The following is a 56226-nucleotide window of genomic DNA, read 5'->3' on the forward strand; positions in this document are numbered from 1 at the left end:
AAGACTTTTCGTCGCTCGAGGCGCGACTGCTGGGGCGGTCCGGCGAAAGCATGGTGTCCAAAAAGGCCCTGAAGCATATTGTCACTCGGGTGACGGACGAGGGACTGATCGTCGAACTGTTCGATACCGAAGATGAGCCGCTGTTCGAGGGAGGTTCCGATTCTCCAACCCAGATGATGCGTGCACTGGTTCTGCTGGTTGCACGTTCATCGGACATGGTGACGAATTCCATCTCGGTCGAGGGTCACGTTCATTCCTCTCCGGTGGTTCTGGCCCGAAATCCGTCGTGGGATCTGTCGACTTCGCGCGCACAGGTGGTACGGCAGATGCTTCAGGACAAGGGGGTCGGCGCCAAACGGCTTGAACGGATCACGGGTCATGCCGATCGCAAGCTGGCGGTGGAAAACCCGATGGCGGCCCGCAACAACCGGATCGAGATCGTGTTTCTGCGCAATCCCTGAGATCGGAAGATATCTGGCATTTTACTTGTTAGCGCGCTGTTAAGGCCCAGCGCGTTAGCTGTTGCGGGAACGATTGACGCAACAGAAGGGCGTGCCGATGACAATTTCCTCTTCGCTGAATGCCGGTGTGGCCAGCTTGAAGGCCAACGCGAACAGGTTGGCGACCATATCGGACAATATCGCCAACTCTTCGACCTACGGTTACAAGCGGGTTGAGACGGATTTTCATTCGATGGTGACGTCGGGCCAGGGCGGAAGCTATTCGGCGGGCGGAGTCCGGACCACCAGCCAGCGTCTGATCGATCAGCGCGGCTCGCTGGTTACCACCAACAACTCAACCGACCTGGCCGTGCGCGGCCGGGGCATGCTGCCTGTTCGCCCAAGTTCCCAGATCGGAACCGACTCAAACGAAATGCTTCTGACCACCACCGGATCCTTCCGAACCAATGCGGAAGGATATCTGGTTACCGAGTCCGGACTTGTGCTGCTGGGCTGGCCCGCCAACGCCGATGGGTCCATTCCCAACGTTTCGCGCGACACACCCGCAGCGTTGCAGCCGGTTCAACTCAGCGTCAATCAACTGTCCGGCTCGCCGACCACCGCGATGAATCTGCGCATGAACCTGCCCGCCACGGCCACCGATGCCGGCGCACCTGGTGACACGCAGCCCTTGTCCGTAGAATATTTCGACAATTTGGGCAAACCCGAGAATGTCGACATCGAACTGATCCCGACGGTGCCGGCCACCGGGTCCAGCAACGAATGGACGATGATCTTGCGCGATTCGGCTTCGGGCGGTGCCGTGATCGGTGAATATACGCTGACATTTACGGACAGCAGAACGGCAGGCGGTACCCTTGCCAGCGTGACCACCGTGTCCGGTGGCACCTATGATCCGACCACAGGCAGCTTTGTCGTCAACGTCGCCGGCGGCCCGATGGAGGTTAATATCGGCCTGATCGGTGACAGCGATGGAATCACTCAACTTTCTGATACGTTTGCGCCGGTTTCGATCACCCGGGACGGATCCGCAGTCGGAACCATGTCCAGCGTTCAGGTCGATGAAAACGGATACGTCTACGCGCTGTATGACACGGGTGTCACCCGTCGGATGTATCAGATACCGCTGGCGGACGTTCCCAACCCGAATGGACTGACCGCACTCGACAGCCAGACATATGCGCCGTCACGCGACAGTGGAACTTATTTCCTGTGGGATGCCGGCGAAGGTCCGACGGGAGAATTGATTTCCTTCGCGCGCGAAGAATCGACGACCGACGTTGCGACTGAACTGACGTCGATGATCCAAACCCAGCGCGCCTATTCGTCAAGCGCAAAGGTGATCCAGACAGTCGACGAGATGTTGCAGGAAACAACCAACATCAAGCGCTGATCTGAACCTGCAAAGCGGAAAGGAACGGCCTCATGAACATGTCAACGGCCCTGAATAACGCGCTGGGTGGGTTGGGCGCGGCAAGCCGCGGCGCGGCCGTCGTCTCGGGCAACATAGCCAATGCGCTGACGCCCGGCTACGCCAAGCGGACGTTGGAGTTGACCACAAACTCTATTTCCGGCAACGGCGTCAGGGTCGTGGGAATCACCCGCCATCAAGACCCTGTTCTGATGGCGAATCTGCGCGCGGCAACAGCGGATAACGCGGCGGCCTCGGCAACCTCGGAATTTTACTCGCAATTCGAAGCATTGGTCGGTACCCCCGATGACGGCAGATCGATCGCGGTATCTTTGGGCGCATTCGAGAACAGCTTGATCACGGCCGCAAGCAATCCCGGCTCGGTCGAGCGTCTAGATCTGGCGGCGCGCGCAGCTGGGGAACTGGTTGCCGATCTGAATACAGCGTCCGACGGCCTCAGCAAGATGCGTTCTGACGCGGACCGAACAATCGGGACGTATGTCGAAACACTGAATACAACCCTGCAAGATATCGAAGCGTTGAATGCCAAGATCCCGGCTGTTGAGAACGCGGGCGGCGATATCAATGGGTTGCTGGATCAACGCCAGGTTCTCATTGACCAAGTCAACCAGCTGGTTCCGGTCAATGTCGTGGCGCGCGACAACAACCGCGTCTCACTGTATTCCGACGGTGGGCTGATACTTTTGGAAGGATCAGCCGCAGAGTTCGCGTTCTCGGTCACCGGTGAGACCAAACCGCACATGACCGTAGGAAACGGACTGCTGTCCGGGCTCGAACTCAACGGACGGCCAGTCCGCACATCCGGTGATTCCGCACAAATCCGCGGCGGCGCTCTAGCAGCCCAGTTTGACATTCGCGACGTGTTGGCCATCGACGCACATGAGGACCTGGATGCAGTCGCCCGCGATCTCATCGAACGGTTCGAAACTGCCGGCATGGACCCGACCGCGATGCCGACTGATCCGGGCTTGTTCACCGATGCCGGTGCCCGTTTCGATGCCACGGCGCCGGCGGGGCTCGCGTCCCGTCTTGAGCTCAACCCTATTGTCGATCCTGATGCCGGCGGCGAAAGTTGGAAATTGCGCGCGGGGTTGGGGGCCGTTGCACCCAACGACCCCGGCGAGGCAACCCAGCTGCAGGCTTTTGGCGCCGTATTGACCACGCCACGCCCTGCCCCGGCTTTCGGCACAGGGGCCTTGCGGGCCAGTGTGGTGTCGGCGGCGCTTTTGTCCAAAGCTGGCACAGCTGCCCATACCGCTCAATCGCGCCAAAGCTACGCAGCCAACGCGCAACTCCAAATGGAGCAGTTAGTGGCCGAGCAAGGCGTGGACAGTGACACCGAATTACAGCGTATGATGCAGATTGAACAGGCCTATGCCGCCAACGTGCGGATCATCACTGTTGTCGACGAATTGATGGATTTGCTGCTGAGGATGTAACCATGACCTTGAACTCGATTGGTGATCTGGCCCGCGGTCTGACCTTGCGCGCGCGCAGCACCGAGATCAAAACGCAGATCGAAACCCTGTCCTATGAAATGTCCACGGGAAAAACCGCTGACATTTCTGGACGTCTCAGTGGCGATTACTCGCATTTGCTGGACCTGGATCGAAAAATTGCACAGCTGGACGCCTTCTCTACGGCGACCGCCGAGGCAGATCTGTTTGCTGATGCCACTCAGATCAGCCTCGAGACGTTTGAAACCTCGATTGGCGAGGTTTCGGCTTCTCTGCTCGCGTTTGGGACATCCAACCAAGCAACATCGCATGCTCAGGCCTCGGCTCAGGCGCGCAACGAACTGGACACGATGATTTCTTCACTGAACACGCGGGTCGGTGGCCGCAGCTTGTTCGCGGGAACCGCCACGGACGCCTCTCCGCTGCAGTCGACGGACACGCTACTGGCTGCTCTGCGAACCGAATTGGCAGGGCTGACAACCCTGACCGATATTCGCCAGGTGGCTGAAGATTGGTTCAATGATCCTGCCGGATTCGAGGCGGTCATGTACAACGGTTCCAACACGACCCTCGCACCTATGCAGATTTCGGAAACCGAACGGGTGAACATGCAGTTCACGTCCAATGATCCGAAACTTCGGGATGGATTGCGCGATGTCGCGCTTGCGGCGCTGGCAACGGAGGGCGCGCTGGGATGGCCACCAGACCTGCAAACTGCCTTGTTCACCGATCTGGGCGTGGCTCTGGCCAACACCAAGGATGACGTCGTGACGATGCGCGCTCAGATCGGAGCGGCGCAAGCCCGCATCGAACAGGCCGAAACACGAAATGCGGCGGCCAGGACCAGTTTTGAATACGCGCGCAACGAACTTGTCGCCGCCGATCCCTACGAAACCGCAGCACACCTGCAGACCGTGCAGTTCCAGCTTGAAAGCCTCTATTCGGTCACCGTCCGCAATTCGACCCTATCATTGGTGAATTTCCTGAGATGAGACTTCTGGCCTTCCTTCTGATCATGCTGCCTTCGGTGGCGGTTTCCGGGGCTGTTCGGCTCAAGGATCTGGTGAATTTTGACGGTGTACGCGGCAATGATCTGGTGGGATATGGCCTTGTCGTTGGACTGAACGGAACCGGTGACGGGTTGCGCAATTCCCCGTTCACCGAAGAAATCATGTCGAACATACTTGAACGGTTGGGCGTAAACGTCACTGGCGAGGACTTTCGCCCCAAGAATGTCGCCGCCGTTCTTGTCACCGCCACCCTTCCGCCCTTTGCGCGGGTTGGTGGGCAGATCGATGTGACCGTTTCGGCGATCGGAGATTCCAAAAGCCTGCTGGGCGGCACCCTCGTCATGACACCATTGAACGCCGCAGATGGGCAGATCTATGCAGTTGCGCAGGGCACAGTTCTGGCAGGTGGTGCAGTCGCCGAGGGCGACGCTGCATCGGTTGTTCAAGGGGTGCCGACATCCGGTGTCATCCCCGCCGGGGCCCGGGTCGAGCAGGAGATCGATTTTGAACTGTCAGGTCTTTCCCAATTGCGGTTGGCCCTGCGCGAGCCGGACTTTACAACCGCCGGTCGGATCGAAGCGGCCATCAACCGCGAGTTCAATCGCGCCGTTGCGGTCATGCGCGACTCGGGCACGGTGGAATTGAGCATCCCGGAAACGCGGGCTCCTTCCACCGCGCATGCGATCGGCCGGATCGAAAACATCCTGATTGAACCCGAAACCAAGGCTCGCGTGGTTGTTGATCAGCGCTCCGGCACAATCGTCATGGGGCAGGAGGTCCGAATCTCACGTGTCGCGGTTTCCCAAGGCAACCTGACACTTCGTGTAGAGGAATCTCCGATCGCCGTTCAACCCAACCCCTTCGCCAGAGGGGAGACCGTTGTTGTGCCGCGAACCATCGCAGGGATCGAGGAGGACGCCGGCACCGGGTTGGCAGAAATACCCGAAGCGACGACGCTGTCGCAGGTGGTTGCCGGCCTGAACGCGTTGGGCGTGTCCCCGCGGGATATGATCGACATCCTCAAAACAATCAAAGCGGCCGGGGCTCTTCATGCCGAGTTTGTCGTCAGATAGCGGTGCGCATAGGCGGGTAGCCGATGGTCAGACAGGTTTCCGGTTCCGGTTTATTTCGACTTCCAACCGTCCAGCCAGCGCCGGAAGCTGGATCTTCGCTCATCGATTGCATCCCCAGCGGCGTAGAGACCATCCTCGACGCTTTCAAGCATGGGGTCGATGCGGGCTTCGCGGAACCTGCGCCAACGCACCCAAAGCGCCCAGACGATGGCAAAGAACACGGTCAGGAAAATGATGTTGAACCAGGGAATGATGCGAACGTTCGGTCCTTCGACATGTTTGATGAAAATGGCGTTCGGGAAGATCGACAGAAACTCGTTGCGCCAGCCGTAGTGGGTCACGACAACCCAATCCGGATCATCCTTGTCCGAGATCGCGTCGTTGGCTTCGGTATAAAGGTTGGCGGTATCGAACTTGAAATAGGGTGGCCAACCCCAGCTGGTATCCTCGTTCCGATAGACGATCGGCTTGCCGTTCGCCCGCACGGCTTGGATGAACTGCACATCGCGGTTCGAAAGGCTGGTCGACTGATCATCGGGCTCGGACCAGAAAATGCGGGTCCAATCCGTCAGATCCTGCCGCTCTTCGTAGGTGTTCACGATGCGGACAATGTCGTGCTGCGGCAGCGAGTATTGCAGGATCGCACCCAGCGTGATCCAGAAAATCAGGATGAACGCCCATTTGATGTAGACCATTCCCAAAACCTCACATGTAGTTCACGACATAGATCAGCGCGGCGATCGCCACCCAAGGCACGATATAAACACCCAAGACCAGTTTGCGACGGAACGAATTGTCATAGACGTGCAATCCGCGTTCGACGAAGGCTTCCTTGTTGCCGGTCTTGCCCTTCTTTTCCCACCATGTCTCAAGCTTTTGTCGCCGGACACGGCGCGAGTAAAGAGACAAGGCAAAGTAGGCAATCGTCTGAACGACGAGCAGACCGAGAAACAGGCGCATTGCTCCGAACATATCACTCTTTCCTTACCGCGCCCCAGGGGCCGACCCGTGCGATCACCGCCTCGCTGACCCGGTCCTCGCCGCTCATGTCGGGTTCATGCCCGAACAGTGCGGCGCGGGCCCCGGCCTTGTCCACTTGATATTCACGGGCAAGAAACTCGGCCACATAGGCCTTTTTCGGCTCCGACCAGCCACCATAGGTACGGTAGAACAGTTCCTTGTGGCAAATGAACATCTGGCGCGGGTCCAGCGGGGCAAGTTCGGCCAGCAGCATATTCACAAGATCGCGGTTCGGGGTATTGGCGGCGCGCAGCGAATAGAAATAGGCCGGATGATCCGAGGTGATACGCGGCCAAGGCCCGCCATCGGTCGCCCAGCGCAACAATTGCGCGAGGCCATGATAGGCTTCGGGCAAGCGATCCGCGTGATTGCGCGCCAAACGCCGCATGTCGCTGCGGTCCAGCCCGGTCAGATCAATGCCCGCATCCGCGGCGGCGTCAACGGTCAGAAAATCCATCTTCTGTTGCAGGATCGCGGCGGCATCCACGCCGCGGGCCTTGACGATAGGCTCGACCAGATCGTTGTAATTCAGAAATTTGGCAATCTGGTTTCGCTGCGACGGATCAAAGACATATTTGATCGGCAAATCCTCTGGCCTTTCACCCATGCAGATCGCCGCCGGGTGATCCAGGTCCGGGAACAGATACATGCCGCCGAAATGCGCCGTCCAGAAGTTGCGCTGTTCAAACACCGTGTGGCGCAGCCGGACAGGGTTGCGGGTGACGTCGCCGGTTTCTTTTGCCGTTTCGATCATTTTCGCAATCAGCACATCGTCGAACCACGCGTCTTCTCCGGTTTTGAACCGTTCGACCATGCCCGCCAGTTGCTCTGCCTTGCGCAGAGTGCCGCCCACGGTGTCGGCCTCGATCTCAATCTTGCGCAGGTTCAGCAGATCGCGCGGGGTGGTGAGTTTGAAAACCGAGTTCACCAGCTCTCCGACCACCGCATCAGTGGCGGTCAGGGCGAATAGCTGCGCCTCGTTCATCTCGATGAATTCACGCAGGATATCGCGCGAGGTCGAGAATTTGACGTTCAGCAGCGGCGCGCGTTTCTGCTCGGTCGTCAACAGAATGAACTGCCGGTTGACCCCGTTGGGGTTGAGGTAGAGCGCATCGTCCAGCTCAATCCCCACCTCCGGCGAGTAGCCCGAGATATCGACATGGAAATCCGTCAGCGCCGTGGTCTTGCCCGCCAGATGTTGCAGCGCGCGGTTATACCGCTCGACCAGAGCCGGGCTGGAGATGTGGACGAGATTGCCAAACATCAGGCCTTTTTCGATGAGGCGGATCATGATCGCGGGCTCCAAATTTCCATTTGGAGAAGAAATTGCAGTCGTTCAGTTGCTTCTCGGATTCTCAGTTTTTCAAACCGAATCTTATCGGCAGTAGACAAGGATTTCTCTTCCTCGCCCGCCAAAACGAACAACCTGTGTAACTCGACATAGTTGGAAATGTCTGGCTTTTTTTCCAACTCACTTTCGCCTTGTTGTAGCTTGTTTTTCGTTCGACTCAGACCGTCTCCGATCTTTCTAACGAATACTTCGTCATCCACAGTTTCAATTTCATCGAAGGGGTCAAAAGATCGATCGCTCAAGTATACAAATGGCGAATCCGGATCCGGAACCTCAGCAAACCGCCAGTTTTCTTCATTCGCTTGGATGTCTCGGGCCAGTGTGGCTATTGAGGATACAATTGAGTTTAGAGAATCTTTTGAGTGCTTCTCCAATCTTTCCAACTGTTCAAATTCAAAAATTTTGGCCTGTGACGCCAGCGACCTAGCCATGTCCTGTGTCGCCTTTCGTTGCTCACTCATTTCCAAACGAGTTAAGCGCAATTCTTCGCGCTGTTCAGACAATTCTAGGCTCTGCAACCACACTGTCACTATGATCCAGATAAAAGCCAAAGCTCCAGCAAACCCCGCCAACGTGTCTCCAATTTCATTTGGTCGCGCATTTAGGAACGCAAAAAACTTAGAGCTACAGTTGTTCGGAACCGCGCAGGACTCTTGAGCCCCGATCCAAACTCCGAACGCTACGACAACGCTTGTCGCGAAAACTCCCCAAAAAATTGGATGGCGTAGTACGCGGATCATTCGTCCTACCCCTTCCCCTCCAAATACCGCCGCTTAGCCTCTTCCATCTGGCCCATCTCGCGGACGGCATTTTCGATGGCAACCTCGTCGCTTTTGTCGGCATAGCGGAACTCGCTGTCGGCGTAGCGGTTGATCTCTTGCATCACCATCTCGACCGTGATCGGCTGGCGCAGCTCCTCGATCATCGCCTTCTTGGTGTCGTAGTCGCGGAACAGGAACAGGTTGGGGTTTTCCATCCATTCGTCGGGCAGTTCGAAATCCATCGCACGGACCTTGACTGCGTCGGTGATGTTCTTGATCGCGCGGCCGGTGAACCGCTCATCCGCCTGCTGGATCGCCTTGAGGTAGGTGCCCAGCTTGGCGATGGTGTCCATCTGGCCGATCTCACCGGACACCCGGTCATAGACCTGCAGCAACGCGTCCTCATGCGGGCGCGAGTGGCTTTCGAAACTGGCGGCGACGGCCTTTTTGATTTCCTGAGCGGCATAGGCTTCGTGTTCACCCAGCGGGATGTCGTGGTTGCGGCCCATCAGCAGGTGCAGGATGTCGATGTAATCCTCGCGCGTTTGCGGCCCGTCCACCAGGAACCGCGCACCCGCCCGCTGGCGCAGGGCGTCGTCCACATTCTCGGGGTAGTTCGAGAACATGCCAAAGGTGCAGTTGCCGCGCACCACGGTGTTGGCCCCGGCAAAGCTCTCCATCAGCACGGCAGTGATTTCCAGCTGGCCCGCGCTGGACTGCCGGTCGCCGCGTTTGCCCGCCAGCTGATCGATATCGTCGATCGTGCCAAAACCGATGACCGAGGGGTCGATGATCGTGTTGATGAACGCCTTGGCGTTCTGGCCGGATTTGCCCTGATAGCTGTCGATATTGTCGGTGCTCAGGTTCTGATAGCGGAACGGATAGCCCGCGTTCTGGCAGTAGTCATTGATCAGCCCGGCCATCATCTGGATCAGGGTCGTCTTGCCGGTGCCCGGCTTGCCGTCGCCCATGAAGGTGAAGATGAACCCGCCAAGCTCCGCGAACGGGTTCAGGCGACGGTCAAAATCATAAGCCATCAGCATCTTGGCCAGCTTCATGGCCTGATACTTGGCGATATGGTTGCCCACCACCTCGTTCGGTTTCTTGAACGTCATAGTCAGGGTGGTGGATTTGGCCTTCGACGCGGGCTCAAACCCCCGGATCGTCAGATCGTCGGCCTCGATATGCCAGGCGGCGTTCTGGAACGGGGCCAGATGGCCAGCCGTTTGCGCGCGCAGAGCAGCTTTTTCCATCAGTTGCTCTGCATAGGCACTGGTGGCCGCGATCAGATGGGCATCATCGGGCGCGCGCTTGGCCAGAACCTGATCCAGCTCCCACAGGGCACCGTGCAGGGCGAGTTGGCCGTTGTCTGTCAGGACCTCTTCGATTTCACCGATTTCGACCGTGGTCTCCCCCAGATGCGAGGACATCAGATAGGCCAACGCATTGCCGAAGGTGTGCAAGGTGATCAACGCTTCGGCGGTCAGCAGATCCGAGAATTCGGTCTTGCGCGCGGCGGCAAGATCTCCGGCCAGATTGGCGCGTTTCAGATCGGCCAGCGGGGTCTGGTCCGCATAGGTTTCGGCCACGGCAAAAGCGATGGCAATCGCCCGGCGGATCGCCTGCTGTGTGGTCGCCTGCTGTGGGGACACCAGCGCATCGCCGTCATCCGCGGCCTCGATCCGTTCGACCAGATGCACCCCATCGGCCCGCGCAGTGCGGCGCGTTACCAACCCCGGCGTGGTCGACCGAAACCGCCGCCCTGTCGACACACCGGGGGACCGTTCGACGGCGGCCTCGGCGGGTTTGGCTATACGCGGCGCATGCTCAAACCCGTTCAGCAATGCGGTGGCGGCAGGATAGTGCTGGCGAATATCGTCTTCGCGCAATTCCATCTGGTCTGATGTCAAACTCATTTCAAAATCGCCTTTGTATTATCAATATCGCAGAACCTGCCCAGACTTGCTGACCACGAATTTGCGCACATCTGCAAAGCCCGGCGGATTGCGTTCGGCTAAAACCTGGAACGGACGCTGCGGAAGGATTATCGAGCGCTGGGTGCGTGTGGCCCCGGTCTCGGCCCCCTGTCCGCCGAAGGGGTCCAACGCAAAGACCTCGCGCTCGACGGTCGAGAACCATCCGGCGCGTTCTTCGATGACCTCTTCGCTTTGCAGCTCTTCGGTGGTCCAGGCCAGTGCCCAGTCCTGCCCCTCGGGGGCTTGCGCGTCTTCCAGCACCTGCCGCAGGGGGCCGGACTGCTCGGTATAGGCCGAGGAATACATCGGACCCACATGAATGCGGCGCAGATGTTTGGGGTGCAGGTCGTCGAAATCCTGGTCGAAGCCTTTGGCGATGGTCACCAGTTTCAAGCCACCAAGTGACTGCGCCATCAGATGCGCCTGCACTTCGGGCCAGCGACGCTGGTCCTTGGGCAGGGCCGTTTTGCCGCTGTCCTCCAACTGCATCAGGTAGATGACCGGCAGGTTGATCTGGCTGTCATAGACCGCCCAATGGATCAGGAACTTGCGCCGCTCGCCGTTGGTCTCGATCCAATGGCACTCCGGGTCATTGCGAGCCCAGAACAACTGACCTTTCAGCAATTCCTCGTAATAGAGCCTTTGGGACAGCGCAAATTGCAGCTTGGTGGGAATTTCCCGATCGCCAATGATCGTCCGGACCATGTCGGTTTTCAGGTCATCGGCTGAGGGCATATTCGCCAGATGCACCTGTGCCTGCTGGGCGTCATTGGCCATGGTCAGCAGCTCGGCCGCCACCGGAAACCCGCTGTCGCGCTTGTCCATCGCGAGGCTGCCAAAGAACCGCCCCGTATCGCGCCCGACCAGCAGGTATTTCATGCTGAGCGCGCGGAAGGTGTAAAGCAGCCCCGAAAGGTAGCGCGACACGATCCGCACCTCTTGTTTGCTGATCGCACCTTCGGCCTCCATCGTCGCGGCCACGCGTAGGAGGTGGACGGTGATAACCTCGAATTTGCGGAAATAGCGGCGCGAGGCGAAGGTGTCGGTCAGACCGACATGGTCTTGGGTGGGGTCAGTCATTGGGCATACGTGAGCGACAAATTTTTGTCCTGCAATCTTCAAGTTGGGCTACAAAAATGAAGAGGTAGAGCCCAATGACGCCGCTCACCGGTAGTCCCCACTGCAAAAACAGTGGAATTCCAAGAAACATACCTGCGAAGGGCAGTGCCCACTCTTTTCTGTACTGACGCCAGAGAGCTTTTGAGAGAATTGCTTTTTCAAACGTAAACTCGTCCCCCCAATCCTCAGCAGCGTCTGGTGGGGACTTCACAAAGTAAGAGATCAGAAGCTGACCGGGTAGCATGGTCCAAATCGCGACCACACTTAGAGTTGGGATACTTGCAATCAGCCCGACGCCAAATGCAATCGTTAGGGCCACCGTTAGAATTGCCAGTACGGCTAGAGAGATATCTCGCGCAGAATAACGCACGCTCTCAACCACCATACAAATTCTTGTCATGCTTCTCGACAATCGAGGCAAACCGGCGCGCGAACCGCTCATCCGCCTTGGCCTTTTTCTCCAACACGTCGCGGGCAAAGACCATGTGGTCCTCATGCGCCTCAAGCATGTCGGCCATTTTCTGGTTGGTCGCGGTGCCGATGGCGGCCATGGCGGTTTGCGCCTCCTGGTCGGTCTGCACGCCGATCTCGTTGATGCGGTGGGCCACGTCCTGCTGCTGCGCGGTTTTCAGCGATTTGGTCAGGGCGTCATACAGCACCACACGCTGTTGCGTGTCTGTCTGCAGCTTGTTGATCAGCACCATCTGCGTCGCCGCCTGGTTCTGCAGTGAATCGACCCAGGTCTTGCCCTTTTCGATATAGCGCTCCAGCGTCTGGGACTTGGCCAGCTTGACCTGCTCTTCCTGAATCTTGGCGTTGTATTGCTTGTTCAGTTCGGCCAGTTCGGTTTCGAGCTTGGTGCGCGCGGCGGCGTCCTGCTCGACACTGATCTTGTTTTCCAGCGTGATGATCGCCGGGTCCATGCCCTGAATCTCGGCACGCAACGCTTCAAGTTCAGCCACGGTCGCCTCGCGGTCGTCCAGCGTGACGGTCAGGTTGTTCTCTACCTTCACGCGCTGCTCTTCCAGCACGGCCAGTTGTCCTTCCAGCAGCTTCACGATCACGTCTGATTTCGCGATCAGGTCCTGCAGCTTGTCGTCGATATTGGCTGAGCGCATCCGTTCTTGGCGCATGGACTCGGATTTACCCTTCGAGAAGATGCCCACGAACGATTCCCACCCGGTCTTCGAGCGCATCTCATCGAAATCCTTGGAAAACGCGCTGGTGACGTCGTCCAGCCCCATGATCAATTCGGCGATGTTCGCGTTCATCACCTCGGTATGGGCGTGCACGTCTTCAAGCGTGGCATTTTCGATGTCGATATCCGCTTCGGCCGTTCCGATCTTGGCGCGTGCGGCCTCGATCCGCGAGGTCAGCCCTTCGATCTGCGACTGGCTTTCGCGCACCTTGGCCTGGGTTTCCTCGATCAATGCTTCGAATTGCTGGTTCGACATCTGTCCAATCCTTGTTTTTCTTATCTACCCAACAAGATAGGGAATGTTATAACGATTTACATCCCCTTGGGTCTCTCAAATCACCGGAACTTTGGCAAAACCCTATCGAAAAAGATAGGCGTCAAAACCAACAGCTGGCTGGCTTTTGATGCTTTCTGGTCCTTGCAACGCACGCCGATCGATTTTTTGATCAAATCTGGATTGATTGACGCCCCCGGGTGGCCCTAGACATGTTCTGCGCCACCTGATTGGGTACGCGCAAATTCTTTCCCTGCCCGGAGGCCGACCCATGCTGGATACCACGACCGACCTGAAATCGCTTTTGAAGAACCCCGACCTTCTGGTCACCAAGGCCTATATCGGCGGGCAGTGGGTCGATGGTGACAACGGCACCTTTGCCGTCACCAACCCGGCCCGCGGCGACGTGATCGCCGAGGTCGCGGATGTCAGCCGCGCCCAGGTGGCCGGTGCCATCGCGCAGGCCGAGGCGGCACAGAAGGAATGGGCCAAGCTGACCGGCAAGGAGCGCGCCGCGATCCTGCGCCGGTGGTTCGACCTGATGATGGAAAACGCCGAGGATCTGGGCAAGATCCTGACCGCCGAACAGGGCAAACCCCTGGCCGAGGCGGTGGGCGAGATCGCCTATGGCGCGTCCTTCATCGAATTCTTCGGCGAAGAGGCCAAGCGGGTCTATGGCGAGACCATCCCCGGCCATCAGCGCGACAAGCGGATCATGGTGCTGAAACAGCCGATCGGGGTGGCGGCCTCGATCACGCCGTGGAACTTCCCCAACGCGATGATCACGCGCAAGGCAGGCCCGGCACTGGCCGCCGGCTGCGCCTTTGTCGCGCGCCCGGCCACTGAAACGCCCCTGTCGGCGCTGGTGCTGGCGCTGCTGGCCGAACAGGCCGGCGTTCCGGCGGGTGTGTTCAACGTGGTGCCCTCGTCACAGGCCAGCGAGATCGGCAAGGAGTTCTGCGAGAACCCCGGCGTGCGCAAGCTGACCTTTACCGGCTCGACCGAGGTGGGCCGGATCCTGCTGCGCCAAGCCGCGGACCAGGTCATGAAATGCTCGATGGAGTTGGGCGGCAACGCGCCGTTCATCGTGTTCGACGACGCCGATCTGGATGCCGCCGTCGAAGGCGCGATGCTGTGCAAGTTCCGCAACAACGGCCAGACCTGCGTCTGCGCCAACCGCATCTATGTTCAGGCCGGTGTCTATGACGCCTTTGCCGCCAAGCTCAAGGCCGCGGTCGAGGCGTTGAAAATCGGCGACGGCTTGTCCGATGGCACAACGACCGGCCCGCTGATTAGCGACGAGGCGGTGGCCAAGGTGCAGGAACATATCGCCGATGCCACGGCCAATGGCGGCGCGATCCTGACCGGTGGCCTGCCGCACGATCTGGGCGGCACCTTCTTCCAGCCGACGATTATCACCAACGTGACCCAGGACATGAAGGTCGCGCAGGAAGAAACCTTTGGCCCGCTGGCGCCCCTGTTCAAGTTCGAGGACGAGGACGAGGTCATCGCCATGGCCAATGACACGATCTTCGGCCTCGCCTCGTATTTCTACGCCAAGGATCTGAGCCGCGTGTACAAGGTGGCCGAGGCGCTGGAATACGGCATCGTCGGCATCAACACCGGCATCATCAGCTCGGAACTGGGTCCGTTTGGTGGCGTCAAGCAATCCGGCCTTGGCCGTGAAGGCAGCCACCACGGCATGGAAGACTATCTTGAGATGAAATACATCTGCATGGCGGTCTGATCGGACGGACCATGAGACAAGGGCGCCTTTGGGCGCCCTTTTTCTTTTCAAGCGTCATGAAAAAACCCCGCGTCCGGAGGAACGCGGGGTTGTGCGACAACCGAGGGAGGAGACGATTATCGCCGCTTGGGCGGTCTCAGCCTCAGTTCACGGGCTTGGCGTCAACCACGTCCTTTTCGATCGCCTTGGTCGAGGTGATCTCGATCCGGCGCGGTTTCAGCGCCTCGGGCACCTCGCGCTTCAGGTCGATGTGCAGCATACCGTTTTCCAGGCTGGCGCCGGTCACGCGGACATGGTCAGCCAGGGCAAAACGACGCTCGAAAGCGCGGGTGGCGATGCCGCGATGCAGATAGGTGCGCTTGGTGTCTTCGGTGGCTTTCTTGCCGGCCACGACCAGCGCGTTTTCCTTGACTTCGATCGTCAGGTCATCTTCGGCAAAGCCGGCGACTGCGATCGAAATGCGATACGCATCGGCATCGGTTTTTTCGATGTTGTACGGGGGATAGCTGGGTTGTGACACTTCGCTGGCCATGACCCGATCCATGATGTCGGCAATCTGGTCAAAGCCGACGGTTGCACGGTGCAGTGGTGCAAAATCAAAGCTACGCATGTTCGTTATCCTCATGTTCAGAGCGATTTACGAGTTTTGCCCTCCGATTGGACGGGCGTTGGCGATCGTCGGACCCCGGTTTGGCTGCCCGACACACACGAGATGGGAAAGGATCTGGCTGAGTTCAAGACCCGCCGGAGCTGATGAATTTCGCGCCCGAGCTGGACTTGCCCGAGCCTACTTGCAGCCGCCGGATCTTGGCCTTTGGCTGCGGCGCATCCCGCCGCATGATCGCCTTGAGGTCCGAGACGATCCCCTCAAGTTCCATGCCGAACCCGACCTTGCGACGGCCGTCGGTACCAACCGCCGATACCACCGACAGGATCTGCCAACGCGGCCCGTTGCGGGCCAGAATGGCCGAACCGGAGGATCCGAACGTGACATCGCAATTGAAGGTAATCAGACCTTGGCGCCGCTCCAGAATCCGGCAGGACCGCTGGCGCGTGATTGCCTCGGATCGGCCGCGCCCGTACGAAGCGATGCTGATCTCATCCCCGGCGACCCGGCCACTGTGCAACGCAAATGGGTTGGCGACGGTATACGGGATCGATTGATCCAGTCGCATCAGTGCGACATCGACCCGGACCATCTCGGGTGACAGGCCAACCCGGGGATCATAGTCGGGAAGGACGGCGATCTGCACGACCGTGCCTTCGGCAAGCGCATGTCCATCGCTCAGACCTGCGCGAAAGGTCACTTCGCCGGGTGCATAGGTCCGGCCGGTGGCCTTGTCCGTCGCACAATGGGCTGCGGTCAGAACAAGATCCTGCGCGATCAGCGTACCCGTGCAGAACGAGCGGTCTCCGATGTCCAGCCGCCCGATCGCCTCCCAACCATACAGGTCGTCCCGATCGGTCAGCCGGCGCTTGCCACTGTCCTGGGCCATCGCCGACGCAGCAATCCCGGCCAAAATCAGGGCCGCTGTCACGATACGGCGGATCATGGCCGGACAAACCTTGCGCCGACGTTCTTTCCCGGCTCGAGCGTCTTGCCGGACGCGCCAAATCCATTCCCTGCGGACAGCTCGGTGCGCAGCACCTCCAGCGACTCTTCCAGCGCTGTTCCCAACGATACCCGCCGGCCTTCCAATTCGGCCTTCGCGGACACGACCGATACGATCCGGGGGTGATCCCCTGAGAACGAGAAGATCGGCGCGCCGGACGCACCCAAATCCACGTCACAGGACATGACCAGCACCCCCGATTGCTGCGCCATGACCGAGCAGACCTGTTGCAGCGAAGGGGCTTCTGCGCGGTTGTGGGCGTACGAAACCACACCGACATCCTCGCCACGCGTTGGCCGGTAGCCGGTTTCAAACGGGATCACGGTCGTATTTCGGATCGGCTGCCACAACTCGATCAGCGCGACGTCGTGGCGCACGCGGCTGACGGATGCGGCGCGGTCATACTCGTACTCCGGATGAATGACCGCCTGGCGCGCCGTGCGATAGGCCGATGCGCGGCCGTGTCGCCACCCCGCCAGAAACTCGATTTGGCCCGGATCAATTCGTTGGCGGGTCGCTTGGTCGAACAGACAATGCGCTGCGGTCAGAACAAGCGTGGGAGAGATCAGCGCACCAGTGCAGAAGCCGGTGCCGTCGATGTTCAGCCGTCCGACCGCCATCCATTCGCGCCCGGAATCCGAGGTTTCAAGGCTTTGTAGCCCAGTATCCTGCGCCGTGGCTGCCAATGGCAGAACACATAACGCTATCGCTCTGATCCATGTGCGCACGCGGTTCTCCGGCATGAGGTATCGGCCAATCTACATACGCGTGGCGTTTGGCGAAAATAGGGCAGAGCCGGACCGCGCCTAATCCGCACCAGACTGATGCGTCGGCGCATCAGGCCCGATCACCGCAGGATCGGCACCATATCCGCAGGCTGTCCGGCCCGATCCAGCGCAGGGGGCCGAGGCCCGCCCGTGACCCAATCCAACAGCTCGACCGTATGCACGATGGGCAGTTGGGTACCCGACCCGATCTGCATCATGCAGCCGATATTCCCGGCCGCGATCAGATCGGGGTTCTTGGCCTCAAGCGTGCGCACCTTGCGCTGTTTCAGCTTGGCCGAGATCTCGGGCTGCATCAGGTTGTAGGTGCCCGCGCTACCGCAGCACAGGTGGCTGTCGGCGGGTTCGACCACCGTGAACCCCGCCTTTTTCAGCAGGTCCTTGGGATAGGTCTTGATCTGCTGCCCGTGTTGCAGCGAGCAGGCCGCGTGATAGGCCACCGTCAGCGCCTTGTCGTCGCCCTGCGGCAAGTCCAGCTGCATCAGGAATTCGCTGACATCCATGGCAATGCCCGACACCCGCGCCGCGTCCTCGGCCAGCGGGTCGTTGCGGAACATGTGCCCATAATCCTTGACGGTGGTGCCGCAGCCCGAGGTGTTGATGACGATCGCATCCAATCCCTTGCCGTCCATCTCGCGCGTCCAGGCACGGATATTGGCGGCGGCGGTGGCATGGCTTTCGTGGGTCTTGCCCATGTGATGGGTCAACGCTCCGCAGCAGCCGGCGCCCTCGGCCACGACGACCTCGCAGCCCAGCCGGGTCAGCAGGCGGATCGTGGCATCGTTGATGTCGGTGTTCAGCGCCTTTTGCGCACAGCCCGTCATCAGAGCCACGCGTTTGATCGCCTGCCCCTTGGGCGCAAAGCTTTGGGGGTCGTCATTGCGGCTGACCGGCGGGATGTGTTTCGGCGCCATGTCCAGCATCGCCTTCAGGCGCGCGTCGGGCATCAGAAAGCGGAACGGCCGCCCCAGCTTGGCCCCGATCAGCGCCCAGCGGAACCGCATCGGATAGGGCAGAATCCGCGCCAGAACCCACCGCAGCGCCCGGTCCGAGAAGGGACGCTTGTAGCGGTTTTCGATATATTCACGCGCGTGATCGACCAGATGCATGTAATGCACGCCCGACGGGCAGGTCGTCATGCAGGCCAGGCAGGACAGGCAGCGGTCGATATGCTTGACGGTCTTTTCATCCGGAACACGCTCGTTTTCCAGCATGTCCTTGATCAGGTAGATGCGCCCGCGGGGGCTGTCCAATTCGTCGCCCAACACCTGATAGGTCGGGCAGGTGGCGGTGCAGAACCCACAATGCACGCAGTTGCGCAAAATCTCGTTTGCGCGACGGGTGCCGGGGTCTTTCAACTGGTCTTCGGTGAATGTGGTCTGCATCGCCCTATCCCATCAGCCCGGGGTTGAACACGCCGCGCGGGTCGAATTTCTGTCGAATCCCCTGTGTCAGAGCCGCAATGCCCTGCGGTTCCGGCTGGAACCGGCCCAGCCGGGCAAGGGTATCGGCCCCGGCCCGCACCAGCGTGGCGTGGCCGGAAAACGCGCCAATGCGCGCGCGCAGGTCGGTGCCTGCGGGCACCAGCGCCCAGATCAGCCCCCCGCCCCAGTCAAACAGGGTCCGATCAGCCTCGGCCCGCGCGGCGATTTCGGGCGCGTCGCCGGGTTTCACCGAAATCCGCCAGACATCGCCGGGCGTGTCGGCGAAATCGGCCGCATCGCGGATCGTCTGCCACAGGGCGTCCGACGGCTCGACCGGATCAACCGCGCCGAACTGGCCCAGCAACTCCTGCAGGCGCCCGGTGCGATACGAGACCGACTCCGCAAACCCCTCGATCCGGATCAAGGCGCGCTGCTGCTGCGGATCATAGGCTGCGCCGGTGACCTCAAAGGGTGATTTCAGCGCCTCGGACAGGATGCGAACCGCAGTCGCGACGTCCTTGGCGGGTACGGCCAGCGTCGCGCTGGCCTCGGGTTTGGGCAGCACCTTCAGCGACACCTCGGTCAGCACGCCCAGCGTGCCCCAGGATCCGGCCATCAGCTTGACCAGATCATAGCCGGTGACGTTCTTCATCACCCGGCCGCCATTCTTGATGACCTGCCCCTGCCCGTCAACAATGCGCACGCCCAGCAGGAAATCGCGGCAGGCCCCGGCCTGGATCCGGCGCGGCCCCGAGACGTTGGCGGCCACGACACCGCCGATCGTGGGCGCGCCCGAAGAACCCAGCAAGGCGCGATGGTCCATCGGCTCGAAAGCCAGCTGCTGACCTTCGGCCTCCAACGCGGCCTCGATCTCGGCCAGCGGCGTTCCGGCCTGCGCCACAAGCGTCAGCGCCCCCGGCTCGTACAGGGTGATCCCGCGCAGCCCCTCGGTGCTCAGCACCTGGTCGGGGCCGTCCACGCCACGGGTTCCCCCGCCCTTGATCCGCACCGGGCCGTTCAGCCCGGCCACGATTTCGGCCAGTTCAGACTCTGATTCAGGTCTCATTGCGGGGTCCGTTCTGTCTTGGGAATTCATTCCGCCGCCATCTTCGGGGTGCGGCGGGGTGCACTGGCATCCAGCGGGAACACCTTGGCGGGGTTCAGCAGCCATTTCGGGTCGAACACGTCCTTGACGGCCATCTGCGCCTCAAGGTCCTGCGGCGCGTATTGATGATGCATCAGGTCACGCTTTTCGATGCCCACCCCATGCTCACCGGTCAGGCAGCCGCCGGCATCGACGCACAGTTTCAGGATCTCGGCCCCGAAGGCCTCGCATTTTTCCAGATCGCCGGGCTTGTTCGCATCGAACAGGATCAGCGGGTGCATGTTGCCGTCGCCGGCATGGAACACGTTGCCCACGGGCAGGCCAAACTCTTTGCTCAGTTCGCCGATGCGGCGCAGCACGTCCGGCAGCGCCGACACCGGGATCGTTCCGTCCAGGCACATATAGTCGTTGATCTGCCCCATCGCGCCAAAAGCCGACTTCCGGCCCAGCCAGATGCGGGCGCTTTCCTCGGCCGACTGGCTTTCGCGCAGCTCGACCGGGTTGTGGCGTTTGGCGATTTCGACGATTTTGGCCAGCTGGCTTTCGATCTCGGCGTCCGAGCCCTCGACCTCGACGATCAGCAGCGCCTCGCAATTCGGATAGCCGGCATGGGCAAAATTCTCGCAGGCCTCGATGCACAGCCGGTCCATGAACTCGATCGCCACGGGCAGGATGCCCGACTTGATGATGTCCGAAACGCATTCGCCCGCCACCGCATTGTCATCAAAGCCCATCAGGACCGGGCGCGCGCCCTCGGGCTTGCGGAGGATGCGCAGCGTCGCCTCGGTGACGACCCCCAGCTGACCTTCCGAGCCGCAGATCACTCCCAGCAGGTCCAGCCCGCCGGAATCCAGATGCGCGCCGCCGATCTCGACCACGCGGCCATCCATCAGCACCATGGTCACGCCCAGCAGGTTGTTGGTAGTCACGCCGTATTTCAGGCAATGCGCCCCGCCCGAGTTCATCGCGATATTGCCCGCGATGGCGCAGGCCAGCTGCGACGACGGATCGGGCGCATAGAAGAAATCCTGCTCCTCGACCGCGCCGGTGACGCTCAGATTGGTGCGGCCGGTCTGCACGCGGATGAAGCGGTTGTCATAGTCGACCTCAAGCACCTCGTTCATGCGGGCCACGCCCAGGATCACGCAATCGGCCGTAGGCAGCGCCCCACCGGCCAGCGAGGTCCCGGCCCCGCGCGGCACGACCGGCACGCCTTCGTCATGGCAGATGCGCAGAATGTCCGAGACCTCCTGCGTCGAGGACGGCAGAACCGCGATCATCGGCGCGCATTTGTAGGCGGTCAGGGCGTCGCATTCATAGGCGCGGGTTTCGGCCGGGTCGGCAATGATGGCATCTTCGGGCAGGACCTGCCGCAGACGGGCAAGCACGTTGGCCTTGCGGGCCAGAACGTCGGGGTTGGGCTGTGGCATGTCCATGGCGGGTCCTCCGATTTGGTAAAATAATATTACCAATTTCTGCATCTGGCAAGTTGCCTTCCTCGGACGTACTGTCGCGCCATGACACTGACCGAACGCGCCCTGCTGTTTTCACCCCTGGACTACGCCGCCGTCCTGCTATTGCTGATCGCCTGGCAATGGATCGGATGGCGGATCGAGAACCCCGCGCCGGGCAAGCGCTCGGTCGCGGTAATGATGGACGAATTCCGCCGCTGCTGGATGCGCGAAATGGTGACCCGCCAGCCCCGCATGTTCGACGCCCAGGTCGTGGGCACGATGCGTCAGGGCAGCACGTTCTTTGCCTCGACCACGATGATCGCCATCGGGGGCGGTTTGGCCCTTCTGGGCAATACCGAGCGGCTGTCGGGCGTCGCCAAGGATCTGGCCATCGGCAGCGCGCCGGCCATGGTGTGGGAGGTCAAGATCCTGATCGTGCTGCTGTTTCTGTCGAATGCCTTTCTGAAATACGTCTGGGCGCACCGGTTGTTCGGCTACTGCGCGGTGCTGATGGCGGCGGTGCCCAACGAGCCCGAGGATCCGCAGGCCTATCCCCGCGCGGCGCAGGCGGCCGAGATCTGCGTGACCGCCGCGCGCAGCTTCAACCGTGCCCTGCGCTCCACCTATTTCGCGCTGGCGTCGCTGGCCTGGATCCTGGGCCCGATCGCGCTGATCATCGGCACGCTTCTGACGCTGGGAGTGCTGTACCGACGCGAGTTTGCCTCGCATTCCCGCGCGATCCTGCTGAGCCTGCCGCCGGACACGCAGACGTGATCCCGCCCCGCCCGATCAGATCATAGACTGGCGAAATGCGACACCTGATCCCCTGCCTGCTTCTGGCCGCCCCGGCCCTCGCCGACCCGCCGACGGTCGAAAATGTCACCGCGACGCGCACGGGCGAGACCTGGCGATTCGACGTGACCATCCGCCATCCCGATACCGGGTGGGACCACTATGCCGATGGCTGGCGTGTTCTGGCGATGGACGGAACCGAACTGGGGATGCGGGTGCTGCATCACCCGCACGAGACCGAGCAGCCCTTTACCCGATCGCTGGGCGGGGTCGCGATCCCCGAAGGCGCGAGTCAGGTTCAGGTGCAGGCCCGGTGCAGTGTCGATGGTTGGAACGCGGACACCACGCTTGTGGCTCTGGACTGATCGTCAGAACACGCCCAGCGACAACCCGGCGCCCAGCGCGGCGCCGACCTCGCGGCATTTGACCAGTTCATCCTCGGGGATAGTCTTTTCCGCCAATATCGCCACGGGCGTCTGGGCATGGGTGCAGACGATGAGGGGCGGCTGCACCTCTTTCAAACGCCAACCGGTGGCGATGCGTGCCAGTTGCCGCGCAGCGTTCTGACCGTCGGACCCAGCGCAAATCATCTGCGCATAGGGCCGCCCCTCGATCCGGCCCAGAACCGGATAGTAGCATCGGTCGAAGAAATCCTTCATGACGCCTGACAGCGCCGCCAGGTTCTCGGGCGCGCAAAAGATGTATCCGTCGGCCGCGAGCAGATCGTCGGGTCCCGCCTGGTCGGCGGGTTTCAGGCTGACCTCGGCCTCGGCGCCGGCCGCCCGTGCGGCCGCCTCGGCCATCTGCCGGCTGCCGCCGGTGCGGGAATGGTAGACGATCAGCAGACGGGCCACGGCGGTCAGGCCCGATGGTACGGGCCGCCCGACAGGATCGTCGCGGCACGATAGAGTTGTTCGGACAGCATCACCCGGACCAGCATATGCGGCCAGACCATCGCGCCGAAAGAAATCGAAAAATCAGCCTCAGCCCGCAGCGCCGGGTCGATCCCGTCGGCGCCGCCGATGACAAAGGCCAGATCCTGCCGGCCCATGTCACGCCACCCGGCCAGTTTCTGCGCGAAATCGGGTGACGACGTCACCTTTCCCCGCTCGTCCAATGTGCAGATCACCGCCCCGCCGGGCAGCGCCTTGCGCAGCAAGCTGGCCTCGGCGCCAATACCGGCGTTCTTCTTATCTTCGACCTCGATCACGCGCGCAGGCCCCAAGCCCAGGCCGCGGCCGGTCCGGTCGAAACGGGTCAGATAGTCGTCAAGCAGGGTCTTCTCCGGTCCGGCACGCAATCGCCCGACCGCACAAATGCTGATACGCATGTCGCTCTCGCCGCCGGCCCTTCAATACGGGCCGGGATGGCGCCTCAGTTGGCCGAGGCGCTGCCGCCCTGAGGCAGCCACATCTTTTCCAGCTGGTAGAATTCGCGCACTTCGGGGCGGAAGATATGGACGATCACGTCGCCCGTATCGATAAGCACCCAGTCGCCGGCATCCTTGCCTTCAACCTTCGAGGTGAAACCGAATTCCTGCTTGATGCGATCCGTCAGCTTTTCCGCCATCGCCGACACCTGACGCGTCGACCGGCCCGAAGCGATGACCATGTAGTCGGCCACCGAAGACTTGCCCTGCAGGTTGATCTGCACAACATCTTCGGCCTTGTCATCGGAAAGTGAGGAAAGGATGCGTTCAAGCAGCTTGTCGCTGATTGACTGAGAGCGGGCCATCACAGCGGCACCTTCATCGGCGGGCAAACCCGCCTGTGTGTGTAGAGACAGGACATGGTCCTCCTTGCTAAAGCGCCGCGTAACCCCGGCGCCGGGGTACTATTAAGGTAGCAAGGCAATTGCAACATTTCAATGAACGGCAACCGTTGATGGCACGGGGTTGATCAATCCGTGTCCAGATGTGGCACAGAGGTGTCGGTGGCGCCCTGCCCCAGCAGGCGCACTTCGCGCTGCGGGAAGGGAATCGAAATGCCCTCGGCCTGGAATGCATCCCACAGCGCCAGATAGACATTGCCGCGGATGTTGGTCAGGCCGGCCGTCGGGTCCCGGATCCAGAACCGCAGCACGTAATCGACGCTGCTGTCGCCAAACCCGGTGATGTGGCAAACCGGTTCGTGCTTGCCGCCGCTCAGCACGCGTTTGACCGTTTTCACCGTGCGGACGGCGGTTTCGCGCACCTTGTGCGGGTCGTCGCCGTAGCTGGTGCCGAAGGTCAGATCGAGGCGGACGAATTCGTCGGAATGCGACCAGTTCACCACCTGCCCGGTAATCAGATCCTCGTTCGGGATCAGGTATTCGCGCCCGTCGCGGGTAACGACCGAGACGTAGCGGGCGCCCAGCGCGTTGATCCAACCGAACGTATCGCCCAGCGAGATCACGTCGCCCGGCTTGATCGACCGGTCCATCAGGATGATGATTCCCGAGATCAGGTTCGACACAACCTTCTGCAGGCCGAAGCCGATGCCCACGCCGACAGCACCGGACAACAGCGCGATCCCGGTCAGGTCGAATCCCAGCGTCCGGATCCCGATCAGAAAGACCAGCCCGTAAAACGCGACCTGGATACCCTTGGCCAGCAGCACCTGCATCGAGGGCGAGATGTCGTCATTGCTTTTCAGCCCGCGTTCAGCCGCCCGGGTGCCAAGCCGCGCCAGCACCAACAACGTGCCGATCAGCAGAATGGCCTTGAGGATCCCCAATGCCGAGATGTGAAGGCTGCCGATCGAAATCGCCACGCCGTCGAGGAACTCGGCGACGTCATCGGTCAGACTCAGCGCGACCAGCGTGGCGTAGATCCACATCGACCAGCGGAAGATGCGCCGAATCGTCCGGTTGCGGACCAGTCGCGAAATCAGCGCGATCGCCAGCCACGCGGTTGCCAGCGTTGCCAGAACACCGATGATGTAACTCCGCGATGGCCAGGTGACCTGCTGCATCACCAGATAAACGCCCCAAGCCAGCACGACGAAGTAGACCAGCGTCATCCGCTGCATCAGCTGAACCAGAACCCGCAACCGCCATTTTGGCCATCCACTGCGTGCCCGCGCCCAGGCTTCCCACCGGCTTTTTGTCAGCAGAGTCAAAAGGAAGGACAGCGCCACCAGCCCCAGGATGATGGCGATCTGATACTGCCTCCACCCCGGAGTCACGATCAGCTCGACCAGGTTCCCAAGCTGCAACAGAAAGGCCTCGGCCATGTTGTCGAACAGCTCTGAAATCGAACTTGGGATCAAATCATTGTCCATGCGGGTCTCCTGCCGCCAGATTGAACAGCAATGTGGCGGCTTGCAAGGCCCACCGACCTGTCCAGGGACGCGGATTGAGCCTTGATTGACGAGGGGGCGCGATATATCTGGATCGCATGAGATTCCATCAGGCCCCTGCTCCGAACCTGCAAGACCGCGCGCGCCTGCGTGAACGGTTCTTCGGGGCCGCCCGCACGGTTCTGGCCCGCCTATAATCGGCGCCCAGCCACTCGCCAGCATTTCTCAATACAGACGGGAGAGGACCGATGTCCCCCAAAACACTCTATGACAAGATCTGGGATGCCCATGTCGTGCACGAAGCCGACGATGGCACCTGCCTGCTTTATATCGACCGCCACCTGGTGCACGAAGTCACCAGCCCGCAGGCGTTCGAAGGCCTGCGCATGGCGGGCCGCAAGGTGCGCGCGCCGGAAAAGACCATCGCCGTGCCGGACCACAACGTGCCCACCACGCCCGACCGCGTGAACGGGATCGAAAACCCCGAATCGCGCATCCAGGTCGAAGCGCTGGACAAGAACGCCCGCGAATTCGGCATTCACTACTACCCGGTGAATGATATTCGTCAGGGCATCGTCCACATCGTCGGCCCCGAACAGGGCTGGACCCTGCCGGGCATGACCGTGGTCTGCGGCGACAGCCACACCGCCACCCACGGCGCTTTCGGCGCGCTGGCCCACGGCATCGGCACCTCCGAGGTCGAGCATGTTCTGGCCACCCAGACGCTGATCCAGAAGAAGTCCAAGAACATGAAGGTCGAGATCACCGGCAAGCTGCAGCCGGGCGTGACCGCCAAGGACATCACCCTGGCCGTGATCGGCAAAACCGGCACCGCCGGCGGTACCGGCTATGTCATCGAATATTGCGGCGAAGCGATCCGCGACCTGTCGATGGAAGGCCGCATGACCGTCTGCAACATGGCCATCGAGGGCGGCGCCCGCGCCGGCCTGATCGCGCCGGACGAAAAGACCTTTGAATACGTCAAGGGCCGCCCGCACGCCCCCAAGGGCGCGCAGTGGGAGACCGCCCTGGCCTGGTGGAAGACGCTCTATTCCGATGACGACGCCCATTGGGACAAGGTCGTCACCATCCGTGGCGAGGACATCGCCCCCGTGGTCACTTGGGGCACCAGCCCCGAAGACGTTCTGCCGATCACCGCGACCGTGCCCAACCCCGAGGATTTCGAGGGCGGCAAGGTCGAGGCCGCGCGCCGCTCGATCGAATACATGGGTCTGCAGCCGGGTCAGAAACTGAGCGACATCGAGATCGACACCGTCTTCATCGGCTCCTGCACCAACGGCCGGATCGAGGATCTGCGCGCCGCCGCCGAGATCCTGAAGGGCAAAAAGATCAAGGACGGCATCCGCGCCATGGTCGTGCCCGGCTCGGGCCTCGTCCGCGCCCAGGCCGAAGAGGAAGGCATTGCCGAGATATTCAAGCAGGCCGGGTTCGAATGGCGTCTTGCGGGCTGCTCGATGTGCCTGGCCATGAACCCCGACCAGCTGACCCCGGGCGAACGCTGCGCCGCCACCTCGAACCGCAATTTCGAGGGCCGTCAGGGCCGCGGCGGACGCACCCATCTGCTGAGCCCCGCAATGGCTGCCGCAGCGGCAATCACGGGAAAGCTGACAGATGTGCGCGAATTGATGTAAGGTCCCCTCATATCTAGATATTTGAGGGAGAGACTGAAATGAGTGAATGGGTCAAATGGCTCCTGATGGGGCTTCTATCGATAGTGTTCGGCATATTCGTGCTGGGCGCACCGGTCGTGGCATCCGTGGCAGTTACCGTGGTCACCGGCGTCCTTTTGCTGGTATCCGGCGTTCTGCAAGTCGTCGGCGGTTTCACCGTCGAAGGAACCGGCAACAAGATCCTGGCCTTCATCATGGGTGCGGTCATGCTGTTCCTGGGCTGGTCGTTTCTGGACCATCCGCTGGCGGGCACTCTGACGCTGGCAACAGTCGTGCTTATCCTGTTCATGGCAGGCGGGATCGCACGGATCATTCTCTCGTTTCAGATGCGAGGCACGTCATTTTTCTGGCCAACCCTGATCTCGGGCATCTTGTCGATCATCCTGGCAGGCATCATCTGGTCTTATGCAAGCAGCGAACCTGCCGCTTTGCTGAGCCTTCTGGGTATCCTGCTGGGCATCGAGATGCTGTTCAACGGGTTCGGGTTGGTCTTCATGGCGTTCTTCGTCAAGAACGCGCCCAAAGACGAAACTACAGAAGCTCAACAAGCTTGAAACGCGGGGCATGGGGCCTGACCTCTCCCGCAGGAGTGTGAACATGGAAAAGTTTGAAAAAGTCCACGGTGTGGCAGCCCCCATGCCCCTGATCAATATCGACACCGATATGATCATTCCCAAGGTGCACCTGAAAACGATCAAACGGTCCGGCCTCGGCGTCGTGCTGTTCGACGAGATGCGCTATCACGATGACGGGCGCGAGAACGAAGAGTTCGTCTTGAACAAGCCCGCTTATCGCAACGCCGAGATTCTGGTGGCCGGCGACAACTTCGGATGCGGCTCATCTCGGGAACACGCGCCTTGGGCGATCAAGGATTTCGGTATCAAGGTGGTCATCTCGACCAGCTTCGCCGATATCTTTTTCAACAACTGCTTCAAGAACGGCATCCTGCCCATCGTGGTCGAAGAACACCACCACGTCATTCTGATGGAGGATGCCCACAAGGGCGAGAATGCGCGCATGACCGTGCACCTGGAAGATCAACAGATCGTCACCTCGGACGGCGTCGTGATCGAGTTTGATATCGACCCGCACCGCAAGCACTGCCTGCTGAACGGTCTGGACGATATCGGCCTGACAATGGAAAAAGATCACCACATCGACTCGTTCGAGTCCCATGCCAGCCAGGCGCGCCCCTGGGTGTGATTCTGGGGATGAACCTGTGGACACTCAACCTGACGGGGTCGCCAAGGCGGCTCCGTTCGCATTCTTGGGGTTAAAGTCAAAGCAACCACAACATGTAGAGAACCATTTCCATTACACGTCGAATTTGCGACGTGAATGATGCAAAGCCGCACCAGTTTCGCCATCTTTTTGCCCGAAATCACGTGTTTCCTGCACCTCGGCTTGAGCGAAATGCCGCTTATCGCCAATGATGATGCTAAAGGGGCATCCGCCAAATATCGAGATTGGCGGGCATCAAGTTGGAACCAAGTCGGCAAAGAATCGACTGGTCCGGTTTGGAAAGGGTTCGGATAGTGATTGCTCGCACAACAGGGGCTGCGATACGGGGATTGTTGGTGGCACTTCTGGTGCTGACACCCGCATTGTATCTGCCCGCATCTACGTCCAACGGGACCGAGATCGTTGTCTTTCTGGCAATCTTGGCATTCATCCTGACATTCGCCGAATACAACTCGGCCTTTCCCAGCTTTATCGAATTCCGCGATGCGCCGCCCGTGAACAGACTGCGCTTTGTCGGCCTGATGTCGATGATCTCGTTTCTGACCTTGATCTGCAAGAACGCCTATGCGCCGACGGAACTGACCAGCACCGTGTATTCGGTCGGCCTGGCCGTCGCGAATGTCGTCGACTTCCCCTATTCGCCTGTCCGCCTGGTGGTGTTGATGCTGCCTGCTGACGCGAGCCAACCCCTGGTCGAGTTGGTGCGCATAACGGCAAGTGTCGCCTATGTCGCCGCTTTGGTTACGATCGCCAGCTTCGCCTACGCGGTCAAACTGCGTGGATGGCCGACTGGCAATGGGGCGTTCAATGTCTGGACCAACCTGCCCCTGTTCGACCCCACCAAGGGTGGAGACGTAGTGACTCGCCTGCAGCGCGACGGTCGACTGAACATCTCGGTCGGCGTTCTGCTGCCGTTCCTGATTCCGGCCCTGATCAAGCTGCTCACGGATTTCATTGATCCGCTATCGTTGTCCAATCCGCAGACGCTGATCTGGACCATGAGCGCGTGGGCCTTCCTGCCGGCCAGCATGATCATGCGCGGGATGGCAACCCTGCGCATTGCCGGGCTGATCGTGGAAAAACGCCGCGCCTACTCGACCGCCGAGACGACCCAAACCGCATGATCCGTATTCTTGTTCTGCTGTTGCTGCCGTTTTCGGCGCAGGCAGAGCCAGTGCGCGTTGCCAGCTTCAATGCTGAGCTAGGCCGGAAAGGTCCGGGCCTGCTGTTGCGTGATCTTCGGCGTGATGATCCCCAGGTGCAGGCCGTGATTGACGTTCTGACCGCCACTGCCCCCGATGTTCTGGCCCTGCAAGGTATCGACTGGGACCATGACAACCTGGCCCTGTCCGCTCTGGCTGATCGGTTGCGCGCGGCAGGGCTGGATTACCCGCATCTCTTCGCTGGTCAGCCCAACTCGGGGCTGATGACGTCGCTTGATCTGAACGGGGACGGAGAACGGGGCGGACCCGGGGACGCCCAGGGATGGGGCCGTTTCACCGGGAATGGCGGGCTGGCCGTGCTGTCCCGTTATCCAATCGCAAAGGATGAGGTTCGTGACCTCTCGGTACTGCTGTGGAAGGACCTGCCCGGCGCGACGCTACCCACCCGTGGCGGGTTGCCTTTCCCGTCCGAACAGGCCCACGCTGTTCAGCGCCTGTCGTCGACCGCCCATTGGATCGTGCCAGTGGAGACACCTCAAGGCCGCCTGAACCTGATGACCTTTCACGCCACCCCTCCTGTCTTTGACGGGCCTGAGGATCGCAACGGATTGCGCAATCGCGATGAGATCCGGCTGTGGTCGGTGCTGCTTGACGGCGGGCTGGGTCCAGCCCCGAAAAGTCGTTTCATCATTGCCGGTGACGCCAATCTTGACCCGAACCTGGGCGAAGGGCGCAATAAAGCCATCCGCGATCTGTTACAGCACCCCAGCCTGCAGGATCCGCAACCCGTGGATGGCGCAGGCTCGGCTGTAACTGTGGTCTGGAAAGCGGTGGGTGAACGGCGTGTTGACTATCTGCTGCCATCGGCCGACTGGGTGGTTGAAGACGCCGGCATCCACTGGACCGACGCCAAAGGTGTGCCCCTTGCCGCGGCCCGCAAGGCCAGCCGACATCGTCTGATTTGGGTTGACCTGTCACACCCTGACATGCGGCCGGGCCTATGACAGGCCCTGAACTCGATCCACGTCTGTGGTTCCCGGGCCATCATACGACAGGTCAGACACAGCGGTTTTCAAAGCCTCGTGCAGCGGCGTGGATGCGAAATCGCTGATCAACGAGTCGAAGAACGAGCCATCCAAGCGGTGCGGCGTGTCCCACAGATAGCGCATCTCAAGCAGATGCGGGGCCAGTTTCCAGAACGGCTGGGCCAGAACAATTGGCCACCAGTTCATCTGCTTCAAGCGCACCGGAGCCCCGGTCACTTCCGACAAGGCCTGTGCCAATTGGCGGCCGGTCAACGTGTATCCGGCAAAAGGAATGTCGCAATAGCGCGGCAAGTCATGCCGCATCTCGGCCAACAGAACCGCAGCGCGGGCCAGATCCGGCAGGTAGGCCCAGGCATGGGCAATGTCAGGGTCACCGGGATAGACGAAACGCCCCTTGGCCAGCGGCTTGATCATGATCTGGTCGAACCAATTGCCAGAGGCTTGCGTGTCGAGGAAATCCCCGGCGCGCAGTATCACAATGCGCACGCCCGACGACCGATAGGCCTCCTCCATCCGGATCCGAATCTGGCCCAGAGGGTTGGTTGCAAGATGCGGCGTATCTGCCGCCCACGGCCCGGGCGTATCGGCCCCGAAAACATAGACGTTCCCGGGCACGATCACGGTCGCCCCGGTTGCCTGTGCCGCACCGATGACCTGAGCATGCAACTCCGGCACCTGCCGCGCCCACTCGGTGTATGGCGGGTTCCAGCCATTCACGATGACATCCGTGCCTCTGGCGGCGGTGGACAGATCATCCCTCGCGCGGTCAAATCCCCGCACCGTCCATCCGGCCGCTTGAAACGCGTCTGCGGCATTGCGGCCAAAACGCCCCGAAGATCCCAGGATCAGCACCTTTCCCGTCATCGCAACCTCCTGTCAGCCCTGGCGGTTGAACAAAAGATATCCATTCATGCACCTTTGGGAATTGCCGAAAAACGCAGAGCATGTATTCATCTGCGCATGGATAAAACCTTGGCTCTTTCTGATTGGTCTTTGGTGCAGAGCTTTCTGGCAGTTGCGGAAACGGGATCGTTGTCGGCGGCCGCGCGGGAACTGGGGCGCAGTCAACCGACGCTTGGTCGCCAGGTGCAGGCGCTCGAGACGGATTTGGGCGTGTCGCTGTTCGATCGCCATGCGCGAGGCCTGAAGCTCAGCGCCGCCGGCCAGCAATTGCTGCCGATGGCGCAACAGATGCACGCGGCCATGCGTCAGCTGAGCCTGGCCGCCGCCGGACAGTCGCAACAGCTGGGCGGGACGGTTCGCATCACGGCATCGGTCTTCGCATCACACCATATCCTGCCGTCCATTCTCGCGGACATCCGCAGACAAGAACCTTCGATCCAGCTGGAACTGGTCGCCACCGACATCAGCGAGAACCTGTTGTTCCGCGAAGCTGATATCGCAGTTCGCATGTACCGCCCCGAGCAGGTCGATATCGTCACCCGGCATTTGGGCGACGTACCGTTGTGTTTCTGCGCAGCCCGGTCGTATCTGGATCGCGTCGGTCGTCCAACCACCCCCGAAGAGTTGTTTCAGCATGACCTGGTGGGATTCGACTCCAACGACCTGATCATCGCGAAGATGCAGGCCAAGGGTTGGCCTGCCAGCAAGGAAAACTTTGCCACCCGTTGCGACCTTCAAAGCGCCTATTGGGAGTTGATCCGTGCGGGTTGCGGCATCGGTTTCAGCCAGGTTCAAGTGGCCGAGGCTGATCCTGCGGTCGAAATTCTGCCGTTGGGTGTGGACATCCCGGTCCTGCCGGTCTGGCTGGCTGCGCCGCAGGCCATGCGGCAGACACCGCGTATTCGCCGGGTCTGGGACCTGCTGGCAGAAGGACTGAAAGCCAGCTTGTAACCCAGATCGGGTGCCAGGCGCATGTTCAGCGGCGTTTTTCGCGCCGTACGGCCCAGAATCCGCGCATTTTGACCAGATCGCCTCATTGACCAGATGCACCGCAAACGCTAGGCCCGATCCTGAAAAACGCAAGGAGACCGTTCATGTCCAACCCCTCGCTCCTCATCCTGCCCGGAGACGGAATTGGCCCCGAAGTCATGGCCGAAGTGCGCAAGATCATCGGCTGGTTCGGCGCCAAGCGCGGCCTTGAATTCGACGTGAGCGAGGATCTGGTCGGCGGTGCCGCCTATGACGTGCACGGCAAGCCTCTGTCGGACGAGACGATGGCCAAGGCGCAAGAGGTCGACGCGGTTCTGCTGGGCGCCGTGGGCGGTCCGAAATACGACGATCTGGATTTCAGCGTGAAGCCCGAGCGCGGCCTGCTGCGCCTGCGCAAGGAAATGGACCTGTATTCCAACCTGCGCCCGGCCCAGTGCTTTGACGCGCTGGCCGATTTCTCGTCGCTGAAAAAGGACGTGGTCGCCGGCCTCGATATCATGATCGTGCGCGAACTGACCTCGGGCGTCTATTTCGGCGAGCCGCGCGGCATCTTCGAGGAAGGCAACGAGCGCGTGGGCATCAACACCCAGCGCTACACCGAATCCGAGATCGAACGCGCCGCGCGCTCGGCCTTTGAACTGGCGATGCGCCGCAACAAGAAGCTGTGCTCGATGGAGAAGGCCAACGTGATGGAATCGGGCATCCTGTGGCGCGAGGTGGTGACCCGAGTCGGCAAGGACTATCCCGAGGTCGAGCTGAGCCATATGTATGCCGACAATGGCGCCATGCAGCTGGTGCGCGCACCCAAGCAGTTCGACGTAATCCTGACCGACAACCTGTTCGGCGACATCCTGTCTGATTGCGCTGCAATGCTGACCGGATCGCTGGGCATGCTGCCCTCGGCTTCGCTGGGCGCACCGATGGCCAATGGCCGGCCCAAGGCGCTGTACGAGCCCGTCCACGGCTCGGCCCCCGACATCGCCGGCCAGGGCAAGGCCAACCCGATCGCCTGTATCCTCAGCTTTGCAATGGCGCTGCGCTACAGCTTTGACCAAGGCGCCGAGGCCGATCGCCTGGAAGCCGCGGTCGAAAAGGTTCTGGCCGATGGTGTCCGCACGGCTGATCTGCTGGCCGAAGAAGGCGTTCAGCCGGTTTCGACCAGCGAAATGGGCGATGCGATCGTCGCCGCGCTGGACGAAAGCCTGTAACGACTGATCCGGGCGGCGCCCAGCGCCGCCCGTATGATCATTTGCGGTCTAATTGCCGCCAAAGAGATCCTTCAAAAGACTGTCGACGGCCTTGGCAAAGCCACCCTGCTGCCTGCGGCGTGGCTGGGATTGCTGAGTCGTCTGGACCGGAGCGGCCGGAGCCAGCATCGGCAGAGGGGTCGGAGTCATACCTTCGGTGACCCGCACCATGGTTTCCTTCCAAATCTCGGCTGGCAGCCCACCGCCGGTCACGCCCGACAACGGTGTGTTGTCGTCATAGCCCATCCAGACACCGGCCACATAGTCCGCGGTAAAGCCGATGAACCACGCATCCCGGGCGGCCTGGGTCGTGCCTGTTTTGCCTGCAACCTGCCATCCCGGCAACTTGGCGCGTTGTCCAGTTCCCTCGGATACCACGCGTTCCATCATCCAGGTCAGTTGCTTGGCAGCTTCGTCTCGGATCACTCGCTCGCCAATCCCGGTCGTTGTCACCATCATCGGGGCATCATCACCCAGCAGTTTCAACTCGGTCAGGCCGTACGGCTCCACGGACGAGCCACCATTCAGGATACCGGCATAGGCGCCAGTCATTTCGATCAGCGTGCTTTCCGACGCGCCCAGCGCCAGCGCAGGACCCGCCGCCAGATCGCTTTCGATGCCGAACCCGCTGGCCACCGTGCGCACATTGTCCAGCCCGGCAACCTCGGCCACCTTGACGGCTGGGATGTTCAGCGAGCTCTTGAGCGCATCCGCCAGGGTCACGCGGCCGTAGAACTTGTTGGTATAGTTCTTGGGGCACCACTGGCCGGACCCCGGGATGTCGATGCAATAGGGTTCGTCCACCACCGTGGCCAATGGCGAATAGCCCAGTTCCAGAGCGGTGGCATAGACGAAGGGCTTGAACGAAGACCCGGTCTGGCGCAGCGCCTGCGTCGCGCGGTTGAACGCGCCCGACACCTTGGTCTTGCGTCCGCCCACCATGGCCCGGACCGCACCATCGGCCGACATCACCACGATCGCGGCCTGCGCTTTCGAGCCTTCGCTGACCTTTTCGTCGAACACCTGTTTCAGCGCCGCCTCGGCCGCCTGCTGGATCCGCTGGTCCAGCGTGGTCTTGATAACCACGTCCTCGGTGGTGTTGCGGGTAAAGAACTCGGGGCCGCTGGCCATGACCCAGTCGGCAAAATAGCCCCCGGCGCGGGCGGCGGCGGCCTCGGACAGCTCGGCCGGGTTGTTGCGGGCCGCAGTTGCCTGTGACGTGGTCAGGTAACCCTGATCCTCCATCAGGCTGATGACCACCTTGGCCCGGTCCTGCGAGCGTTGCAGGTTGTTGGTGGGTGCATAGCGCGTGGGCGCAACCAGCAGCCCCGCCAGCATCGCCGCCTCGGCCGGGTCCACCTCGGCTGCGGACTTGCCGAAATAGCGCTGGCTGGCCGCTTCGAACCCGCGGGCCCCGGCCCCCAGAAACGCCCGGTTCAGATAGATGGTCAGGATCTCGTCCTTGGAGTATTTGGCCTCCATCGCCATCGCGTAGATCGCTTCCTTGGCCTTGCGCCACAGCGAGCCCTGACGACAGTCAGCCTCGTACGCCGCTTCCGATTCCCACTCGGTCGGATCGTACGGCACGCCCAGACACAGCAGCTTGGCCGTTTGCTGGGTGATGGTCGAACCGCCATGCCCCGACAGTGGGCCACGCCCCTCGGACAGGTTGATCTTCACCGCACTGGCAATGCCGCGCGGGCTTACGCCGAAGTGACGATAAAATCGCTTGTCCTCGGTCGCGACTACCGCATTCTTCAGATGCGGCGACACGGTGTCGGTGGTGATAACGCCGCCGAACTGATCACCCCGCCATGCAAAGACCTTGCCGTCCCGATCCAGCAGGGTGACCGACCCGCGCGCGCGCCCGTCCAGCAGCGCATCGACCTCGGGCAGGGTGGAGTACACAACCCCAACGGCAAGCGCCAGCAGCAGAGCGGCTATCGCACCCACCCGCCAGGTCAGCCCCCAGATCAGGTGCCATATCCAGCGGAACAGCCGGCGAAAGAAGCCGCCCTGCCCGCCTCCCGAACGCTTGCGCCGGGGCTTGCGGCTGGTCTTTCGGGTCGTGGTCTTGCGCGCCGTCGCCTTCTTGCCCGCCGGTTTCGCCGTCCGCTTGGCAGACGAGGTCTTGCGGCCTCCGGACGGATACCGTTTGTCCGCCACCAGCGGTTTTCGACGCTTGGACTCAGTCATGCTCAAACTCTGCCCGTTTTTGCTTTTGTGGCACCATACCGCGCTGTCGCGCCCATGTAGAGGTGTGAAATAGCGCGAATTTCCCTCTCACACTTGCGTATTTTTTAATCACTTTGCCGCTTTTGTGCAAAAAATGTGCAACTTTGCCCCTCTTCCCCAGCGTCTTTTTGCCGAAATCGTTCCTTGAGCGGCCATGTCGGGCTCTTTTTCTGCAGGTGCAAAGCCGGACCCACCGGAACAGAAGAGGGGAAAGACGTGAAACTGATCATTGCGACAATCAAGCCGTTCAAGCTCGAGGAGGTGCGCGAGGCACTGACCGAGGCGGGCGTGCGCGGCATGATGGTGACCGAGATCAAGGGCTTCGGCTCGCAATCCGGTCACACCGAAATCTATCGGGGCGCCGAATACGCGGTGAACTTCGTGCCCAAGATCAAGCTGGAAATCGTGGTGCCCGCCGCGATGACCGACCAGATCGTCGAAACCATCACCAAAACCGCCAAGACCGGCAAGATCGGCGACGGCAAGATCTTTGTCCTCGATGTCGAGCAGGCCCTGCGCGTGCGGACCGGGGAACTCAACGAGGAGGCGCTGTAAGGCGCCGCGACCGACAATCATTCGAGGACTGAACATGAACCTGATGAAATCCCTCATCCCTGCCGCCGCGATCGTCGCGCTGCCGCAGATGGGCCTGGCGCAGGAGGCCGCCGCAACCGGCGAAACCGCGCAGCATACGCAATACATCCTGACCTCGCTGCTGTTCCTGATGGGCGGCTTCCTGGTGTTCTGGATGGCCGCGGGCTTTGCCATGCTCGAGGCCGGTCTGGTGCGCTCCAAGAACGTGGCCATGCAGCTGGTCAAGAACATCGGCCTGTTTTCCTTTGCCGCCATCATGTACTGGCTGGTTGGCTTCAACCTGATGTATCCGGGCGACGGCTGGACCATCACCAACATTCTGGGCGCCTTCTCGCCCACCTCGCTGGAACCGGTCGGCCTTGATGGCGTCGAAACCGATCTGTCCTATGCGTCGGTCGGTTCGGACTTCTTCTTCCAGCTGATGTTCTGCGCCACCACCGCCTCGATCGTGTCGGGCACCATGGCCGAGCGGGTCAAGCTGTGGCCCTTCTTCATCTTCGTGATCGTCCTGACCGGTGTCATCTACCCGATCGAAGCCTCGTGGCAGTGGGGCGGCGGCTGGCTGTCCGAAATGGGCTTCAGCGATTTCGCGGGCTCGACCCTGGTGCATGCCGCAGGTGGCTTTGCCGCGCTGGCCGGTGCCATCGTGCTGGGCCCCCGGATCGGCAAGTACAGCAAGGACGGCAAGGTCGTTCCGATCCCCGGCTCGAACCTGGCGCTTGCCACCCTGGGTACGTTCATCCTGTGGCTGGGCTGGTTCGGCTTCAATGGCGGCTCGCAGCTGGCCATGGGCACGATCGGCGACATGGCTGACATCAGCCGCATCTTCGCCAACACCAACATGGCCGCCGCCGCCGGCGCAGTCGCTGCCCTGATCCTGACCCAGGTGATGTACGGCAAGGTCGACCTGACCATGGTGCTGAACGGTGCGCTGGCCGGGCTGGTATCGATCACCGCCGAACCGCTGGCACCGTCGCTGTTCCAGGCGCTGATCATCGGCGGCATCGGCGGCGTGATCGTGGTCTACACCGTGCCGCTGCTGGACAAGATGAAGATCGACGACGTGGTCGGCGCCATCCCGGTTCACCTGATCGCGGGCTTCTGGGGCACCTTCATCGTGGCCTGGACCAACGGCGACGCGTCCTTCGTGACCCAGATCATCGGCTTTGCGGCCATCGGGATCTTCGTCTTCGTGGTCAGCTACATCCTGTTCTCGATCCTCAAAGCCACCGTCGGCCTGCGGGTTGGCGAGGAAGAAGAGATCAACGGCCTCGACATGGGCGAGCTGGGCATGGAAGCCTATCCCGAGTTCTCGAAGGGCTGAGCCCCTTTCAATCCAAACAAAAAACCCGGGCATTCGTGCCCGGGTTTCTTTTTTTGAAATGCCTGACCTCAGACGCCGACGTCGATGATGGCCTTGGCCAGGATCGGCACGGTGGCCTCGTTCAACCCGGCAATGTTCATACGGCTGTCGCCGACCATGTAGATGCCGTGCTCAACCCGCAGTTTCTCGACCAGTTCGGGCGCGGCGCCCAGGCGCGAGAACATGCCGCGATGCTGGGCAAGGAAGCCGAACCGGTCCGATCCGCTCAGCCGCTGCAGCTCGTCCGCCAGTTGGCGGCGCAGGCCCAGCATCGACAGGCGCACCTCCTCAAGTTCGGCCATCCAATCGGCGCGCAGGCCCTCATCCATCAGGATCGTGGTCACCACGCGCGCGCCGTGATCCGGCGGGAACGAGTAGTTCTGGCGGTTCAGAAACGCCAGCGTGCTCTGGTTCAACGCGGTCTGGCCGGCATCGGCGCTGACGGCCATCAGCAGGCCGGTCCGCTCGCGGTAGACACCAAAATTCTTCGAACAGGACGCCGCGATCAAGCATTCCTTGACCGACGAAGCGACAAGCCGGGTCGCCTGCGCATCCTCGTTCAGACCGTCACCAAAGCCCTGATAGGCGATGTCGATCATCGCCACCAAACCGCGATCATTGATCAGGTTCACCACCTCTTGCCATTGGACCATGTTCAGGTTGGCACCGGTCGGGTTGTGGCAGCAGCCATGCAGCAGCACCACGTCGCCCGCTTTGGCGGTCTTGAGGTCCTCGATCATGCCGTCGAAATCGACGCCACGGGTTTCCTCGTCAAAATAGCGGTAGGCGACGGTTTCGATGCCCAGGTAGTTCAGGATCGAGATGTGGTTCGGCCAGGTCGGGTTCGACACGAACACCCGGGCCGAGGGGTTGGCCATGCGGATCAGCTCGAACGCTTGCCGGCAGGCGCCTGTGCCGCCCGGGGTGGCCACGGCGGCGATATTGGCGCGCGGCACGCTGGTGCCCAGAATCAGCGTGATCATCGCATCGGCATAGGCCGGGTCACCGGCCAGCCCGGTATAGGCCTTGGTCTGCTGTTCTTCCCAGATGCGGTGCTCGGCGGCCTTGACCGCTCGCATCACCGGGGTCACTCCATTGGCGTCTTTGTAGACGCCGACACCCAGATCAATCTTCTGCTCGCGCGGGTCCTCGCGATACATCTGCATCAGGGCCAGGATCTTGTCGGCTGGCTGCGGCTTGAGATTTTCGAACATCAGGAGTCTCCGGTTGCGACGGGCAGGGTCGGGAAGGCGCCCCATTCGGCCCAGCTGCCGTCATAAAGCGAATGGTCTTTCTTGCCCATGCGCTCGAGCGCAAGGCTGAGGATCGCGGCGGTCACGCCGGACCCGCAGGTGGTGATGGCGGGTTTCGACAGATCGACGCCTGCGGCTTCGAACACCGCGCGGCAGTCCTCGGGCGATTTCATGGTGCCATCGGGGTTCAGCAACTGTCCGAACGGCACGTTGCGCGAACCGGGGATGTGCCCCGCCCGCAAACCCTCGCGCGGTTCAGGCTGGGATCCGGCAAATCGGTCGGCGGCGCGGGCATCGATGATTTCGTGATCGGCCAGCTTGGCGGCGGCTGAGACCTGGGTCACGTCGCGGACCAGGTGGTTCTGCACGCGCACGGTCATGTGGCGATCGCGGATGACAGGGGGCAGATCCTCGATTTCGCGTCCTTCGGCGACCCATTTGGGAAGGCCGCCGTCCAGAACGGCGATGTTTTCCTGCCCCATCAGGCGGAACAGCCACCAGACCCGTGCGGCCGAAAACAGGCCCGCGCCGTCATAGACCACGACCTGATGGCCGTCGCCCACGCCCATGACCCGCAGGCGCGACATGAATTTCTCGACCGGAGGCGCCATGTGCGGCAGGTCCGAGCGGTGGTCCGAGATCTCGTCGATGTCGAAGAACCGCGCGCCAGGAATATGTCCGGCCTCGTATTCGGCGCGGGCGTCGCGCCCCTGCTGCGGCAGGTACCACGAGGCGTCGAGGATCCGCAGATCCGGGTCCTTGAGGTGGGCGGCAAGCCACTCGGTGGAAACCAGGGTTTTTGGATCGTCCAGCATCAAAGCCTCCCCTTTACGCGCAGGGATTTCCCTATACGCGCAAGGGTGCAGGTTCAAGGCTGGATCGGGTCCCTGCGGTCCTATCGCGCCCGTCGCAGGCGGAAATGCTGGATGATGCCGATCACGCTGATCGCGATCCAGAAACTTTCGATCAGCATCGAGGCCAGGTTGAAGTTCTGCAGCAGCGAATAGACGATCAGAACCGACCCCACGAGGTTCACGACCGGAAAGGCCAGATCGTCAGAATTCATCATCCGCATCTGGGTGGCGAAATAAGCCGCGACCACGATCAGCGCCCCGAAGGACCCGATGCCATCGGCCAACGTCAGGCCGTTCAGGAATTCCGTCATCGGGTCATCTCCTTCTGCCGTATCAACCGGCCGCAGCGGTCGCGGGCCGGTGTCCGTAGTGATGCATGTTCAAAAACGCCGCGCCCTCGGGCCCGGCGCGATAGCCATGCGGCAGGTCGGCCGGAAAGCGCAATCCCTGGCCCGCGCTCAGCGGCACCCATTCGCCGTTCCGCAGAACCTCGAGCGCGCCGCTCAGGACAAAGACTTCCTCGGTCACGCCGGCGGCATGGGCGGGGGATTCGTGGCATTGGTTGCGGTCCAGTTCGACGTGAAAGGTCTCGGCCCCCAGAACCGGGTCGAAGGGAAAGACGATCTTGACCTTCAGACTGCCCGGAAAGGTCACGGTGCGGAACCGGGCCGCGTCCGCTGGATCGCGCAGGGCGCTGGTTCCGATCAGCGCGCTCAGCGGCATCTGGAACCCCTTCGCGATCTTCCACAGCGTCGCGATGGTGGGGCTTGATTCGCCGCGTTCGATCTGGCCCAACATGGCTTTGCTGACACCGGTCAACTCGGCCGCTTTGGCCAGGCTCAGCCCCGATGCCGCCCGGACGTCTCTGAGTTTCAGGGTGATGTCGTCCGATTCCATGGTCATGTCCCGCGATTTACCTTGTGCGTTATAACGCACATGTGCTACGTGCGCTATAACGCACGCAACACTGGTTTTGCAACCGGGCAAAAGGGAAACAGCATCATGCCAATGTACCGATCCAGAACTTCGACCCATGGCCGCAACATGGCCGGTGCCCGCGGCCTGTGGCGCGCCACCGGGATGGGCGACGACGATTTCGGCAAGCCGATCATCGCCATCGTCAACTCGTTCACGCAATTCGTGCCGGGGCACGTCCACCTCAAGGATCTGGGCCAGATGGTCGCCCGCGAGGTCGAGGCCGCCGGCGGTGTGGCCAAAGAGTTCAACACCATCGCCGTTGATGACGGCATCGCCATGGGCCATGACGGGATGCTGTATTCGCTGCCCTCGCGCGAGATCATCGCCGACAGCGTCGAATACATGGTCAACGCACACTGCGCCGATGCGATGGTCTGCATCTCGAACTGCGACAAGATCACCCCGGGTATGCTGATGGCGGCAATGCGGCTGAACATCCCGGCCATCTTCGTCTCGGGCGGCCCGATGGAGGCCGGCAAGATCGACATCGCCGATCTGGATGTGAAGAAGATCGACCTGGTCGATGCCATGGTCGCCGCCGCCGATGACAAGTACACCGACGAGCAGGTCAAGCATATCGAAGAAAACGCCTGCCCCACCTGCGGATCGTGCTCGGGCATGTTCACTGCGAACTCGATGAACTGCCTGGCCGAGGCGCTGGGTCTGGCGCTGCCGGGCAATGGCTCGACCCTGGCCACCCATGCCGACCGCAAGGAGCTGTTCCTGGAAGCCGGGCGCCGCATCGTCGAGATCACCAAGCGTCACTACGAGCTGAACGAGAAGGGCTTCCTCCCGCGCGAGATCGCGACCTTTGAGGCCTTCGAAAACGCCATGAGCCTGGACATCGCCATGGGCGGCTCGACCAACACGGTGCTGCACCTGCTGGCCATCGCGCATGAGGGTGGGGTGGATTTCACCATGTCCGACATGGACCGGCTGAGCCGCAAGGTGCCCTGCCTGTGCAAGGTCGCGCCCAACACCGAAAACGTCCACATGGAGGACGTGCACCGCGCGGGCGGCATCTTCTCGATCCTGGGCGAGTTGAGCCGCGCCGGCCTGCTCCATGACGACTGCTGCACGGTGCATTCCGCCACCATGGCCGAGGCCATCGCCAACTGGGACATCACGGTGACCAACAACCCCAAGGCGCAAGAGTTGTTCAAGGCCGCCCCCGGCGGCGTGCGCACAACCCAGGCGTTCAGCCAGTCGAACCGCTACAAGGAACTGGACACGGACCGGGCAAACGGCGTGATCAGGTCCAAGGACCATGCGTTCAGCCAGGATGGCGGTCTGGCCGTGCTGTTCGGCAACATCGCGCGCGACGGCTGCATCGTGAAGACCGCGGGTGTGGACGAGAACATCCTGAAATTCACCGGCACCGCCTATGTCTGCGAAAGTCAGGACCAGGCGGTGAACGACATCCTGACCGGCAAGGTCAAGGAAGGCGACGTGGTCGTGATCCGGTATGAAGGCCCACGCGGCGGGCCTGGTATGCAAGAGATGCTGTACCCGACCTCATACCTGAAGTCCAAGGGCCTGGGCAAAGCCTGCGCGCTGCTGACCGACGGACGCTTCTCGGGCGGCACCTCGGGCCTGTCGATCGGGCATGTCTCGCCCGAGGCGGCCGAAGGCGGCGAGATCGGCCTGGTTCAGAACGGGGACACGATCGAGATCGACATCCCCAACCGCTCGATCCATCTGGCCGTGTCCGACGAAGAGCTGGCGGCCCGCAGGGAAGTCCAGGACGAAAAGGGCTGGGTTCCCGTTGCACCGCGCAAGCGCAAGGTGTCCACGGCGCTGAAGGCCTATGCGAAGCTGGCCACCAGCGCCGCAAAAGGCGCTGTGCGTCAGGTTTGAACACTGCCGGCCTGCGTCATGCGGGCTGGTCCGTTACCTGAAACCGAAGTGCTCCCGCGCCTGACAAGACCCATCGGCTGCGCCGCTGCCTCCATCAGTCTTGGGCCGGGCGCCGCGCATGGCGCGGCGCCCGGCCCAACCATAGGAGATGTCTCGCCAGAGACATCGACGATGGGCGGGAGCACTCCGGAAAGTTGGGTCAGTCACCCAATTTGGCGTGAATCTCATCCAAGTCGATTTCACCTGTCGGCATCTTGTTGGCCGGATTTTCGAAATCGTATTTGAACAGTTCGAAATCCTGCTTGTAGATTTCATAGACCAGATGCATCGACAGGTCGTCGAAATAATCCTCGACCGGATGCGCACGTTTGGGGCCGTGGCCTTCGGATTCGTTGAAGCGCGGGATCTCGGACAGGGTCACGGGATGCGGGGTTTCCAGCGCGTCCAGCACGCCTTGCATCCCGTCATTGAATTTTTCGGTCCAGAAAACCCGGTCATAGCGCCCGCCATTCACGATGAAGGTCGCCACATGCCCCGACATGGCCGACCAGTGGATGTCCGGGTCCATCGGCCGCCGCCAACGGATCGTGTCGCGGGCAAACAGAAGAAACCGGCGGAAACTGGCGATCTGGTCGAATTCGCCCTTGCCATCCTCGCCCCCGACCTCGATCCCGTAATTGTAGATCAGCGTCGGCACCAGATTGCCCCGGTACCGTTTCCCGTTGCGCTGGATCCCGCAGATCTTGTCGAAGAACGAGCTGAGGATCCGCGTGTAGGGGTTGCGCACGCAGGTGAACGCGAACGACTTGTGTCCGCGCACATTGGCCGAGATCACATCCTGGCTGTGGTCAAACGCCCATTTGTGCATCCCGTCTTTGGCGTCGTGGATATCGCCGTCAAAGAACCGACCGTGATCCGAGTAATACATGATCTGCCCGATGGTCGAGCAGGCGCATTTGGGCACCACGCGATAGACCATGCTTTCGCTTTCGGTCATCCATGTACCGGGAAATCCCATCTGCCATGCCTCCTTAGCCGGCCGAGTCTCAAGGTGATGCGCCAGCTTTTGACGCCAGAGAAGCAAAAATATTCTGTTTATTCAATCGCTCATCCTCAGTATCACGGTTGGAACCGGGCAGTAACGGACTTCATGCAACGCCAATGGCCAAGATCGCCTACATTCTGCTGTGTCACAAAGACCCTGATGCGATTATCGCACAGGCCGAACGGCTGACGGCCGCAGGGGACTGCATGGCCATCCATTTCGATGCCAGCGCATCCGCCCGGGATTTTGACCGGATCCAGACGGCCCTGAAAAGCAATCCCAATGTGACCTTCGCGGCCAGGCGGATCAAATGTGGTTGGGGGGAATGGTCGCTGGTGCAGGCCACACTGAACGCGGTGCACGCCGCAGTCGACGCCTTCCCGCGAGCCACCCATTTCTACATGCTGTCAGGCGACTGCATGGCGATAAAGACCGCGGAATATGCGCATCGGTTTCTGGATGAAACCGACAAGGATTTCATCGAAAGCCACGACTTTTTCGAAAGCGACTGGATCAAGACCGGAATGAAGGAAGACCGGCTGATCTACCGTCACTATTTCAACGAGCGCACGCAGAGCAAACTGTTCTATGCCGCCTACGAAGCCCAGAAACGTCTCGGCCTGACCCGCGAGATCCCCGAGGATCTCCAGATCATGATCGGCAGCCAGTGGTGGTGCCTGCGCCGCCGGACAATCGAGATGATCCTGGATTTCCTGGGCCAGCGTCGGGACGTGGTCCGTTTTTTCTCGACCACCTGGATTCCGGACGAGACGTTCTTTCAGACCCTCGTGCGCCACCTGATCCCCAAAACCGAAATCGAAAACCGCACGCTGACTTTCCTGATGTTCTCGGACTACGGGATGCCGGTGACGTTTTACAACGATCACTACGACCTTCTGCTGACGCAAGATTACCTGTTCGCCCGCAAGATCAGCCCCGAGGCGCAGTTGCTGAAGCAGAAATTGGGTGCGCTCTATGCCAGCGAAGGGGTCGAATTCCAGATATCGAACGAGGGACGGAATCTGCACGGATTTCTGACCGGCCGTGGCCGCGTGGGACGCCGGTATGCGCCCCGCTTCTGGGAGACGGCCAACACGCTGGGCGCCGATCGCGATCTGTACATGGTCGTCTGCAAGAAGTGGCATGTGGCCAAGCGGCTGATCGACCAGATCGCCTCTGAGACCAACCTGCCCTGCATCGAGTACCTGTTCAACGAGGAAGCCGCCCCGCTGCCCGATCTGGGGGGCTTGGAGACCACGCTGGTCAAACGATCCCGGCATCGCAGGGCGATCACCCGGATGCTGTACGATCACTTCGGGACCGATCGGCTGCTGATCTGCCTGGATCCGGCCAGTCTGGATATCGTACAGGATTTCTGCTCGGACAAGGCGCGCACCCATGTTCTTGAAATCGAGTGCACCTATTCGGACGCGTATCTTGTCGGCCACGCCCACCGGGTCGGGTTGGCCGGAGAAAACAGCCCAGCCGCAACCGTCGAACGCCTCTTGCCGACGATTCGCAGCGATCTGGCCTATGAATCCGAACGGCTGCGCGGTGCCGGGATCGAGAGGTTCTTCCGATTGCGAGAAACCGCTGACCCGGCCGATAACGTAGCCGCGATCGCAGGATTCCTAGGGGTTTCCGAAGAAACCGCCCAGTCGATCATGCAGCTTGATTACCTGTTCACGGACTGAACGCAAGTGTTGGCCCGGCCGCACTAGGCCGCCGGGCCAGGTTTTCAGATGTCGAACTTCACGCCCTGCGCCAACGGCAATTCGGCCGAGTAGTTCACGGTGTTCGTCTGGCGCCGCATATAGCCCTTCCAGGCATCCGAGCCGCTTTCGCGTCCGCCACCGGTTTCCTTCTCACCGCCGAACGCGCCGCCGATCTCGGCGCCCGAGGGGCCGATATTCACGTTGGCGATGCCGCAATCGGACCCGGCGGGCGACAGGAACTGTTCCGCCTCACGCATGTTCAGCGTGAACACGCAAGACGACAGGCCCTGCGGCACGTCGTTCTGCATCTCAAGCGCCTCGTCGAAACCGTCATAGCCCATCACATAGAGGATCGGCGCAAAGGTCTCGGTCTTTACGATCTCGGTCTGGCCCGGCATTTCGACGATCGCGGGCTGCACGTAGACACCGCCCTCGGGCACGCCATCGGTCACGCGCTTGCCGCCGAAGACGGTACCGCCCTCGGCCTCGGCCGCCTTCAGCGCAGCCTCCATCGCCTGCCCCGAGGCCTCGTCCACCAGCGGCCCGACCAGCGTGCCTTCGGCCAGCGGCTCTCCGATGGGCAGCCCGGCATAGGCCTTTTTCAACCGCGCAACCAGATCGGCACGGATCGAGTTGTGCACGATCAGCCGCCGCAGCGTGGTGCAGCGCTGACCGGCTGTCCCTACGGCCGAGAACACGATGGCCCGTACCGCCATTTCCAGATCGGCCGAGGGGCCCACGATCATGGCGTTGTTGCCGCCCAGTTCCAGGATACACTTGCCGAACCGCTGCGCCACGATCGGCGCGACCGCGCGGCCCATCCGGGTCGAGCCGGTGGCCGAAATGATCGGCACCGCCTCGCTGGCCACAAGCGCCTTGCCCAGATCGGCCCCGCCTATCAGCAGTTGCAGCAGCCCCTCGGGCGCGTCGCCGAACCGGGCCACGGCCTTTTCAAAGATCTTCTGACAGGCCATCGCGGTCAGGGGCGTTTTCTCGGACGGTTTCCAGATCACCGGATCGCCGCAGACCAGCGCCAGCGCCGCGTTCCACGACCAGACCGCGACCGGGAAGTTGAAGGCCGAGATCACGCCGACCGGACCGGCCGGGTGCCAGGTCTCCATCATCCGGTGGCCGGGGCGTTCCGAAGCAATGGTCAGGCCATACAGCTGCCGCGACAGGCCCACGGCAAAGTCGCAGATGTCGATCATCTCCTGCACTTCGCCCAGACCTTCCGAGGTGATCTTGCCGGCCTCCCAGCTGACCAGCGCGCCCAGGTCCTCCTTGGCAGCGCGCAGTTCCTCGCCCAGCAGGCGGATCAGCTCGCCCCGGCGCGGGGCGGGCACGGTGCGCCAGGCCTTGAAGGCCGCCGTGGCGCGGGCAAAGACCGCGTCCATGTCGGCAACGGGCGTTTCATGCACCCGCGCCAGCACGCGGCCGTCGATGGGCGAGCGGACCTCCAGCGTCCCGCCGGTCATCTCGGCCGCCGTAAGGCCCAGTTTTTCGAGTGTGTGTTCTGCAGTCATGACTACGTCTTTCATGTTCAGGCCGCCTTGTTCTGGGGTGTCACTTCGCCAGCACGGTACATCTGGCCGAATTCGGTGTTCAGGAAGTCATCCAGCCTGACCTGCTCTTGCCGGACAAAGCCTTTGGTGGGCAGCGCGCCCGTACGCATCAGGTCGACCACGCCCAGAACGCCGGCGGCGGTGGTGATCTGGATCGCGCTCCAGATCTGGCCGTCAATGGTGCGGGCAAAGGACTTGTTGATCAGGGATTTCTCGCGCAGCGCGCCGTCGATCATGCCCTTGGCCGTGCAATAGACCAGAACCACGTCCTGATCGGTGCGCGGCAGCGCGGTTTCAAAGATGTCCTTCAACAGGTCGCGGCGCTGGCCTAGGCCCAGGTCGGTCAACAGCAGTTTCAGGATGTCGCGATGGCCGGGATAGCGGATCGAGCGATAGGACACCGCCCGCGCCTTGCCGGCCAGCGTCTCGGGCAAGGTTCCCAGACCGCCCGAGGTGTTGAAACATTCGTATTCCACACCGTCAAGGCCGATGATCTCGTAATCCTCGAGCGGCGCGGTCTTGACCCGTTCGCCATTCACGATGGCGTCGCAGGGGTTGCAGTATTCGTTGATCAGCCCGTCAGTGGACCAGGTCAGATTGTATTTCAGCGCATTGGTCGGATAGAGAGGCAGCGCGCCCACCCGCATGTGCAGGCTGTCCAGCGTGTCGAATTCGTCCGCCAGCGCGGCCCCCGCGATGCCGACAAAACCCGGTGCCAACCCGCATTGCGGCATGAAGGCGGTGCCGCTGTCGCGGGCCAGTTCGCGCACGGCGTTGGTCGCGGCGACATCCTCGGTCAGGTCGAAATAATGCGCACCCGCGGCCTTGGCCGCCTTGGCGATGGCAGGCGTCAGGAAAAACGGTGCGGCCGAGATCACCGCATCGAACCCCGCAAGTCCCTGTGCCAGCCCGGCTTCGTCGCCCGCGTCGATCTGGCGGGTGGTGATGCCCTGCCTGTTCAACGCCGACAATGCCGTCAGGTCATGGTCGGCCACGGTTACGGTATAGTTGTGCGATTTCTTCAACAGGGCGGCGATCATCTGTCCGATCTTTCCGGCCCCGACGACGCAGACGTTCCAACTCATTGTGCGCCTCCTCCTCTGCTCTGGTTCCAGTATGACCGCGCCGCCGTCCGGGCACAGCAATCGAGTTGACGAAACGGGCAGCTTTTCCGTCATAATGACGGAAATTGAATCATAATGTCGGATCGCGGTCCGCAGCACTTCGGAACCTGACGTCAGTGGTGGAAATGCTTTGCAACCGATTGCACCATTTTTGCAATGATGCGACATTCAACAGACCCGATCGACCGCGCAAAGGAGACCAGGCAGGTGGGCGTTACGCTGAAGGAAGTTGCGGCCTTGGCCGGGGTGTCGCGGTCGGCCGTATCGCGCACCTTCACGCCGGGCGCCTCGGTCTCGGCCAAGACCCGCGCCAAAGTGGAAAAGGCCGCCAAGGAACTGGGCTACAGCCCCAACGCGCTGGCCTCGTCGTTGACGACGGGGCGGACCAAGCTGATCGGGCTGATCTCGAACAACTTCCACAATCCCATCTTTCTTGAGGTTTTCGACCAGTTCACCCGCGCCCTGCAGGAACGCGGGCTGCGCCCGCTGATCGTGAACCTGACCGACGAGACCGAGCCCGCCAATTCCGTACGCATGTTGCGGCAGTATTCGGTGGATGCGGTGATCGTCGCCTCGTCGACCTTGCCGCCCAGCTTTGCCAAGGCGTTTCACGATGCCGGCGTGCCGGTGGTGCACACCTTCGGGCGCTCGGCGACCTCGCCCGAGGTGCATGTGGTCGGGATCGACAATGTGGAATGCGGACGCATGGCCGCGCGCGAGCTGGTCGCGCGGGGCTATGCCAGCGTGGGCTATCTGGGCGGGCCGATCGATGCGACCTCGGCGCGGGACCGGCAACGGGGCTTTACCGAGGAAATGGCAAACCACCCGCAGGTTCCCGTCAGCCACTCCTTCGCTGGGGCCTACTCCTTCGAGGCCGGCCGGGCCGAGATGCTGCGCCTGCTGGCGGGTGACCCGGCGCAGGCCTATTTCTGCGGTGACGACATCCTGTCGATCGGGGCGCTGTCGGCGCTGGCCGACCACGGGCTGAAACCGGGTTCTGACATCGGGATCATCGGCCTGAACGACATGGAGATGTCGCGCTGGGAATACATCAACCTGACGACCATCCATCAGCCGATCAAGCAGATAATCACCTCGTCGGTCGATCTGGTCGAAGAGATGCTGAAGACACCCGATCGCTACCCCGAAGCGCGGATCTTCCCCTGCCGGGTGATCGAGCGGGGCACGTTGCGGCCCCGCCCCTGATCAGCGGAACATCGGCGGGCGCGCGTCCTGCCAGGCGCCCTCGGCCCGGGCCGAGGCCACGGCAGCGTGCACTGCGGCAATCGAGCGGACGCCATCGGCGGCGTTGGGCAGCCCATCGCGCGGTTCGCCCCGGATCGCGTCGGCCAGATCGCAGTAGATATTGGCCACGGCCAGCGGAAAGCCTTCGGGATGGGCAATCGCCACGCGCGACAGGCGCATCGCGTCTTCATGCAGGCCACCCTCGCCCTTTTCGATGATCTGCGTGCGTCCACCGACCGGGGTGTAGAACAGCTGGTTGGGATGTTCGGAAGCCCAGCGCAGCCCACCGGTTTCGCCAAACACCTGGATGTCGAACCCATGCTGCCGCCCGATCGCCACGGACGAGGTCCACAACCGGCCGACGGTGCCGCCCTCCATGCGAAAAATGACCATCGCGTCGTCCTCCAGCTGGCGGCTGGGAATGGTCGAGGCCATGTCGGCCGACAGCGTCGCGACCTCGTCATCGCAGATGAAGCTGGCCATGTGCAGCGCGTGGATGCCGCAATCGGCGAATTGCCCCGACACGCCCGCCATGGCCGGATCATAGCGCCAGCGCACGCGCGGATTGTGCGCGTCAGTGGCATCCCCATGGTGGCCGTGGCTGAAATTGGTGACGACCAGACGCACCTTGCCGATCTCTCCTGCGCGGACCATGGCGCGGGCCTGCCGCACCATCGGATAGGCCGAATAGCAGTAGTTGACCGCGCAGATCTTACCCGAGGCCCGGGCCACGCGCACGATCTCTTCGCCCTCTTCCACGGTCATGGTCATGGGCTTTTCGCACAGCACGTTGAACCCGGCCTCGAGATACGCCTTGGCGATCTCGAAATGGGTCGCGTTCGGGGTGGCGATGGTCACAAGGTCGATCCGGTCGGGCCGGTCCTTTTCGCCGGCCAGCATCTCCTGCCAGTCGCCATAGGCGCGGTCGGCGGGCACACCCAGCCGCTGCGCATAGGCGCGCCCCTCTTCGGGCCGGTGGTCCAGCGCGCCGGCGGCGAATTCGAACAGGCCGTCGGCCTGTGCGCCCAGACGGTGGGCGGGCCCGATCTGGCTGCCTTCTCCGCCCCCGATCATGCCCCATTTCAACTTTGCCATGGTCTTGGTCTCTCTGCGAACGATGTTGGAAAACGTGCCGGGCCTAGAACGCGCCGACGTCCTGCCAGCCGCGACTGTCGGCCGAGGCCAGCGCCGCCGCCAGCACCCGGTTGACCTTGTGCCCGTCCCGGAAGGTGGGCCAGATGTTCCGGCCGGAATGAATGGCGGTCAGAAAATCCTTGGCCTCGATGATGATCTGATCCTGATATCCGGTGCCGTGGCCGGGACCCTGGCAAAAGGGCTCATAGTCGGGATGCGCCGGACCGGTCAGGATCTTGGTGAAGCCGCGCTGGGCCTCAGGGCCTTCGCGGCGATAGAGCCACAGGGCATTCTGATCCTCCTGGTCAAAACGGATCGCGCCCTTGGTACCCGAGATCTCATAGGCATAACCCATCTTGCGCCCGGTCGCGATGCGGCTGAAATAGAGGTTCCCCATGACGCCGTTTTCAAACCGGCACATCATCTGGGCGTGGTCGTCATTGGTCACCGCGCCGCCCGGACGGGAGCGATGCACGGTTTCCACATCGGCCATGACCTGCGCGATCGGTCCCACCAAAGCCAGCGCGCCATTGACCATGTGCGGCGCCAGATCGCCGATAGTGCCGTTGGCCATGCCGGTCGTGCGCCAGGTCGCCGGGGCCTCGGGGTCGGCATAGAAATCCTCGGTATGTTCACCGCGGAACCATGTGATGTCGCCAATCGCGCCGTCGGCGATCAGCTGGCGGGCAAACTGGCTGGCCGGGGTGCGGATATAGTTGAACCCAACCATGTTGACGGTGCCCGAGGCCTCGGCCGCCGCCACCATGGCACGGCTGTCCTCGAGCGACGCGCCCAGCGGTTTTTCGCACAGCACCGGCTTGCCCAGTGCCAGCGCCGCCTCGGCGATCTGCCGGTGCGTGGACTGGGGCGAGGCGATCACGACGGCCTCGACCACCGGATCTTTGACCAAGGCCTGCCAGTCGGCGGTGGCGCGTCGGAAGCCGTAGGCGGTGCGGTAGCGTTCGGCGCTTTCGGGGCTTGAGGCGCAGATCATCTCGAGCCGCGGTCTGAGCGCGGTGTCGAACACGGCGCCCACGGCGGACATGGCCACCGAATGAGCCTTGCCCATATAGCCGCCTCCGACGATTCCAATTCCGATTTCTGGCATTTTGGGCGGCTCCGAACATACTGATTGCAACCGGTTGCAAAATCAGTATCGTGAGAATCGATCCAATGCAAGGTCCATCGGATCGATGGGATCAAAATGCCTGGGAGGAACAGTTTGAGTCACTTGATCGACGGCATCAAAGGAAACCGGTTTGCCGTTTTCGGCCGCGCCGGCATGGACCTGTTCGCCGATCCGGTCGGTGTCAAAAGCGAACATGCCGACATGTTCCGCGCCGATCTGGGCGGCTCGTCCGCAAATATCTGCGCAGGTCTGGTCAAGCTAGGCAGCCAGGCGTCGCTGATCACTTCCGTCTCGGATGACGCGGTGGGGCGGTTTTGCCTCAACAAGTTGCATCACTATGGTGTCGACACCTCTTTCATTCGCGTCGTCGGCGGTGAATACCGCATGTCCTTGGCGGTCTATGAAAGCTGTATCGAGGACTTTCAGAACGTCATCTACCGCAACGGCGCCGTCGATTTCCAGGTCACCGAAGATGACATGGACCAAGTCGACTATGGACGCTTCAGCGCGGCGATCTCAGCCGGAACCGTGTTTGCCGCCGAACCGTCGCGCAGCGCCACGTTCCGCGCCTTCGACAATGCGCGCAAGGCCGGTCTGCCGGTGATCTTCGACATCGACTACCGGCCCTACAGCTGGCCCTCGGCGCAGGTCGCGGCCGACGTGCTGTCGCGCGCGGGCGAGGCCAGCGACATGATCGTCGGCAATGACGAAGAATTCGGCTTCATGGCCGGCGGGATCGAGAAAGGCTTCCATAAAGCCTGCGATCTGGCCGAGAAACCCGGCCGCATCGTCATCTACAAGATGGGCGAAAAGGGCGCCGTCACCCTGACCGATGGGCAAGAGATCCACACGGGCATCTACCCGGTCACCGCCGTCAAACCCAACGGCGCGGGCGACAGCTTCATGGCCGGGCTGCTGGCCTCGATCGCGGCGGGCCATTCGCTGGAACAGGCGGTGTTGCGCGGATCGGCCTGCGCCTCGATCGTCGTGTCCAAACCGGGCTGCGCGCCCGCCATGCCAACCACCGAAGACCTGGACGCTTTCCTTGCGTCCCACCCCGGCCCCACCCCGGCCGGATAGGAGAGTCCAATGCACATCCCCCCGTTCGACAATCAGAACAAACCCATCGTCGATGTCGATGACCCGACCGTGCCGCTGAACTATTTCAACATCGTCAAGTTGAAGCGGGGCGAAGCCTTTGAATACCAGGTCCCGGGGTACGAGACCTGCATCGTGCCCGCCACCGGCAGCGTTGACGTGGATGTCGAGGGCGTGCGCTTTGCCCATCTGGGCAACCGGGGCGAGGATGTCTGGGATGGCGAGCCCGAGGGCGCCTATGTCCCGTCGGGGGCCAGGGCGCAGATGGTCTGCGTCTCGGACACGGCCGAGGTGTTCGTGGCCGGCGCAAAGTATGACAAGGTGCTGGATCCGTTCGACGTGCGCGAGCACGATCTGGTGCAATATGGCAGCGACGACACCAAGACCCATCGCAAGATCAAGCATATCCTGGGCCAGAAACAGCATGACAAGGTCGGCCGCCTGCTGGTGAGCGAGCTGTTCACCGTGGGTCAGGGCGGCTGGTCAGGCTTTCCCAGCCACAAGCACGACACCAACCGCCTGCCGGACGAAACCCGGCATGACGAGACCTACAATTTCCGCTTCAAGCCCAACTGGGGCTCGGGCCTACAGATGTTGCAGCGCGAGGACAACGAGTCGGGCGATGCCTATCACATCGTCGATGGCTCGACGATCTGTATCGACAAGGGCTATCACCCCTGCTGCGTGCTGCCGGGATACGAGATGTATTACTTCACCATCCTCGGCGGGCTGACCCAGCGGTCGCTGGTACAGTATTTCCAACCCACCCATGCCTATCAGATCGAGACGATCCCGGGCATCAAAGACATGATCGCCAAGTTCAAATGACCCTCGTTACGCTCAAAGACGTCCTGCAACCCGCCTATGAACAGGGCTATGCCGTCGGCGGTCTGGTGACGCTGGGCTGGGAGGATATGCGCGCCTATGTCGGCGCGGCCGAAGCCGAGAACGCCCCGGTGATCCTGCAGGCCGGACCCAGCTGCCGCGAGCACACACCGCTGCCGATCCTGGGCAAGATGTTCCGGTATCTGGCCGAAAACGCCTCGGTGCCCGTCGTGGCGCACCTGGACCACGGCTATACCTTCGAGGAGTGCAAGATCGCGCTGGACAGCGGGTTCACCTCGCTGATGTTCGACGGGTCGCGCAAGCCCTTGCAGCAAAATATCGACGAGACCGCCGCGATTGCCGAAATGGCCCATGCCTCCGGGATTTCGTGCGAAGGCGAGATCGGCTTCGTCGGCTATTCCGGGGGCGAAGGCTCGGCCGGGACCGATCCGGACGAGGCAGCCGCCTTCGCCGCCCAGACCAGCGTGGACGCGATGGCGATCTCGGTCGGAAACGTCCACCTGCAGCAGAACAAGGAAGGTGGACTGGACGAGGACCGCATCCGCCGGATTCAGGCCGTGACCAACGTGCCGCTGGTGATCCATGGCGGTTCGGGCGTGCCCGTGGAACAGCGCGCGCGGCTGGCGCGTGAAACCGCGATCTGCAAGTTCAACATCGGGACCGAGCTGCGCATGGCCTTCGGCGCCGCCCTGCGCGAGGCCGTAAATCGTGACCCCGACCGGTTCGATCGGGTGACGATCCTGAAGGAAACCCATGATCCGGTCATGGCTGCGGCCCGCGCGGTGATCCGCGCCTTTGGTGCGCCGCCGCAGCGCTAAGCGTCCCGACCTGGGCCGTTCTGCAGTATGCGCAGGCGGGTCCTAGTCGTCACGCCCCGGTTCGTTTGGATTGCTGGAAAACAGGGCGATCTTGTTGCCCTGTGGGTCCCGCAAATAGCCGACATAGAAATGCGGCCCGTACATGGCGCGAAAGCCCGGCTGACCTTCGTCCGACCCGCCGGCCCGCAGCGCGGCGGCGTGAAGGTCTCGTACCTGCTGCTGACTGCGCGCCTCGAAGGCGACCATCGCCCCATTCCCGGCCGAGGCCGCGGCCCCGTCAAAAGGCGGTTTGACATAAAATTCCGGCAGAACCGGTTGCTGGCCCGGCGGGACCGGCGGGGCGAAACTCAGCCCTTCGGGACCCTCCTCCAGCGCATAGCCGAGATCCGGCAGAAAGGCGCAGTAAAACCGTTTTGCACGCGCGATGTCGTCCGCGCCGACCGTGACATAGGAAATCATCCCGCATCTTTCCTTGCCGGGTGTCGATCCGTCAACCGGCACCAGTGCATCGGCGCACGTCGATTCCGGGTAGGGAAGACCCCAAGGTCGTCAGATCGAGCCGCCCTCGACCATGAAGTTCCCGGCACTGCACATGGCCGCGTCGTCCGAGGCCAGAAACAGCACCATCCGCGCCACATAGACCGGGTCGATCGGGTCGGGCAGGCATTGGCGGTCGATCTGTTTGGCCAGCGCCTCGGGGGTGACCCACAGGTCTTTCTGGCGCTGGGTCATGATCCAGCCGGGCACGACCGTGTTGACCCGGATCCGGTGATCGCCCAGCTCGCGCGCCATGGTGCGCGTCAGGCCGTGCACAGCGGATTTCGCGGTGGCATAGGCGGGAAAGCCCGCGCCGGCCTCCCACCACGAGTTCGAGCCGATATTGATGATCGACCCGGCGCCCTTGTCGATCATGCCGGGCGCCACGGACTGGATGGCAAAAAACATGTGGCGGATGTTGGTCGCCATGCGCTCATCCCAGTAGTCTGGCGTTACCTCGCGCCAGTCGTGCCGGTCGTCATGCGCGGCGTTGTTGACCAGAACGTCCGCCGCGCCCAGCGCACCCGCCAATTTGTCAAAAGCGGATCGCAGCGCCGCGATGTCGCGCAGGTCGCAGGCGGCAAAGGCGTGGGTTCCGTCCAGTTCGGCCAGCAGCGTGTTGCCGCCCTCGGCGTTGATGTCGACAAAGCCGACCTTGGCCCCCTGCTCGGCAAAGCCGCGCACGATCTCGCGCCCGATGCCCGAGGCCCCGCCGGTCACGAACACGGTGCGCCCTTTCAGGCCGGGATAGATGGCAAAGGCCTTGGTCATTTGTCGCGCTCCATGATCCATTCCACTTCGGGCGCCGGAACGAAACGCCATTTGCGCAGCGGCCCGGCCATGACGTTCAGGTAATACATCTCGAACCCGTAGGGCGCCCCGCAAGGGTGGTGCCCGCGCGGCACCAGTACCACATCGCCATCGGACACGGCCATGGTTTCGTCCAACTGGCCATCATCGGTATAGACCCTCTGGATGCCAAAGCCGCTGGCCGGGTTCAGGCGGTGGTAATAGGTCTCTTCCAGATAGGTGATTCGGGGATAGTCATCCTCGTCATGCCGGTGGCTGGGGTAGGATGACCAATGACCGCTGGGGGTGAAGACTTCGGTCACCAGAAGGCTGTCGGCGTAGTCCTCGGCCTCCATAGCGATGTTGTTGATATAGCGCGTGTTCGTTCCCTTGCCGCGCTCGGTCAGGGTGATGCCCTCGGGCCCGATCCGGCGCGGG

55 protein-coding genes (2 of these 55 cut by a window edge) are annotated in these 56226 nt (G+C 61.9%); 23 read left to right on the plus strand and 32 right to left on the minus strand.

Going from position 1 to position 56226, the window contains the following annotated elements:
• The 5 genes from AC2FNZ_RS02345 to AC2FNZ_RS02365 form a co-directional block, all read left to right on the plus strand.
• Window positions 1-461: the 3' portion of an OmpA/MotB family protein gene (locus tag AC2FNZ_RS02345; protein WP_170583021.1), read on the plus strand. 379 nt of this gene lie to the left of the window's left edge; the window shows 461 of its 840 coding nt (coding positions 380-840); its start codon lies beyond the left edge, outside the window; its stop codon occupies window positions 459-461.
• Between the two features lie 97 nt (window positions 462-558).
• Window positions 559-1854: a flagellar hook protein FlgE gene (locus AC2FNZ_RS02350; protein WP_176432471.1), complete on the plus strand. Its 1296-nt coding sequence runs from the start codon at window positions 559-561 to the stop codon at window positions 1852-1854.
• 32 nt (window positions 1855-1886) lie between these two features.
• The gene (gene flgK / locus AC2FNZ_RS02355) at window positions 1887-3332 is read left to right on the plus strand and encodes a flagellar hook-associated protein FlgK (protein ID WP_496839399.1); all 1446 of its coding nucleotides are present in this window, start codon (window positions 1887-1889) and stop codon (window positions 3330-3332) included.
• 2 nt (window positions 3333-3334) lie between these two features.
• The gene (locus AC2FNZ_RS02360) at window positions 3335-4342 is read left to right on the plus strand and encodes a flagellin (RefSeq protein ID WP_496839400.1); all 1008 of its coding nucleotides are present in this window, start codon (window positions 3335-3337) and stop codon (window positions 4340-4342) included.
• On the plus strand, window positions 4339-5433 hold the full coding sequence (locus tag AC2FNZ_RS02365) for a flagellar basal body P-ring protein FlgI (RefSeq protein WP_093963660.1): 1095 nt from the start codon (window positions 4339-4341) through the stop codon (window positions 5431-5433). The genes AC2FNZ_RS02360 and AC2FNZ_RS02365 overlap by 4 nt, the downstream gene beginning before the upstream one ends.
• Before the next feature lie 50 nt (window positions 5434-5483).
• On the opposite strand, the gene AC2FNZ_RS02370 is transcribed toward AC2FNZ_RS02365, so the two are convergent.
• Genes AC2FNZ_RS02370 through AC2FNZ_RS02405 form a run of 8 tightly spaced genes read right to left on the minus strand, consistent with a single transcriptional unit; the run spans window position 5484 to window position 13114 of the window.
• The gene (locus AC2FNZ_RS02370) at window positions 5484-6128 is read right to left on the minus strand and encodes a DUF1523 family protein (RefSeq protein WP_496839402.1); all 645 of its coding nucleotides are present in this window, start codon (window positions 6126-6128) and stop codon (window positions 5484-5486) included.
• 10 nt (window positions 6129-6138) lie between these two features.
• The gene (locus AC2FNZ_RS02375) at window positions 6139-6405 is read right to left on the minus strand and encodes a hypothetical protein (RefSeq protein ID WP_496839403.1); all 267 of its coding nucleotides are present in this window, start codon (window positions 6403-6405) and stop codon (window positions 6139-6141) included.
• Between the two features lies 1 nt (window position 6406).
• Complete coding sequence (locus AC2FNZ_RS02380; RefSeq protein ID WP_496839404.1) at window positions 6407-7744, minus strand: DUF6638 family protein; 1338 nt, start codon at window positions 7742-7744, stop codon at window positions 6407-6409.
• A complete protein-coding gene (locus tag AC2FNZ_RS02385) occupies window positions 7741-8544 on the minus strand; it encodes a hypothetical protein (protein ID WP_496839405.1) in 804 nt (267 codons plus the stop codon). Before AC2FNZ_RS02385 ends, AC2FNZ_RS02380 begins: the two co-directional genes overlap by 4 nt.
• Before the next feature lie 5 nt (window positions 8545-8549).
• Window positions 8550-10481, minus strand: coding sequence for an AAA family ATPase (locus tag AC2FNZ_RS02390; RefSeq protein WP_496839406.1), 1932 nt, complete (start codon window positions 10479-10481; stop codon window positions 8550-8552).
• Window positions 10482-10502: 21 nt separating this feature from the next.
• The gene (locus AC2FNZ_RS02395; protein ID WP_496839407.1) at window positions 10503-11621 is read right to left on the minus strand and encodes a hypothetical protein; all 1119 of its coding nucleotides are present in this window, start codon (window positions 11619-11621) and stop codon (window positions 10503-10505) included.
• Complete coding sequence (locus AC2FNZ_RS02400; protein ID WP_093963667.1) at window positions 11614-12045, minus strand: hypothetical protein; 432 nt, start codon at window positions 12043-12045, stop codon at window positions 11614-11616. The genes AC2FNZ_RS02395 and AC2FNZ_RS02400 overlap by 8 nt, the downstream gene beginning before the upstream one ends.
• On the minus strand, window positions 12035-13114 hold the full coding sequence (locus tag AC2FNZ_RS02405) for a hypothetical protein (protein ID WP_496832185.1): 1080 nt from the start codon (window positions 13112-13114) through the stop codon (window positions 12035-12037). The genes AC2FNZ_RS02400 and AC2FNZ_RS02405 overlap by 11 nt, the downstream gene beginning before the upstream one ends.
• A 289-nt stretch (window positions 13115-13403) precedes the next feature.
• Between AC2FNZ_RS02405 and AC2FNZ_RS02410 the strand changes: the two genes are divergently transcribed.
• Complete coding sequence (locus AC2FNZ_RS02410; protein ID WP_093963669.1) at window positions 13404-14879, plus strand: NAD-dependent succinate-semialdehyde dehydrogenase; 1476 nt, start codon at window positions 13404-13406, stop codon at window positions 14877-14879.
• 142 nt (window positions 14880-15021) lie between these two features.
• Here AC2FNZ_RS02410 and AC2FNZ_RS02415 read toward each other — a convergent pair whose 3' ends face one another.
• From AC2FNZ_RS02415 to AC2FNZ_RS02440, 6 genes are all read right to left on the minus strand, one after another.
• Window positions 15022-15489: an Hsp20 family protein gene (locus AC2FNZ_RS02415; RefSeq protein ID WP_093963670.1), complete on the minus strand. Its 468-nt coding sequence runs from the start codon at window positions 15487-15489 to the stop codon at window positions 15022-15024.
• A 124-nt stretch (window positions 15490-15613) separates the two neighbouring features.
• Window positions 15614-16432, minus strand: coding sequence for a trypsin-like serine peptidase (locus AC2FNZ_RS02420; protein ID WP_496839408.1), 819 nt, complete (start codon window positions 16430-16432; stop codon window positions 15614-15616).
• Window positions 16429-17220: a trypsin-like serine peptidase gene (locus AC2FNZ_RS02425; RefSeq protein ID WP_093963788.1), complete on the minus strand. Its 792-nt coding sequence runs from the start codon at window positions 17218-17220 to the stop codon at window positions 16429-16431. The genes AC2FNZ_RS02420 and AC2FNZ_RS02425 overlap by 4 nt, the downstream gene beginning before the upstream one ends.
• A gap of 119 nt (window positions 17221-17339) precedes the next feature.
• Window positions 17340-18662: a glycolate oxidase subunit GlcF gene (glcF, locus tag AC2FNZ_RS02430; protein WP_496839409.1), complete on the minus strand. Its 1323-nt coding sequence runs from the start codon at window positions 18660-18662 to the stop codon at window positions 17340-17342.
• Window positions 18663-18666: 4 nt separating this feature from the next.
• Window positions 18667-19767: a glycolate oxidase subunit GlcE gene (gene glcE / locus AC2FNZ_RS02435; protein ID WP_496839410.1), complete on the minus strand. Its 1101-nt coding sequence runs from the start codon at window positions 19765-19767 to the stop codon at window positions 18667-18669.
• 26 nt (window positions 19768-19793) lie between these two features.
• Window positions 19794-21242, minus strand: a complete 1449-nt coding sequence (locus AC2FNZ_RS02440) for an FAD-linked oxidase C-terminal domain-containing protein (RefSeq protein ID WP_496839411.1) — start codon at window positions 21240-21242, stop codon at window positions 19794-19796.
• Window positions 21243-21323: 81 nt separating this feature from the next.
• Between AC2FNZ_RS02440 and AC2FNZ_RS02445 the strand changes: the two genes are divergently transcribed.
• On the plus strand, window positions 21324-22034 hold the full coding sequence (locus tag AC2FNZ_RS02445; RefSeq protein WP_093963675.1) for a DUF599 domain-containing protein: 711 nt from the start codon (window positions 21324-21326) through the stop codon (window positions 22032-22034).
• 35 nt (window positions 22035-22069) lie between these two features.
• Window positions 22070-22417, plus strand: a complete 348-nt coding sequence (locus AC2FNZ_RS02450) for a hypothetical protein (RefSeq protein ID WP_496839412.1) — start codon at window positions 22070-22072, stop codon at window positions 22415-22417.
• A 3-nt stretch (window positions 22418-22420) separates the two neighbouring features.
• Here the strand turns inward: AC2FNZ_RS02450 and AC2FNZ_RS02455 are convergent, their stop codons facing one another.
• From AC2FNZ_RS02455 to AC2FNZ_RS02470, 4 genes are all read right to left on the minus strand, one after another.
• Window positions 22421-22906 carry a flavodoxin family protein gene (locus AC2FNZ_RS02455; RefSeq protein ID WP_496839413.1) on the minus strand — a complete coding sequence of 162 codons (486 nt, stop codon included), beginning with the start codon at window positions 22904-22906 and terminating at the stop codon, window positions 22421-22423.
• Between the two features lie 5 nt (window positions 22907-22911).
• Window positions 22912-23382, minus strand: coding sequence for a 23S rRNA (pseudouridine(1915)-N(3))-methyltransferase RlmH (rlmH, locus tag AC2FNZ_RS02460; protein ID WP_496839414.1), 471 nt, complete (start codon window positions 23380-23382; stop codon window positions 22912-22914).
• A 44-nt stretch (window positions 23383-23426) separates the two neighbouring features.
• Window positions 23427-23786, minus strand: coding sequence for a ribosome silencing factor (rsfS, locus tag AC2FNZ_RS02465; RefSeq protein ID WP_093963679.1), 360 nt, complete (start codon window positions 23784-23786; stop codon window positions 23427-23429).
• Window positions 23787-23950: 164 nt separating this feature from the next.
• Entirely contained in the window at window positions 23951-25312 is a 1362-nt protein-coding gene (locus tag AC2FNZ_RS02470) for a mechanosensitive ion channel family protein (RefSeq protein WP_170583039.1), read from the minus strand.
• A gap of 266 nt (window positions 25313-25578) precedes the next feature.
• Between AC2FNZ_RS02470 and leuC the strand changes: the two genes are divergently transcribed.
• From leuC to AC2FNZ_RS02495, 5 genes are all read left to right on the plus strand, one after another.
• On the plus strand, window positions 25579-26982 hold the full coding sequence (gene leuC, locus AC2FNZ_RS02475) for a 3-isopropylmalate dehydratase large subunit (RefSeq protein WP_496839415.1): 1404 nt from the start codon (window positions 25579-25581) through the stop codon (window positions 26980-26982).
• 38 nt (window positions 26983-27020) lie between these two features.
• The gene (locus AC2FNZ_RS02480) at window positions 27021-27575 is read left to right on the plus strand and encodes an HdeD family acid-resistance protein (protein ID WP_093963682.1); all 555 of its coding nucleotides are present in this window, start codon (window positions 27021-27023) and stop codon (window positions 27573-27575) included.
• Window positions 27576-27618: 43 nt separating this feature from the next.
• Entirely contained in the window at window positions 27619-28224 is a 606-nt protein-coding gene (leuD, locus tag AC2FNZ_RS02485; protein WP_093963683.1) for a 3-isopropylmalate dehydratase small subunit, read from the plus strand.
• Between the two features lie 332 nt (window positions 28225-28556).
• Window positions 28557-29387: a hypothetical protein gene (locus AC2FNZ_RS02490; protein ID WP_093963685.1), complete on the plus strand. Its 831-nt coding sequence runs from the start codon at window positions 28557-28559 to the stop codon at window positions 29385-29387.
• Window positions 29384-30430, plus strand: a complete 1047-nt coding sequence (locus AC2FNZ_RS02495; RefSeq protein ID WP_496839417.1) for an endonuclease/exonuclease/phosphatase family protein — start codon at window positions 29384-29386, stop codon at window positions 30428-30430. The genes AC2FNZ_RS02490 and AC2FNZ_RS02495 overlap by 4 nt, the downstream gene beginning before the upstream one ends.
• Here AC2FNZ_RS02495 and AC2FNZ_RS02500 read toward each other — a convergent pair.
• On the minus strand, window positions 30425-31336 hold the full coding sequence (locus AC2FNZ_RS02500; protein WP_496839418.1) for a Rossmann-fold NAD(P)-binding domain-containing protein: 912 nt from the start codon (window positions 31334-31336) through the stop codon (window positions 30425-30427). The genes AC2FNZ_RS02495 and AC2FNZ_RS02500 overlap by 6 nt on opposite strands.
• A gap of 96 nt (window positions 31337-31432) precedes the next feature.
• On the opposite strand from AC2FNZ_RS02500, the gene AC2FNZ_RS02505 reads away from it, so the two are divergent.
• The gene (locus AC2FNZ_RS02505) at window positions 31433-32326 is read left to right on the plus strand and encodes a LysR family transcriptional regulator (protein WP_496839419.1); all 894 of its coding nucleotides are present in this window, start codon (window positions 31433-31435) and stop codon (window positions 32324-32326) included.
• A 143-nt stretch (window positions 32327-32469) separates the two neighbouring features.
• The gene (gene leuB, locus AC2FNZ_RS02510; protein WP_170342523.1) at window positions 32470-33573 is read left to right on the plus strand and encodes a 3-isopropylmalate dehydrogenase; all 1104 of its coding nucleotides are present in this window, start codon (window positions 32470-32472) and stop codon (window positions 33571-33573) included.
• A 48-nt stretch (window positions 33574-33621) separates the two neighbouring features.
• On the opposite strand, the gene AC2FNZ_RS02515 is transcribed toward leuB, so the two are convergent.
• Window positions 33622-35808, minus strand: a complete 2187-nt coding sequence (locus AC2FNZ_RS02515; RefSeq protein WP_496832212.1) for a transglycosylase domain-containing protein — start codon at window positions 35806-35808, stop codon at window positions 33622-33624.
• A 255-nt stretch (window positions 35809-36063) separates the two neighbouring features.
• On the opposite strand from AC2FNZ_RS02515, the gene AC2FNZ_RS02520 reads away from it, so the two are divergent.
• A complete protein-coding gene (locus AC2FNZ_RS02520; protein ID WP_093963790.1) occupies window positions 36064-36402 on the plus strand; it encodes a P-II family nitrogen regulator in 339 nt (112 codons plus the stop codon).
• A gap of 34 nt (window positions 36403-36436) precedes the next feature.
• Complete coding sequence (locus tag AC2FNZ_RS02525) at window positions 36437-37765, plus strand: ammonium transporter (RefSeq protein ID WP_170365653.1); 1329 nt, start codon at window positions 36437-36439, stop codon at window positions 37763-37765.
• A 68-nt stretch (window positions 37766-37833) separates the two neighbouring features.
• On the opposite strand, the gene AC2FNZ_RS02530 is transcribed toward AC2FNZ_RS02525, so the two are convergent.
• The 4 genes from AC2FNZ_RS02530 to AC2FNZ_RS02545 form a co-directional block, all read right to left on the minus strand.
• Window positions 37834-39018: an amino acid aminotransferase gene (locus tag AC2FNZ_RS02530; RefSeq protein WP_496839421.1), complete on the minus strand. Its 1185-nt coding sequence runs from the start codon at window positions 39016-39018 to the stop codon at window positions 37834-37836.
• Window positions 39018-39872: a 3-mercaptopyruvate sulfurtransferase gene (sseA, locus tag AC2FNZ_RS02535; RefSeq protein ID WP_496839422.1), complete on the minus strand. Its 855-nt coding sequence runs from the start codon at window positions 39870-39872 to the stop codon at window positions 39018-39020. The genes AC2FNZ_RS02530 and sseA overlap by 1 nt, the downstream gene beginning before the upstream one ends.
• A gap of 80 nt (window positions 39873-39952) precedes the next feature.
• The gene (locus tag AC2FNZ_RS02540) at window positions 39953-40222 is read right to left on the minus strand and encodes a CBU_0592 family membrane protein (protein ID WP_005979445.1); all 270 of its coding nucleotides are present in this window, start codon (window positions 40220-40222) and stop codon (window positions 39953-39955) included.
• 22 nt (window positions 40223-40244) lie between these two features.
• Window positions 40245-40808, minus strand: a complete 564-nt coding sequence (locus AC2FNZ_RS02545; RefSeq protein WP_093963693.1) for a helix-turn-helix domain-containing protein — start codon at window positions 40806-40808, stop codon at window positions 40245-40247.
• 105 nt (window positions 40809-40913) lie between these two features.
• On the opposite strand from AC2FNZ_RS02545, the gene ilvD reads away from it, so the two are divergent.
• On the plus strand, window positions 40914-42746 hold the full coding sequence (gene ilvD, locus AC2FNZ_RS02550) for a dihydroxy-acid dehydratase (protein ID WP_496839424.1): 1833 nt from the start codon (window positions 40914-40916) through the stop codon (window positions 42744-42746).
• 199 nt (window positions 42747-42945) lie between these two features.
• On the opposite strand, the gene AC2FNZ_RS02555 is transcribed toward ilvD, so the two are convergent.
• Window positions 42946-43764 carry a sulfotransferase family protein gene (locus AC2FNZ_RS02555; protein WP_496839425.1) on the minus strand — a complete coding sequence of 273 codons (819 nt, stop codon included), beginning with the start codon at window positions 43762-43764 and terminating at the stop codon, window positions 42946-42948.
• 143 nt (window positions 43765-43907) lie between these two features.
• Here AC2FNZ_RS02555 and AC2FNZ_RS02560 point away from each other — a divergent pair, with 143 nt between their 5' ends.
• Window positions 43908-45485, plus strand: coding sequence for a DUF5928 domain-containing protein (locus AC2FNZ_RS02560; RefSeq protein WP_496839426.1), 1578 nt, complete (start codon window positions 43908-43910; stop codon window positions 45483-45485).
• 44 nt (window positions 45486-45529) lie between these two features.
• Here AC2FNZ_RS02560 and amaB read toward each other — a convergent pair whose 3' ends face one another.
• Entirely contained in the window at window positions 45530-47029 is a 1500-nt protein-coding gene (gene amaB, locus AC2FNZ_RS02565; RefSeq protein WP_496839452.1) for an L-piperidine-6-carboxylate dehydrogenase, read from the minus strand.
• Between the two features lie 17 nt (window positions 47030-47046).
• A complete protein-coding gene (locus tag AC2FNZ_RS02570; protein ID WP_170421084.1) occupies window positions 47047-48153 on the minus strand; it encodes a saccharopine dehydrogenase family protein in 1107 nt (368 codons plus the stop codon).
• 246 nt (window positions 48154-48399) lie between these two features.
• Between AC2FNZ_RS02570 and AC2FNZ_RS02575 the strand changes: the two genes are divergently transcribed.
• Complete coding sequence (locus AC2FNZ_RS02575) at window positions 48400-49398, plus strand: LacI family DNA-binding transcriptional regulator (RefSeq protein ID WP_170342544.1); 999 nt, start codon at window positions 48400-48402, stop codon at window positions 49396-49398.
• Here the strand turns inward: AC2FNZ_RS02575 and AC2FNZ_RS02580 are convergent, their stop codons facing one another.
• Both AC2FNZ_RS02580 and AC2FNZ_RS02585 read right to left on the minus strand, forming a co-directional pair.
• The gene (locus tag AC2FNZ_RS02580) at window positions 49399-50532 is read right to left on the minus strand and encodes a Gfo/Idh/MocA family protein (protein WP_496839428.1); all 1134 of its coding nucleotides are present in this window, start codon (window positions 50530-50532) and stop codon (window positions 49399-49401) included.
• Between the two features lie 43 nt (window positions 50533-50575).
• Window positions 50576-51679, minus strand: coding sequence for a Gfo/Idh/MocA family protein (locus AC2FNZ_RS02585; RefSeq protein WP_496839429.1), 1104 nt, complete (start codon window positions 51677-51679; stop codon window positions 50576-50578).
• Between the two features lie 96 nt (window positions 51680-51775).
• Between AC2FNZ_RS02585 and AC2FNZ_RS02590 the strand changes: the two genes are divergently transcribed.
• Genes AC2FNZ_RS02590 through AC2FNZ_RS02600 form a run of 3 tightly spaced genes read left to right on the plus strand, consistent with a single transcriptional unit; the run spans window position 51776 to window position 54462 of the window.
• Complete coding sequence (locus AC2FNZ_RS02590; RefSeq protein WP_496839430.1) at window positions 51776-52780, plus strand: PfkB family carbohydrate kinase; 1005 nt, start codon at window positions 51776-51778, stop codon at window positions 52778-52780.
• Between the two features lie 9 nt (window positions 52781-52789).
• The gene (locus tag AC2FNZ_RS02595; RefSeq protein WP_496839431.1) at window positions 52790-53626 is read left to right on the plus strand and encodes a 5-deoxy-glucuronate isomerase; all 837 of its coding nucleotides are present in this window, start codon (window positions 52790-52792) and stop codon (window positions 53624-53626) included.
• Entirely contained in the window at window positions 53623-54462 is an 840-nt protein-coding gene (locus tag AC2FNZ_RS02600) for a class II fructose-bisphosphate aldolase (protein ID WP_496839432.1), read from the plus strand. The genes AC2FNZ_RS02595 and AC2FNZ_RS02600 overlap by 4 nt, the downstream gene beginning before the upstream one ends.
• 42 nt (window positions 54463-54504) lie before the next feature.
• Here the strand turns inward: AC2FNZ_RS02600 and AC2FNZ_RS02605 are convergent, their stop codons facing one another.
• The 3 genes from AC2FNZ_RS02605 to iolB all read right to left on the minus strand — a co-directional run.
• A complete protein-coding gene (locus AC2FNZ_RS02605) occupies window positions 54505-54921 on the minus strand; it encodes a VOC family protein (protein WP_496839433.1) in 417 nt (138 codons plus the stop codon).
• A 90-nt stretch (window positions 54922-55011) separates the two neighbouring features.
• Complete coding sequence (locus AC2FNZ_RS02610; RefSeq protein ID WP_093963704.1) at window positions 55012-55770, minus strand: SDR family NAD(P)-dependent oxidoreductase; 759 nt, start codon at window positions 55768-55770, stop codon at window positions 55012-55014.
• Window positions 55767-56226: the 3' portion of a 5-deoxy-glucuronate isomerase gene (gene iolB, locus AC2FNZ_RS02615; RefSeq protein ID WP_093963705.1), read on the minus strand. 347 nt of this gene lie beyond the right edge of the window; only the last 460 of its 807 coding nucleotides appear in the window; the start codon falls outside the window, past its right edge; it ends in the stop codon at window positions 55767-55769. The genes AC2FNZ_RS02610 and iolB overlap by 4 nt, the downstream gene beginning before the upstream one ends.

This window comes from Ruegeria sp. SAZA006 (genome assembly GCF_059613465.1).

Coding starts and splice junctions, on each gene's coding strand:
- AC2FNZ_RS02350 (WP_176432471.1), top strand. CDS start 559: ATGACAATTTCCTCTTCGCTGAATGCCGGTGTGGCCAGCTTGAAGGCC.
- flgK (WP_496839399.1), top strand. CDS start 1,887: ATGAACATGTCAACGGCCCTGAATAACGCGCTGGGTGGGTTGGGCGCG.
- AC2FNZ_RS02360 (WP_496839400.1), top strand. CDS start 3,335: ATGACCTTGAACTCGATTGGTGATCTGGCCCGCGGTCTGACCTTGCGC.
- AC2FNZ_RS02365 (WP_093963660.1), top strand. CDS start 4,339: ATGAGACTTCTGGCCTTCCTTCTGATCATGCTGCCTTCGGTGGCGGTT.
- AC2FNZ_RS02370 (WP_496839402.1), bottom strand. CDS start 6,128: ATGGTCTACATCAAATGGGCGTTCATCCTGATTTTCTGGATCACGCTG.
- AC2FNZ_RS02375 (WP_496839403.1), bottom strand. CDS start 6,405: ATGTTCGGAGCAATGCGCCTGTTTCTCGGTCTGCTCGTCGTTCAGACG.
- AC2FNZ_RS02380 (WP_496839404.1), bottom strand. CDS start 7,744: ATGATCCGCCTCATCGAAAAAGGCCTGATGTTTGGCAATCTCGTCCAC.
- AC2FNZ_RS02385 (WP_496839405.1), bottom strand. CDS start 8,544: ATGATCCGCGTACTACGCCATCCAATTTTTTGGGGAGTTTTCGCGACA.
- AC2FNZ_RS02390 (WP_496839406.1), bottom strand. CDS start 10,481: ATGAGTTTGACATCAGACCAGATGGAATTGCGCGAAGACGATATTCGC.
- AC2FNZ_RS02395 (WP_496839407.1), bottom strand. CDS start 11,621: ATGACTGACCCCACCCAAGACCATGTCGGTCTGACCGACACCTTCGCC.
- AC2FNZ_RS02400 (WP_093963667.1), bottom strand. CDS start 12,045: ATGGTGGTTGAGAGCGTGCGTTATTCTGCGCGAGATATCTCTCTAGCC.
- AC2FNZ_RS02405 (WP_496832185.1), bottom strand. CDS start 13,114: ATGTCGAACCAGCAATTCGAAGCATTGATCGAGGAAACCCAGGCCAAG.
- AC2FNZ_RS02410 (WP_093963669.1), top strand. CDS start 13,404: ATGCTGGATACCACGACCGACCTGAAATCGCTTTTGAAGAACCCCGAC.
- AC2FNZ_RS02415 (WP_093963670.1), bottom strand. CDS start 15,489: ATGCGTAGCTTTGATTTTGCACCACTGCACCGTGCAACCGTCGGCTTT.
- AC2FNZ_RS02420 (WP_496839408.1), bottom strand. CDS start 16,432: ATGATCCGCCGTATCGTGACAGCGGCCCTGATTTTGGCCGGGATTGCT.
- glcF (WP_496839409.1), bottom strand. CDS start 18,662: ATGCAGACCACATTCACCGAAGACCAGTTGAAAGACCCCGGCACCCGT.
- glcE (WP_496839410.1), bottom strand. CDS start 19,767: ATGAGACCTGAATCAGAGTCTGAACTGGCCGAAATCGTGGCCGGGCTG.
- AC2FNZ_RS02440 (WP_496839411.1), bottom strand. CDS start 21,242: ATGGACATGCCACAGCCCAACCCCGACGTTCTGGCCCGCAAGGCCAAC.
- AC2FNZ_RS02445 (WP_093963675.1), top strand. CDS start 21,324: ATGACACTGACCGAACGCGCCCTGCTGTTTTCACCCCTGGACTACGCC.
- AC2FNZ_RS02450 (WP_496839412.1), top strand. CDS start 22,070: ATGCGACACCTGATCCCCTGCCTGCTTCTGGCCGCCCCGGCCCTCGCC.
- rlmH (WP_496839414.1), bottom strand. CDS start 23,382: ATGCGTATCAGCATTTGTGCGGTCGGGCGATTGCGTGCCGGACCGGAG.
- rsfS (WP_093963679.1), bottom strand. CDS start 23,786: ATGGCCCGCTCTCAGTCAATCAGCGACAAGCTGCTTGAACGCATCCTT.
- AC2FNZ_RS02470 (WP_170583039.1), bottom strand. CDS start 25,312: ATGGACAATGATTTGATCCCAAGTTCGATTTCAGAGCTGTTCGACAAC.
- leuC (WP_496839415.1), top strand. CDS start 25,579: ATGTCCCCCAAAACACTCTATGACAAGATCTGGGATGCCCATGTCGTG.
- AC2FNZ_RS02480 (WP_093963682.1), top strand. CDS start 27,021: ATGAGTGAATGGGTCAAATGGCTCCTGATGGGGCTTCTATCGATAGTG.
- leuD (WP_093963683.1), top strand. CDS start 27,619: ATGGAAAAGTTTGAAAAAGTCCACGGTGTGGCAGCCCCCATGCCCCTG.
- AC2FNZ_RS02495 (WP_496839417.1), top strand. CDS start 29,384: ATGATCCGTATTCTTGTTCTGCTGTTGCTGCCGTTTTCGGCGCAGGCA.
- AC2FNZ_RS02500 (WP_496839418.1), bottom strand. CDS start 31,336: ATGACGGGAAAGGTGCTGATCCTGGGATCTTCGGGGCGTTTTGGCCGC.
- AC2FNZ_RS02505 (WP_496839419.1), top strand. CDS start 31,433: ATGGATAAAACCTTGGCTCTTTCTGATTGGTCTTTGGTGCAGAGCTTT.
- leuB (WP_170342523.1), top strand. CDS start 32,470: ATGTCCAACCCCTCGCTCCTCATCCTGCCCGGAGACGGAATTGGCCCC.
- AC2FNZ_RS02515 (WP_496832212.1), bottom strand. CDS start 35,808: ATGACTGAGTCCAAGCGTCGAAAACCGCTGGTGGCGGACAAACGGTAT.
- AC2FNZ_RS02525 (WP_170365653.1), top strand. CDS start 36,437: ATGAACCTGATGAAATCCCTCATCCCTGCCGCCGCGATCGTCGCGCTG.
- AC2FNZ_RS02530 (WP_496839421.1), bottom strand. CDS start 39,018: ATGTTCGAAAATCTCAAGCCGCAGCCAGCCGACAAGATCCTGGCCCTG.
- sseA (WP_496839422.1), bottom strand. CDS start 39,872: ATGCTGGACGATCCAAAAACCCTGGTTTCCACCGAGTGGCTTGCCGCC.
- AC2FNZ_RS02540 (WP_005979445.1), bottom strand. CDS start 40,222: ATGACGGAATTCCTGAACGGCCTGACGTTGGCCGATGGCATCGGGTCC.
- AC2FNZ_RS02545 (WP_093963693.1), bottom strand. CDS start 40,808: ATGGAATCGGACGACATCACCCTGAAACTCAGAGACGTCCGGGCGGCA.
- ilvD (WP_496839424.1), top strand. CDS start 40,914: ATGCCAATGTACCGATCCAGAACTTCGACCCATGGCCGCAACATGGCC.
- AC2FNZ_RS02555 (WP_496839425.1), bottom strand. CDS start 43,764: ATGGGATTTCCCGGTACATGGATGACCGAAAGCGAAAGCATGGTCTAT.
- AC2FNZ_RS02560 (WP_496839426.1), top strand. CDS start 43,908: ATGGCCAAGATCGCCTACATTCTGCTGTGTCACAAAGACCCTGATGCG.
- amaB (WP_496839452.1), bottom strand. CDS start 47,029: ATGACTGCAGAACACACACTCGAAAAACTGGGCCTTACGGCGGCCGAG.
- AC2FNZ_RS02570 (WP_170421084.1), bottom strand. CDS start 48,153: ATGAGTTGGAACGTCTGCGTCGTCGGGGCCGGAAAGATCGGACAGATG.
- AC2FNZ_RS02580 (WP_496839428.1), bottom strand. CDS start 50,532: ATGGCAAAGTTGAAATGGGGCATGATCGGGGGCGGAGAAGGCAGCCAG.
- AC2FNZ_RS02585 (WP_496839429.1), bottom strand. CDS start 51,679: ATGCCAGAAATCGGAATTGGAATCGTCGGAGGCGGCTATATGGGCAAG.
- AC2FNZ_RS02590 (WP_496839430.1), top strand. CDS start 51,776: ATGCCTGGGAGGAACAGTTTGAGTCACTTGATCGACGGCATCAAAGGA.
- AC2FNZ_RS02595 (WP_496839431.1), top strand. CDS start 52,790: ATGCACATCCCCCCGTTCGACAATCAGAACAAACCCATCGTCGATGTC.
- AC2FNZ_RS02600 (WP_496839432.1), top strand. CDS start 53,623: ATGACCCTCGTTACGCTCAAAGACGTCCTGCAACCCGCCTATGAACAG.
- AC2FNZ_RS02605 (WP_496839433.1), bottom strand. CDS start 54,921: ATGATTTCCTATGTCACGGTCGGCGCGGACGACATCGCGCGTGCAAAA.
- AC2FNZ_RS02610 (WP_093963704.1), bottom strand. CDS start 55,770: ATGACCAAGGCCTTTGCCATCTATCCCGGCCTGAAAGGGCGCACCGTG.